The sequence below is a fragment of the Actinomadura rayongensis genome (genome assembly GCF_009831215.1).
GTDB classification, from domain to species: Bacteria; Actinomycetota; Actinomycetes; order Streptosporangiales; family Streptosporangiaceae; genus Spirillospora; species Spirillospora rayongensis.
This window is the reverse complement of the sequence record NZ_WUTW01000003.1, coordinates 291,332-348,231: the sequence shown is the minus strand read 5'-3', so window position 1 is coordinate 348,231 and position 56,900 is coordinate 291,332. Positions and strand designations below refer to the sequence as shown.

The 56,900-nt window shown below is 73.4% G+C and carries 46 protein-coding genes and 2 tRNA genes (2 of these 48 running past the window's edge); 20 read left to right on the top strand and 28 right to left on the bottom strand.

The features are described 5' to 3' along the window. A protein-coding gene (locus GQ466_RS18455) for a DUF1275 family protein (protein ID WP_202420723.1) crosses the window boundary here: on the bottom strand, positions 1–468 show its 5' portion. It extends 207 nt beyond the left edge of the window; 468 of the gene's 675 nt are visible here — the first part of the coding sequence; its start codon is at positions 466–468; its stop codon lies off the left edge, out of view. 112 nt (positions 469–580) lie between these two features. Here GQ466_RS18455 and GQ466_RS18450 point away from each other — a divergent pair, with 112 nt between their 5' ends. Beyond that, positions 581–2,287, top strand: a complete 1,707-nt coding sequence (locus tag GQ466_RS18450; protein WP_337193533.1) for an MFS transporter — start codon at positions 581–583, stop codon at positions 2,285–2,287. Positions 2,288–2,400: 113 nt separating this feature from the next. Further along, entirely contained in the window at positions 2,401–2,871 is a 471-nt protein-coding gene (locus GQ466_RS18445; RefSeq protein ID WP_202420722.1) for a MarR family winged helix-turn-helix transcriptional regulator, read from the top strand. Between the two features lie 19 nt (positions 2,872–2,890). Here the strand turns inward: GQ466_RS18445 and GQ466_RS18440 are convergent, their stop codons facing one another. From GQ466_RS18440 to GQ466_RS18415, 7 genes are all read right to left on the bottom strand, one after another. Further along, complete coding sequence (locus tag GQ466_RS18440) at positions 2,891–4,060, bottom strand: acyl-CoA dehydrogenase family protein (protein ID WP_161104201.1); 1,170 nt, start codon at positions 4,058–4,060, stop codon at positions 2,891–2,893. Positions 4,061–4,143: 83 nt separating this feature from the next. After that, positions 4,144–5,019 (bottom strand): TauD/TfdA dioxygenase family protein, encoded by an 876-nt coding sequence (locus tag GQ466_RS18435; protein ID WP_161104200.1) that lies wholly within the window; start codon positions 5,017–5,019, stop codon positions 4,144–4,146. A gap of 15 nt (positions 5,020–5,034) precedes the next feature. After that, positions 5,035–5,808, bottom strand: a complete 774-nt coding sequence (locus tag GQ466_RS18430) for an ABC transporter permease (RefSeq protein ID WP_161104199.1) — start codon at positions 5,806–5,808, stop codon at positions 5,035–5,037. Then, positions 5,805–6,584, bottom strand: a complete 780-nt coding sequence (locus tag GQ466_RS18425) for an ABC transporter ATP-binding protein (RefSeq protein WP_337193532.1) — start codon at positions 6,582–6,584, stop codon at positions 5,805–5,807. Before GQ466_RS18425 ends, GQ466_RS18430 begins: the two co-directional genes overlap by 4 nt. Then, positions 6,581–7,600, bottom strand: a complete 1,020-nt coding sequence (locus tag GQ466_RS18420) for an ABC transporter substrate-binding protein (protein ID WP_161104198.1) — start codon at positions 7,598–7,600, stop codon at positions 6,581–6,583. The genes GQ466_RS18425 and GQ466_RS18420 overlap by 4 nt, the downstream gene beginning before the upstream one ends. 90 nt (positions 7,601–7,690) lie before the next feature. Next, complete coding sequence (locus GQ466_RS33170; RefSeq protein ID WP_378186486.1) at positions 7,691–7,768, bottom strand: putative leader peptide; 78 nt, start codon at positions 7,766–7,768, stop codon at positions 7,691–7,693. 63 nt (positions 7,769–7,831) lie between these two features. Further along, on the bottom strand, positions 7,832–9,607 hold the full coding sequence (locus GQ466_RS18415) for a hypothetical protein (protein ID WP_161104197.1): 1,776 nt from the start codon (positions 9,605–9,607) through the stop codon (positions 7,832–7,834). A 327-nt stretch (positions 9,608–9,934) separates the two neighbouring features. Here GQ466_RS18415 and GQ466_RS18410 point away from each other — a divergent pair, with 327 nt between their 5' ends. Further along, on the top strand, positions 9,935–10,273 hold the full coding sequence (locus tag GQ466_RS18410; RefSeq protein WP_161104196.1) for a hypothetical protein: 339 nt from the start codon (positions 9,935–9,937) through the stop codon (positions 10,271–10,273). Here the strand turns inward: GQ466_RS18410 and GQ466_RS18405 are convergent. From GQ466_RS18405 to GQ466_RS18395, 3 genes are all read right to left on the bottom strand, one after another. After that, positions 10,227–11,789, bottom strand: a complete 1,563-nt coding sequence (locus tag GQ466_RS18405; protein WP_161104195.1) for a hypothetical protein — start codon at positions 11,787–11,789, stop codon at positions 10,227–10,229. The genes GQ466_RS18410 and GQ466_RS18405 overlap by 47 nt on opposite strands. A gap of 128 nt (positions 11,790–11,917) precedes the next feature. Beyond that, positions 11,918–11,990 (bottom strand) — tRNA-Lys (locus tag GQ466_RS18400). Between the two features lie 68 nt (positions 11,991–12,058). After that, positions 12,059–12,646: a response regulator transcription factor gene (locus tag GQ466_RS18395; RefSeq protein ID WP_161104194.1), complete on the bottom strand. Its 588-nt coding sequence runs from the start codon at positions 12,644–12,646 to the stop codon at positions 12,059–12,061. Between the two features lie 200 nt (positions 12,647–12,846). On the opposite strand from GQ466_RS18395, the gene GQ466_RS18390 reads away from it, so the two are divergent. Continuing rightward, on the top strand, positions 12,847–13,656 hold the full coding sequence (locus GQ466_RS18390; protein WP_161104193.1) for a carbon-nitrogen hydrolase family protein: 810 nt from the start codon (positions 12,847–12,849) through the stop codon (positions 13,654–13,656). Here GQ466_RS18390 and GQ466_RS18385 read toward each other — a convergent pair. Continuing rightward, on the bottom strand, positions 13,623–14,561 hold the full coding sequence (locus GQ466_RS18385) for a GlxA family transcriptional regulator (RefSeq protein WP_161104192.1): 939 nt from the start codon (positions 14,559–14,561) through the stop codon (positions 13,623–13,625). The genes GQ466_RS18390 and GQ466_RS18385 overlap by 34 nt on opposite strands. A gap of 94 nt (positions 14,562–14,655) precedes the next feature. Here GQ466_RS18385 and GQ466_RS18380 point away from each other — a divergent pair, with 94 nt between their 5' ends. The 4 genes from GQ466_RS18380 to GQ466_RS18365 all read left to right on the top strand — a co-directional run bounded on the left by GQ466_RS18380 (position 14,656) and on the right by GQ466_RS18365 (position 19,386). Continuing rightward, the gene (locus tag GQ466_RS18380; RefSeq protein WP_161104191.1) at positions 14,656–15,612 is read left to right on the top strand and encodes an NADP-dependent oxidoreductase; all 957 of its coding nucleotides are present in this window, start codon (positions 14,656–14,658) and stop codon (positions 15,610–15,612) included. A gap of 260 nt (positions 15,613–15,872) precedes the next feature. After that, positions 15,873–17,375, top strand: coding sequence for a N,N-dimethylformamidase beta subunit family domain-containing protein (locus GQ466_RS18375; protein ID WP_161104190.1), 1,503 nt, complete (start codon positions 15,873–15,875; stop codon positions 17,373–17,375). Between the two features lie 179 nt (positions 17,376–17,554). Then, positions 17,555–18,733, top strand: coding sequence for an MFS transporter (locus tag GQ466_RS18370; RefSeq protein ID WP_161104189.1), 1,179 nt, complete (start codon positions 17,555–17,557; stop codon positions 18,731–18,733). 17 nt (positions 18,734–18,750) lie between these two features. Next, positions 18,751–19,386 (top strand): DUF6875 domain-containing protein, encoded by a 636-nt coding sequence (locus GQ466_RS18365; protein WP_161104188.1) that lies wholly within the window; start codon positions 18,751–18,753, stop codon positions 19,384–19,386. On the opposite strand, the gene GQ466_RS18360 is transcribed toward GQ466_RS18365, so the two are convergent. From GQ466_RS18360 to GQ466_RS18350, 3 genes are all read right to left on the bottom strand, one after another. Then, positions 19,372–20,748: a hypothetical protein gene (locus GQ466_RS18360; RefSeq protein ID WP_161104187.1), complete on the bottom strand. Its 1,377-nt coding sequence runs from the start codon at positions 20,746–20,748 to the stop codon at positions 19,372–19,374. The genes GQ466_RS18365 and GQ466_RS18360 overlap by 15 nt on opposite strands. 76 nt (positions 20,749–20,824) lie before the next feature. Then, the gene (locus GQ466_RS18355; RefSeq protein WP_161104186.1) at positions 20,825–21,763 is read right to left on the bottom strand and encodes an NADP-dependent oxidoreductase; all 939 of its coding nucleotides are present in this window, start codon (positions 21,761–21,763) and stop codon (positions 20,825–20,827) included. Between the two features lie 49 nt (positions 21,764–21,812). Continuing rightward, on the bottom strand, positions 21,813–22,445 hold the full coding sequence (locus tag GQ466_RS18350; protein ID WP_161104185.1) for a class I SAM-dependent DNA methyltransferase: 633 nt from the start codon (positions 22,443–22,445) through the stop codon (positions 21,813–21,815). A gap of 115 nt (positions 22,446–22,560) precedes the next feature. Between GQ466_RS18350 and GQ466_RS18345 the strand changes: the two genes are divergently transcribed. After that, a complete protein-coding gene (locus GQ466_RS18345) occupies positions 22,561–23,070 on the top strand; it encodes a VOC family protein (RefSeq protein ID WP_337193531.1) in 510 nt (169 codons plus the stop codon). Position 23,071: 1 nt separating this feature from the next. Here GQ466_RS18345 and GQ466_RS18340 read toward each other — a convergent pair whose 3' ends face one another. Then, on the bottom strand, positions 23,072–24,304 hold the full coding sequence (locus GQ466_RS18340) for a lipase family protein (protein ID WP_161104183.1): 1,233 nt from the start codon (positions 24,302–24,304) through the stop codon (positions 23,072–23,074). 207 nt (positions 24,305–24,511) lie between these two features. Between GQ466_RS18340 and GQ466_RS18335 the strand changes: the two genes are divergently transcribed. Together GQ466_RS18335 and GQ466_RS18330 are read left to right on the top strand one after the other, a co-directional pair. Beyond that, a complete protein-coding gene (locus GQ466_RS18335) occupies positions 24,512–25,762 on the top strand; it encodes a SpoIIE family protein phosphatase (RefSeq protein ID WP_161104182.1) in 1,251 nt (416 codons plus the stop codon). Positions 25,763–25,835: 73 nt separating this feature from the next. After that, on the top strand, positions 25,836–26,495 hold the full coding sequence (locus tag GQ466_RS18330; RefSeq protein ID WP_161104181.1) for a hypothetical protein: 660 nt from the start codon (positions 25,836–25,838) through the stop codon (positions 26,493–26,495). A 199-nt stretch (positions 26,496–26,694) separates the two neighbouring features. Here the strand turns inward: GQ466_RS18330 and GQ466_RS18325 are convergent. The 3 genes from GQ466_RS18325 to GQ466_RS18315 form a co-directional block, all read right to left on the bottom strand. Further along, positions 26,695–26,767 (bottom strand) — tRNA-His (locus GQ466_RS18325). 67 nt (positions 26,768–26,834) lie between these two features. Further along, on the bottom strand, positions 26,835–27,449 hold the full coding sequence (gene orn / locus GQ466_RS18320; RefSeq protein ID WP_161104180.1) for an oligoribonuclease: 615 nt from the start codon (positions 27,447–27,449) through the stop codon (positions 26,835–26,837). Positions 27,450–27,585: 136 nt separating this feature from the next. Then, positions 27,586–28,224, bottom strand: a complete 639-nt coding sequence (locus GQ466_RS18315) for a pyridoxamine 5'-phosphate oxidase family protein (RefSeq protein ID WP_161104179.1) — start codon at positions 28,222–28,224, stop codon at positions 27,586–27,588. Between the two features lie 68 nt (positions 28,225–28,292). On the opposite strand from GQ466_RS18315, the gene pdxR reads away from it, so the two are divergent. Together pdxR and GQ466_RS18305 are read left to right on the top strand one after the other, a co-directional pair. Next, positions 28,293–29,759 carry a MocR-like pyridoxine biosynthesis transcription factor PdxR gene (gene pdxR, locus GQ466_RS18310; protein WP_237418112.1) on the top strand — a complete coding sequence of 489 codons (1,467 nt, stop codon included), beginning with the start codon at positions 28,293–28,295 and terminating at the stop codon, positions 29,757–29,759. A gap of 854 nt (positions 29,760–30,613) precedes the next feature. Beyond that, positions 30,614–31,687 (top strand): phosphotransferase family protein, encoded by a 1,074-nt coding sequence (locus tag GQ466_RS18305; RefSeq protein WP_161104178.1) that lies wholly within the window; start codon positions 30,614–30,616, stop codon positions 31,685–31,687. 29 nt (positions 31,688–31,716) lie between these two features. Here the strand turns inward: GQ466_RS18305 and GQ466_RS18300 are convergent, their stop codons facing one another. Both GQ466_RS18300 and GQ466_RS18295 read right to left on the bottom strand, forming a co-directional pair. Continuing rightward, on the bottom strand, positions 31,717–33,177 hold the full coding sequence (locus GQ466_RS18300) for a hypothetical protein (RefSeq protein WP_161104177.1): 1,461 nt from the start codon (positions 33,175–33,177) through the stop codon (positions 31,717–31,719). Positions 33,178–33,410: 233 nt separating this feature from the next. Continuing rightward, positions 33,411–35,885 (bottom strand): substrate-binding domain-containing protein, encoded by a 2,475-nt coding sequence (locus tag GQ466_RS18295; RefSeq protein ID WP_161104176.1) that lies wholly within the window; start codon positions 35,883–35,885, stop codon positions 33,411–33,413. Between the two features lie 179 nt (positions 35,886–36,064). Here GQ466_RS18295 and GQ466_RS18290 point away from each other — a divergent pair, with 179 nt between their 5' ends. Further along, on the top strand, positions 36,065–36,883 hold the full coding sequence (locus GQ466_RS18290; RefSeq protein WP_161104175.1) for a TrmH family RNA methyltransferase: 819 nt from the start codon (positions 36,065–36,067) through the stop codon (positions 36,881–36,883). On the opposite strand, the gene GQ466_RS18285 is transcribed toward GQ466_RS18290, so the two are convergent. The 3 genes from GQ466_RS18285 to GQ466_RS18275 form a co-directional block, all read right to left on the bottom strand. Continuing rightward, entirely contained in the window at positions 36,870–37,742 is an 873-nt protein-coding gene (locus tag GQ466_RS18285; RefSeq protein ID WP_161104174.1) for a hypothetical protein, read from the bottom strand. The genes GQ466_RS18290 and GQ466_RS18285 overlap by 14 nt on opposite strands. Before the next feature lie 154 nt (positions 37,743–37,896). After that, on the bottom strand, positions 37,897–38,271 hold the full coding sequence (locus GQ466_RS18280; protein WP_161104173.1) for a hypothetical protein: 375 nt from the start codon (positions 38,269–38,271) through the stop codon (positions 37,897–37,899). A 28-nt stretch (positions 38,272–38,299) separates the two neighbouring features. Next, entirely contained in the window at positions 38,300–43,045 is a 4,746-nt protein-coding gene (locus GQ466_RS18275) for an SseB family protein (RefSeq protein ID WP_161104172.1), read from the bottom strand. A 351-nt stretch (positions 43,046–43,396) separates the two neighbouring features. Here GQ466_RS18275 and GQ466_RS18270 point away from each other — a divergent pair, with 351 nt between their 5' ends. Beyond that, positions 43,397–43,786, top strand: coding sequence for a hypothetical protein (locus GQ466_RS18270; RefSeq protein ID WP_161104171.1), 390 nt, complete (start codon positions 43,397–43,399; stop codon positions 43,784–43,786). A gap of 37 nt (positions 43,787–43,823) precedes the next feature. On the opposite strand, the gene GQ466_RS32860 is transcribed toward GQ466_RS18270, so the two are convergent. From GQ466_RS32860 to GQ466_RS18255, 3 genes are all read right to left on the bottom strand, one after another. Beyond that, positions 43,824–47,468 (bottom strand): transglycosylase domain-containing protein, encoded by a 3,645-nt coding sequence (locus GQ466_RS32860; RefSeq protein WP_202420721.1) that lies wholly within the window; start codon positions 47,466–47,468, stop codon positions 43,824–43,826. 209 nt (positions 47,469–47,677) lie between these two features. Further along, positions 47,678–48,811 carry an FKBP-type peptidyl-prolyl cis-trans isomerase gene (locus GQ466_RS18260; protein WP_161104170.1) on the bottom strand — a complete coding sequence of 378 codons (1,134 nt, stop codon included), beginning with the start codon at positions 48,809–48,811 and terminating at the stop codon, positions 47,678–47,680. Between the two features lie 463 nt (positions 48,812–49,274). After that, the gene (locus GQ466_RS18255; RefSeq protein ID WP_161104169.1) at positions 49,275–49,685 is read right to left on the bottom strand and encodes a hypothetical protein; all 411 of its coding nucleotides are present in this window, start codon (positions 49,683–49,685) and stop codon (positions 49,275–49,277) included. A gap of 349 nt (positions 49,686–50,034) precedes the next feature. Here GQ466_RS18255 and GQ466_RS18250 point away from each other — a divergent pair, with 349 nt between their 5' ends. Beyond that, positions 50,035–50,910 (top strand): helix-turn-helix domain-containing protein, encoded by an 876-nt coding sequence (locus GQ466_RS18250; RefSeq protein ID WP_161104168.1) that lies wholly within the window; start codon positions 50,035–50,037, stop codon positions 50,908–50,910. Positions 50,911–51,003: 93 nt separating this feature from the next. On the opposite strand, the gene GQ466_RS18245 is transcribed toward GQ466_RS18250, so the two are convergent. Next, positions 51,004–51,243: a DUF397 domain-containing protein gene (locus tag GQ466_RS18245; protein WP_161104167.1), complete on the bottom strand. Its 240-nt coding sequence runs from the start codon at positions 51,241–51,243 to the stop codon at positions 51,004–51,006. Between the two features lie 17 nt (positions 51,244–51,260). On the opposite strand from GQ466_RS18245, the gene GQ466_RS18240 reads away from it, so the two are divergent. The 4 genes in view from GQ466_RS18240 to GQ466_RS18225 are tightly spaced (at most 3 nt apart) and all read left to right on the top strand, a layout consistent with a single transcriptional unit that may run on beyond the window. Further along, positions 51,261–52,616: an AfsR/SARP family transcriptional regulator gene (locus tag GQ466_RS18240; protein WP_161104166.1), complete on the top strand. Its 1,356-nt coding sequence runs from the start codon at positions 51,261–51,263 to the stop codon at positions 52,614–52,616. Positions 52,617–52,618: 2 nt separating this feature from the next. Then, a complete protein-coding gene (locus GQ466_RS18235; RefSeq protein WP_161104165.1) occupies positions 52,619–53,728 on the top strand; it encodes a protein kinase family protein in 1,110 nt (369 codons plus the stop codon). After that, positions 53,679–56,639 carry a DEAD/DEAH box helicase gene (locus GQ466_RS18230; RefSeq protein WP_161104164.1) on the top strand — a complete coding sequence of 987 codons (2,961 nt, stop codon included), beginning with the start codon at positions 53,679–53,681 and terminating at the stop codon, positions 56,637–56,639. Before GQ466_RS18235 ends, GQ466_RS18230 begins: the two co-directional genes overlap by 50 nt. A gap of 3 nt (positions 56,640–56,642) precedes the next feature. After that, positions 56,643–56,900 carry the 5' portion of a hypothetical protein gene (locus GQ466_RS18225; protein ID WP_161104163.1) on the top strand. 963 nt of this gene lie beyond the right edge of the window, so only the first 258 of its 1,221 coding nucleotides appear in the window; it begins with the start codon at positions 56,643–56,645; its stop codon lies beyond the right edge, outside the window.

Sequence of the window (56,900 nt, the reverse complement as noted above, 5' to 3'; positions counted from 1 at the left end):
CGTGGCGTCCGCCGCGAGCCGCGTCAGCGTCGTCGTGAGGACGGTCGTCGGTAGATCAGGGGAGAGGTGGGCGCGCAACGCCCCGTTGCGGCACCCCATCGCCAGCGCCAGTAGCGCGATCACCGGATAGCGCGGGACGGACGCCAGGGCCGCCGTGAGCGCGGCGAAAGTCGTGAGGGCCGTCTCGGCGAGCAGCGCCGCCATGAGCCGCCGCGCGTCCGGGGCGAACCGGGCGGCGAGCCAGCCGCCGAGCGCGGCGCCCGCGGTGAACGCGGCGAGCGAGACGGCCGAGCCGGGCACGGAGAAGCCGGGCGTCCGCGCGGCGGCCAGGCCGAGGACGATGACGTTCCCCGTCATGTTCCCGGTGAAGATCCGGCCGAGCCCGACATAGCTGACGGCGTCGAGGAAGCCGGTCAGCGCGGTCAGTCCCAGCAGCGTGCCGAGCACCCGCCGGCTCTCTGGTCTCACGCAAAAAGCATTCCCCGGCAGGCATGGCCGGAACGGGACGGCGACTTTCCGGGCATTCAGGACCTATAGTTTGCTTAGTACAAGCAAGTAAATCCTCCCGAAGGATGCCCCTGTGCCCTCGAAGCACTACCACTGGGTCGCGCTGAGCAACACGACGCTCGGCATGCTCCTCGCGACCGTCAACTCCTCGATCGTGATCATCTCCCTGCCCGCCATCTTCCGCGGGATCCACCTCGACCCGCTCAAGCCGGGCAACGTCAGCTACCTGCTGTGGATCCTGATGGGCTACATGCTCGTCTCGGCCGTCCTCGTCGTGACGCTCGGCCGTCTCGGCGACCTGTTCGGCCGCGTGCGCATGTACAACGCGGGGTTCGCGGTGTTCACCGTCGGGACGCTCGTCCTCGCGTTCGACCCGTTCCAGGGCGGCGCGGGAGCGCTCTGGCTGATCGGCTGGCGCGTGTTCCAGGGCATCGGCGGCGCGATGCTGATGGCCAACTCCGCCGCGATCCTCACCGACGCGTTCCCCGCCCACCGCCGGGGCATGGCGATGGGCGTCAACCAGGTCGCGGGCATCGCGGGCAGCTTCGTCGGGCTCGTCGCGGGCGGCCTGCTCAGCGAGATCGACTGGCGGCTCGTCTTCTTCGTCTCCGCGCCGATCGGGATCGCCGGGACGGTCTGGGCGTACTTCTCCCTGCGCGACACCGGCCGCCGCAACCCCGGCGCGAAGATCGACTGGCTCGGGAACGTCACGTTCGCCGTCGGCCTCACCGCGCTGCTCGCCGCGATCACCTACGGCATCCAGCCCTACGCCGGGCACGACATGGGCTGGACGAACCCCTGGGTCCTCGCCGGGATCATCGGCGGCGTCGCCGTCCTCGTCGCGTTCTGCGTCATCGAGACGCGCGTCGAGAGCCCGATGTTCCACCTCGACCTGTTCCGCATCCGCGCGTTCGCGGCCGGGAACTCCGCCGGGCTGCTCACCGCGATCTCGCGCGGCGGCATGCAGTTCATGCTGATCATCTGGCTCCAGGGCATCTGGCTCCCGCTGCGCGGCTACGCCTACGAGGACACGCCGCTGTGGGCGGGCATCTACCTGCTGCCGCTGACGGTCGGGTTCCTCGTCGCCGGGCCGCTGTCGGGGACGCTGTCGGACCGCTACGGCGCACGGGTCTTCTCCACCGGCGGCCTGGTCGTCGCGGCGCTGTCCCTGCTCGGCCTGCTGATCATCCCGACCGACTTCTCCTACTGGGCGTTCGCCGGGCTGATCTTCCTGAACGGCGCCGGGACGGGCCTGTTCGCGGCCCCCAACTCCGCGGCGATCATGAACTCCGTCCCGGCGAACCAGCGCGGCGTGGCGTCCGGCATGGCCGCGACGTTCACCAACGCCGGGATGGTCCTGTCCATCGGCGTGTTCTTCTCGCTGATGATCGCCGGGCTGGCCGACACGCTGCCGCGCACGCTGACGTCCGGCCTGACCGCGCACGGGGTACCGTCCGGCGTGGCCACCGAGATCGGGAACCTGCCGCCCGTCGGGACGCTGTTCGCCGCGTTCCTCGGCTACAACCCGGTCGAGAGCCTGCTCGCGCCGACCGGGACGCTCGCGACGCTCAGCCCGGCGGACCGTTCCGCCCTCACCGGCCACACCTACTTCCCGCACCTGATCTCCGACCCGTTCCACCACGGCCTCGTGATCGTGTTCGGGCTGGCGATCGGGATCACGCTCCTCGCGGGCGTGGCGTCGGTGCTGCGCGGTGGACGGTACGTCCACGAGGAGAAGGAGCCCGAGCCGCGCGGGAAGGTGGCCGTCGGCGAAGGGTGACGCGGCGCCTGGGAGTGTTTGCGGGCGTTCGCACGTTATTTTCGTGGAAGGCGTTGACCACGCCGCCCGTTCCCCCGGTGCACGCGGGTGCCCCCACGTTCCAAGGAGTCCCGTTGAACGCAGTCGCGACGGACGGCCGCACGCCCGGCACGGCGCCGGACGTGGCGCCCGCCGACCTCGAACTGTCCGACCGGCTGCGCAACGCGCTCGGCCGGCTGCACCGCCGCGCCCGCCGTCACACCCCGCAGGCGCTGACGGTGGGCCAGGTGTCCACGCTCGCGGCCGTCGAGGCGATCGGGCCGGTCCGGCTGGTGGACCTGGCCGACCACGAGGGCGTCCGCGCTCCCACGCAGAGCCGCGTGGTGGCGACGCTGGAGGACATGAGCCTGCTGGCGCGCACGGCCGACCCCGCCGACCGCCGCGCCTGCCTGCTGACGATCACCGACGAGGGCCGCGCCTGGCTGGACCGCCTGCGCGCCGACCGGACGGCCTTCTACGCGACGCGCATCGCGGCGCTGCCGCCCGAGCAGCGGGCGGCGCTGGCCGCCGCGCTGCCGGCCCTGGAGGCCCTGGCCGCCCCCTGAGACGGCCAGGACCCCCGGGTCATTGCTCCCCGGCCGCGAGCAGGCCGAGGACGGATTTGCCGACCAGTTCGTGGACGGTCGCGGAGTTCGCCGGATGGAACGTCCCGGCGAGGACGTCGCGGTACAGGCGCGACAGCTCGCCGGTGCGCAGGGCGCCCGCGCCGGCGGCCTTGACGGCGTGGTCCACGACGCGCTTGGCGGACTCGGTGGCGTGGTACTTGACGGCGACGAGCTTCACCGGCCAGTCGTCGCCGTGGTCGACGCCCGCCGCCCAGTCGTCGGCGACGCGCTCGACGTGCGCGAGGACGCCCTCCAGCTCGACCGTCGCCTCCGCGACCGACCACTGCACGTACGGGTCGTGCGCGACCGGACGGCCGAGCTTCACCGACGGCCGCCGCTTCGCCGACGCGACCGCGAGGTCCAGGGCGCGCCGCGCGAGCCCGTAGTAGACGCTCGCGAACAGCACCTCCGCCCACGCGAAGATCGACGCGACGAACGGGTCGCCGGTCGGCCCGGCGGCGAGCACGCGCGCGACGCGTCCGGCGGGCACCGGGACGTCGGCGAGGTGGGTGTCGTCGCTGCGCGTGGCGCGCTGGCCCACGGTGTCCCAGGTGTCCTCGATCCGGATCCCGGCCGCGTCCCGGTCCACGAACGCGTGGACGATCTTCGGGTGCTCGGGGTCGGAGTCGTCCAGGGCGTGCACGCCGAGCCGCGTCCAGACCGGCGACAGCGACGTGAACGTCTTGTGCCCGGTGATCCGGTAGCCGCCGTCGGCCTGCGGGACGGCGACCGTCCGGGCGTACTCCAGGTCGCGGTCGTTGCCGGGCTCGCCGTGCCCGGCGGCGAACACCTCGCCGGCGGCGGCCTCGCGCAGCAGCCAGTCCAGCGAGTCGTCGCCCGCGCGGTGCAGGTCGGCGGCGACGCCCGTCCAGTAGAGGTGCATGTTGGTGGCGAGGGCGGTCGCGGGCGCGTGGTAGGCGAGACGGCGCTGTGCGGCGGCGACCTCCGGCAGGCCGAGGCCGGCGCCGCCGAACGCGGGCGGCAGCGCGACGGTGAGGTACCCGGCGGCGCGCAGGTCCGCGAAGTCCTCGTGGAAGAAGGCGTTCTCGCGGTCGTAGCGGTCGGCGCGGCCCGCGAACGCGGCGAGCAGGTCGTCGGGCAGGACGGGGTTCTCGTGCGTGACGGTCATGCGCGGCTCTCCACAGGGAAGGCGACCGCCGCGTCCCCGGAGGAGGACCCGAGGGAGGAGGGGACGCGGCGGCCGGGCTCGGATCAGGCGGCCGGCGTGTAGTGGGCGGCGGCGTCGCCCTCGACGATGCGGCTGCGCTCGCCGGTCACCCCGGCGGGCACGTCGCCCGCGACGGTGACGCGGTGCAGGACGCGCGGCAGGTCGCCGTAGTCGTCCGGCGCGTAGTGCTGGGTGATGCGGTTGTCGAACACGACGACGTCGCCGGGGTTCCAGACGACGCGCAGCAGGTTCTCCGGACGCGTCACGTAGCTCTGCAGAATGCGCAGGATGTCGCGCGACTCGCTGGAGGACAGGTCCACGATCCGCTCGGCGAACCCGCCGATGAACAGTCCGCGCTCACCCGTCTCCGGGTGGACGCGCACCACCGGATGCGCGGTCTTGTAGCGCTTGGCGGTGAACGTGCGCCGGTACGAATCGGCCGCGTCCCCGTCGCCGCGCGGAAGGATGTAGTCGTGGGCGTTGCTGTGGACGGCCCACAACCGATCGGCGAACTCCCGCAGCGGCTCGGGCAGGTCCCGGTACGCGGCGGCGGCGTTGGCGATCAGTGTGTTGCCGCCGTAGGGCGGGACGACGAGGGCGCGCAGCGTGCTCACCGCCGGGGGCGTCCGGATGAACGTGACGTCGGTGTGCCAGTGGTTGGAGCGGATGCCCTCCTCGGCGTCCACCGGGAGGATGTCGGGACGGTCGTCGACGGGCGGCAGCGTCGGGTGCGCCCGCGTCAGGTCGCCGAACCGGGACGCGAAGCGGATCTGCCCGTCCTCGTCCAGGCCCGCGTCCCGGAACACGAGCGCCTTGTGCTCCAGCAGCAGCCCGTTCAGCTCGTCGTACGGCACGGCGTTGGGGTCGGCGCCGGTGATCTCGGCGCCGATGCGCCCGCCGATGCGGCGGATCTCGGTCATGGTCGTGAGCCCTTCCTAACGGCGGACGGTGGGGTCGGCGAACCGCAGCAGCAGGCGCAGCAGCCCGTCGAAGAGGAGGCCGAGCACGGCGATCCACGCGATCCCGGCGAAGATCAGCGGGGTCTGGAGGTAGTTGCCGGCCTGGAGGATGAGGAAGCCGACGCCGCCGGTCGCGGCGATCATCTCGGCGGCGATGATGCTGGTCCACGCGCCGCCCATCGCGATGCGCATGCCGGTGATGACGCCGGGCACGGCCGCGCGCAGCCGGACGTGGACCATCGTGCGCAGCGGGGACGCGCCGAGGCTGCGGCTGGCGTGCAGCAGCCCGTCGGGCACCGCGTCGAGGGCGCCGAGCGTCGCGATCGTGACGATCGGCAGCACCCCGAAGAAGATCAGCGCGATCTTGGACGTCTCGCCGATCCCGAACCACACGACGAGCAGCGGGATGAACGCGATCGGCGGCAGCGGGCGCAGGACGCCGATCAGCGGGTCGGCCAGCTCCCGGACGATCCGGATCCCGGCCATCGCCGCGCCGAGCACCAGGCCCGCCGCCGTCCCGAGGACGAACCCGGCGACGATGCGGCCGGTGCTGATCAGCGCGTCCTCGACCAGCGTCTTGCCCTGCACCTCGGGATACGTGTGCGTCAAATACTTCGCCAGGGTGTGGACGGTCTCGGTGACGGTCGGCAGCGTCACGCTGTCGCCGATCGCGAGCGCGGCCAGCTCCCACACGGCGAGGGCGAGGCCGAGGGCCGCCGCCCCGGTGCCGATCCTGCGGACGTCCCTCATCCCTCCAGCACCTCCCGGATCCGCCGCTTGGCCTGCACGAACGCGAGCGTCTCGGTGTCGTCGTAGCTGCGCGGGCGCGGCAGGTCGACGGTGAGGACGTCCTTGGTCCCGCCGGGCGGCGCCGACAGCACGCACACCCGGTCGCCGAGCAGCGCGGCCTCCTCGACGTCGTGCGTGACGAACACGATCGTCGTCCGGCGCTGCTGCCACAGGTCGAGCAGGAACCGCTGCATCGCGGCGCGGGTGATCGCGTCGAGCGCGCCGAACGGCTCGTCCATGAGCAGCACGCCCGGCCGGTTGATCAGCACGCGGGCGAACGCGGCGCGGTGCCGCATCCCGCCCGACAGCTCGTGCGGGTAGGCGTCGCGGGCGTCGGCGAGCCCGACCGTCGCCAGCAGCGCTTCGGCCTCGGCGCGGACCTCGGGGGTGAGCGCGCCGCGCGCCTTCGGCCCGTACAGGACGTTCTGCCAGGTCGTCAGCCACGGGAACAGCATCGGCGTCTGGAACAGCACGCCCCGGTCGTGGCCAGGCCCGGTCACCGGACGGTCCCCGACGACGACCTCGCCGGAGTCGGCCGGGACGAACCCGGCGAGAATGTTGAGCAGCGTGGACTTCCCGCAGCCCGACGGCCCGAGCAGGCACAGGAACTCGCCGGGCGCCACGTCGAGGCTGACGCCGTCCAGCGCGGGACGGCCGGCGCGGCGCCGCCGGTGGAAGGTCTTGCGGACGTCGCGCAGCCGCACCCCGGTGGGACGCGCGACGGTCAACGTGCTCACTTGCAGCCGCCCCGCTGCGCCTTGGCCCAGAAGCGCGGGTCGATGTGCGCGGCGATCTCCGCGTCGGACGGGACGGCCTTCGCGCGTCCCTGCGTCACCAGGAACTCGGCCGTGAGCTTGAAGTTCTGCGCGAGCCTTCCGGTGGCGGACGTCCCGTCCGGCCCCTGGAGCCACGCGGTCTCCTCGGCCTTCGGGACGTAGGGGTAGCCCTTCGTCGCCGGGATCGCGTCGGCGGGCTTCACGCCGAGGTACTTGGTCGCGGCGGTGATGTACTTGTCGGCCTGCGGGCCCTTGACGACCTCCTGCGCTTGGGACACCTGGCAGACGAGCTGCTGCACGACGTCGGGGTTCTTGCGCGCGTACGCGCTGGTCACGGCGAGCGAGTTGACGGCCGCGTACCCGAGCTTCGCGATGTCGGCGGCGGAGACGAGCACGTTCGCGCCGTGCTTCTTCAGGTCGAGCAGGAACGCCTGGCTGATGTAGACGGCGTCGATCTTCCCGGCCTTCCAGGCGGCGGCCTCGGCGGCCTCGCTGGCGAAGCTCGCGACCTGCACCTTCCCGGCGAGGTTCTGCGACTTGAGCCAGCCGCGGAGCTGGAAGTCGAGCGTGGAGCCGACGAGGACGCCCACCTTCCTGAGGTCGGCGGGCGTCTTGACCTTGGCGTTCACGGCGAGGCCGGACTCGTCCAGGCTCTCCACGAACACGACCTGGATGTCGGTGCCGCTGGTGAACGCGCCGACGATCGGGGGGTTGCCGACCGCCGAGACGGCCGGGAACGCCCCGGCGCGGAGCTGGGCGAGCCCGGCGACGCCGCTGTCGATCGGCCGCAGCTCGATCTTCGCCGGGACCTTCTTCGCCAGGTCGGGGTTGCCGGCGACGACGGCGTCCGGCCCGGCGACCGCGCCCTGGAAGTAACCGATCTTCAGGGTGCCGGTGCCGCCGCCCGCGCGGTCGCAGCCGGCGAGGCCGAGCGCGAGCAGCGGGGCCACGGCGGCGGCGAGGGTCTTTCTGAGCATGGTGCGAGGGCTCCTAGGACAGGCGCCGGCCCGCGGTCGCCGTCGGGCGCCGCGCCGGGCCGGGGGGTGGGGAGGACGTGCGGGGGCGGGTCAGGCGTGACAGCCCGCCGCGGTGACACGCCGGAGATCGACGTGCCGCCGCCGGACGAGGATCAGCCGAACGCGCATGACCGTATGAGACCACGCGTCGGCACGGTTAGGCAACTATTCCTACCGATTTGGTTCCAAACCTCAGTTGGTCCGGGACGTGGGCAGGTGGGGGCCGATGTGCCCGATGTACACGCGGCCGGTCGGTCCGCACGTGTCGTCGTAGAAGTGCAGCCGGGGCGCCGGGGGACGCGGGCCGTCGATCTTGATGTGCGCGGCAAAGAAGGCGCGGCCGGTCGGGTGCGTCTCCGGACGGACCGGGAACATCCGGGCGTTCCGGTACCGGGGGTCGGCGTTCACGTTCTCCGACTCGCCGAGCGCCACGATGTTCGCGCTGATCAGCGCGCCGGGACGGCCCGCGCGGATGAACGCGTGGACGTCCGCCAGATGCGGGACGGGCTCGCGCCGGTCCGCCGCGTGCGCCTCCCGGCGGGCCCGCGCGTAGGCGTCCAGGGTGGCGAGCGCGTCCCACGTCCGTCGCCGCCAGACCTGGGCCTTCGGGTAGGCGTCGAGCGCGGTGGTGCCCGCCGGGTCCAGGTCGTCCAGGAGCAGCAGCGGGAACCGGGTGGCCGCCGCCGTCAGCAGCGCGCCGAAGTCGGCGGGGACCTCGTCCGTCGTCGCGCGCGACCGGGCGGGCCGGACGCTCGGCCGCGCGACGGACTCGGCGCGGGCCAGCCGGATCGCCAGCAGCCCCCGCTCGCGGACGGCCACGTCGCGCTCCTCCTCGGCGATCTCCAGCGCCTGCGCGTAGACGTCGCGGTCGGTCAGCGCGTCGTGGAGCTGCCGTTCCAGCGCGGGATCGTCCAGGCGGGCGCGGGTCTCGTCCAGCTCGGCGGCGAGCCGGTCGGCGCGTTTCGCGGCGGCCTCGCGGCGGCACTCGGCCCGCTGCAGCGCCTGCCGCGTCGCGGTGTGCCGCTCCCGGGCGCGGGCCAGCTCGTCCTCCAGCCGCCGGACGCGCTCGCGCAGCCGAGCCAGGTCGCCGTCGGTCCGGTCGTCGCCGGGCGGACGGGGGAGCAGCGCGACGGTCGCCGCCGCCAGCCCCGCCGGAGGCGTCGCGGCCCGCGCCGACAGCGCCTCGTCCACCAGCCGCTGGTAGGTCGCCGACCGGCTCGCGTGGCTGGTGCCGAGCCGCTGCTCGGTCATCGACGGATCGCACGGCGCGGGGAAGTACCGGGCGCCGCACGCCGGGATCGGCTGCCGGGGGAGCCGCCGGTTGAGCGCGTCGCGGCCCTCCTCGGTGATCAGCGCCATCGCGACGACGCCCGGGAACAGGCCGTAGGACGCCGACTTCGGCGACTCGGTGCCGATGCTGACGACGAACAGGCCGACCGTCCGCGCCGGGTCGGCGATGATCCTGAGCGGCTCCTCGATCTCGTCCGGCTCGTCGTCGTGCTCGGGGGACCACAGCTCCGCCTCGTCCAGGCACAGCACGCCGGACGGATCCCGAAAGTCCGCGCCGTGGATGCCGAGCATCCGGCACGGCGAGGTGACGTCGTACCACCACCCGTGCTCGCAGTCGGCGGCCACCGCCCACTCGCACGTCCGTCCGGCGTCCTCGCCGCCCTGCCGCAGCATGACGGCGGCATGAACGTGCCCGGCCCGCGGATCGTCCCACCGGACGGTCGTCCGCGCCTCCAGCCCCGTCGCGGTGGACGCGAACTCCCATCCCGCGAGGTCGAGCGTCTCCTCCTCGGCGACGCGGGCGATGTCGGCGGCGAAGCGGCGGACCGGCTGCCGCCCGGCGACGGTCGCGTCCCCGCGCATCCACACGCGCAGGACCGGGGGCGCGCCGTCGCGCCCGCCGTGCCGCACCGCGCGCGCCGCACCGCGCGGCGGGGTGACGATGGGACGCGTGTCCATGCACGGACCGTATCCGCCCACCAGAACACCTGTCCCCGAAACCGTCATCCTGCCGCCCGCCCGCGCCATTCCGGGGCCGCCGAAAGAGCCGGGAATCGCCGGAGGTGGAAAAAAATCGCCGGAAACGGTGGCCGAATATGCCCATCCGGGAAAAACGCCTAGTCCGGGGCGTTCCGCTCGGCGAGCATGGAAGGCGCGGTGGGGCCCGCGTTCCTCCGGACCCCGGAGTCTCCATGATCACCGATTTCGACGCGTCGCCGCTGGTCGTCGCCCTGCCGCGCATCCGCGCCGACGCCGTCACGCCCCGCCTAGCGCGCGGCACCCCACATGAACGCGAAATTCGCTCGCTTCCGCTGCGCTTCCCTGTACGGCGACGGCCTCGCCGTCGGCGCGCCGCTCGGCGCGTCGGCCACCCGCTGCGTCCGGACGTCGCTGACGGCCCGGCGGACGGCGCAGCGGCTGGCGCGCGACGCCGACCTGCACGCCTACCTGATCAAGCAGATGCCGAACCTCGGCTTCCTGACCCACATCACCCTGACCGCCACCGGCATCACCGCAGTGGTCACGGCCGCCGACCAACTGACAACCCTCCTCGACCACCTAACCCCCCGACGCCCGTTCAGGCCGTCGGATCGAGCGCGCGCAGAAGCGCCAGGAAACCGTTGAGCTGAGCGAGCTGCTCGGGCGTCAGCGGGTCGGGACTGAAGTGCATCGTCTCGTTGCGGATGGCGTTGACGGACTTGAGCAGGTCGAAGAACAAGCCCCGGTCCACGTCCCAGTCGAGGCGCGCCCAGTTCTCGTCGGTGTCCAGCAGAAAGCGGTAATTGCCGAGGGTGAGCGCGGCGGCGGACCGGGCGCTGTCGCGGCTGCGGCGCGGCGCGCTCTTGCGGATCTCGGCGAGCGGCACCTTCTCGTCCACACGCCGCCGGAGACGCCGTTCGGCCTCTTCGATGAGGACGAACGGGCGGGCGAGATCGCCGAATTGCTGGGTCAGGTCCGCCGTGCTGATGATGCCGCTGACGGTCCGCTTGTCGGAGCTTCGGACGAACACGAAACCCCGCGTATAGATCTGCTCGATCTGATCGAGGAGCGGTTCGTCCTGGTCGACGAGCGGGACCGAGACGGTGGCCTGGTCGAGCGAGGGATCGGGGTCGGACATGCGCGCCCGGCCGATGGACTCCCAGCTCACCGCGCCGTGGAACGTCCCGTCCTCGGCGATGACCGCGAGCTGGGAGTACCCGAGCGCGACCATCGTGGTGACCACGCTCCGCAGGGACCGTCCGGGAGGGACGGACATGACGCCCTTGCCCGCCGCCTCCAGGTCGCCGATGCGCAGCGTGAGCGGCGGCAGGTCGGCGACGTCCTGGGTGTCCTCGGCGCGCTGCGCGTCGGTGTCGGTCTGGCCGGCGGCGGGCTCCTCGCCGAGCGGCACGAGCTGGATCGTGCTGCCGATCCAACCCTCGGTGAACGGCGGACGGGTCGTCAGGCCCTTCTCGGCCAGGTCGGCCTCGATCCGCTCGACCGTGGCGTTGGTGCGGCGGACGGCGTCCCAGAGCGAGAGGAACGACCGGATCGGCATCCGGATCGGATCCGCGGGATCGCGTTCGGCGGCCTGCGCCAGGAGTTCGGACCGGGATGCCGATCCGTACGCGTCCGCGTCGGCGTCCTGCGCCGGTCCGGGGTCGGTGCCGTGCTCGGCGAGATGCGCGATACGGGCGTCGGCATCGGCCCGGTTCAGGCCGCAGACGGTCAGGAGGGACCCCATGCTGTCGAGGAGATCCTGCCTGACGGCGTCCCGGGGAATGTCCGTGCGCAGCCACCGAACAGGCCGCACATGGCGAGAATCCTCCGGGGCGTCGGCGCGGTACTCATAAGGTCCGGTCACCCGGCCGATCGCGATCGTCCCTCGCGATTTGACGGGCATGACGACGTGGTCGCCGACTTCGATGACCGCGCGGAAACGCCAGAGCTGGCCCGTCCAGTTCGCGATGCGCGCCTTTCCGCCGCCCGGATAAGCCTGGGCGATGAGCGCGCGGAGCTCTTCTTTGGTGGCGGCCCGGCTCATGTCGCCGAGTTCGTTCCAGCCCACGATGACCAGCCCGTCGGCGAGCGCGACCCGCTCGCGCTCCCCGCGCCGCCCACCGCGTACGAGCCATGCCGCGGGAACCCGCGAACCGGTCATGATGTGCCTCCTAGCCCACGAGCGGCCCATCTTTCCGTAAAAGGCCGTGCGCTCGAAACCGGCGCTCAGGTGGGGCAAGTGTGGAGACGGAGAAGGGCGAACGCTGGTGCGTTCGCCCTTGGGTGCGGTGCGCCGTCAGGGACTTGAACCCCGAACCCGCGGATTAAGAGTCCGCTGCTCTGCCAATTGAGCTAACGGCGCTTGTCGCTCGGCCTGCGTGCTGGCGACAGGAAGAAGACTAGCAGCGGGCCGGGGACTGCGCGAATCGTTTAAACGGGCCGGTCGGGGGCCGTCACCACGCTCATCATGCCGCGCCACAGGGCGATGGCGGTGGCGCGGGAGCCGACGCCGAGCTTGGAGTAGATCCGGTTCACGTGGTTCTTGACGGTCTTCTCGCTCAGGAAGAGCTGGCGGGCGATCTCGCCGTTGGAGCGGCCGGACGCGATCAGGTCCATGACCTCGGCCTCGCGGGCGGACAGGCCCAGGCTCGTGCGGGACGCGTCGCGCACGCCGCGGATCAGGTCGGCGACGGTGAACGCCCCGGGGACGAGGTGGCCGCTCGCGCCGGCGCGCAGCGCGGTCTCGACCGTCGCGCGGTCGCCCTGCGGGGCGAGCACGAACACGCGGGACGCGCGGCTCAGCGGCGCCGTGTGGCCGCCGAGGGTGGCGTCGGCGTCGAGCAGGACGATGTCGGGCCGGACGCGTTCGGCCAGTTCGGCGGCCTCGTCCCCACCGGACGTCTCCGCCACGACCTCCAGTTCGGCGCTGCCCTTGAGCAGGGCCACCACCTCGGCGCGGGCGTGCGGATCGCCGTCCACGACGAGGACGCGCAGTGGGGCCGTTTCGTCAACGTTCATCCCGCCTCCGGCGGTCGCCCTTGGCTTTTATAAGGTCGGAGCATAACCGTCCCATGAACCAAGGTCGATGGACACAACGACGCGCCGCAGATCATGCGGGCATGGTCGGGACGAAAGGGTCCCCGCGCGGGCCGGAGGTGGACATTCGCCCGGCCGTCCCGTCTGCTAAACCGGAGTCGGGAGCGCCGAGGGAGGCTTGCATGGTCCGGATCGCCGTCGCGCAGTTCGAGCCGGGAATGGACAAGGACGCCAACCGCGACCGGGTGGCGGACCTCGTCGCGTCCGCCGCCGCGCAGGGCGCCCGCGTCGTCATCCTGCCCGAGTACTCGATGTTCACGGCGCCGCGCATGGACGAGCGGTTCGTGACGTCCGCCGAGCCGCTGGACGGCCCGTTCGTCGCCGCGCTCGCCGCGTCCGCGCGCAAGCACGGCGTGCACGTCGTCGCGGGGTTCGCCGAGCGCACCGGCGATCCGGAGCGCGCGTCCAACACGCTGCTGGCCCTCACCCCGGACGGTGAAATAGCCGCCGGCTACCGCAAAACCCACCTGTTCGACGCGTTCGGCTACCGCGAGTCGGACTTCCTCGTCCCCGGCCCGCTCGCCGACCCCGAGCTGTTCACCGTGGACGACCTGACGTTCGGCCTCCAGACCTGCTACGACGTCCGGTTCCCCGAGGTGACGCGGCGGATCGTGGACGCGGGCGCCGACGTCCTCGCGCTGCCCGCCGAGTGGGTGCCCGGCCCGCTCAAGGAGGACCACTGGCGGACGCTCGTGCGCGCCCGCGCCATCGAGAACACGATCTACGTGGCCGCCGCCGACCAGTCCGGCCGCGCCGGCGCGGGCAACAGCATGATCGTCGACCCGATGGGCGTCGTGGTCGCGTCCCTGGGCGAGGCGCCCGGGGTCGCGGTGGGGGAGATCGCGCGGGAGCGAGTGGACGCCGTCCGGAACGTGAACCCGGCGCTGGAACTGCGGCGCTACACGGTGGTGCCCCGGAACGTCCGCCGGTAGTGCTGCGGCGGGACGCCGACCGCGGCCTGGAAGTGCAGCCGCAGTGACGCCCCGGTGCCGAATCCGGCGCGGTGCGCCACGGCGTCGACGGAGTGGTCGGTCGTCTCCAGCAGGTGCCGGGCCCGCTCGACGCGCTGCCGGACGAGCCACTGGCCGGGCGACACGCCGGTCTCGGCGCGGAACCGGCGGGTGAACGTCCGGACGCTGACGCGCGCGTGCCCGGCGAGGTCGGCGAGCGTGAGGGGCCGGTCGAGCCGGTCCAGCGCCCAGGCGCGGGTCGCGGCGGTCCCGCCGTCGGCCGCTCCGGGGACGGGACGCTCGATGAACTGCGCCTGCCCGCCGTCGCGCCAGGGCGGGACGACGCACCGCCGCGCGACCCGGTTGGCGACCGCGCTGCCGTGGTCGCGCCGCACGAGGTGCAGGCAGAGGTCCACGCCCGCCGCGACGCCCGCCGAGGTGAGGACGTCGCCGTCGTCCACGAACAGCACGTTCGGGTCCACCTTCACCTGCGGGAACGCCCGCTGGAGCCGGTCGGCCTCGTTCCAGTGCGTGGTGGCCGGACGGCCGTCGAGCAGCCCGGCGGCGGCGAGCACGAACGCGCCGGTGCAGAGCCCCACGACGCGCGTGCCGGGCCGCACCCCGGCGAGGACGTCGCGCGGCGCGCCGGGCGCGTCCGCCGTCGGCGGGACGATCACGGTGTCGACCGCGGCGAGCAGGGACGCGTCGTGCTCGACGGCCAGCGTGAAGTCCGCCGCCGTCCGGACCGGGCCGCCGTCGACGCTGCACGTCGTGACCGTGTAGAGCGGCGCGTCATCGGCGTCGCGGGCGCTGTCGAAGATCCGGGCGGGGATGGCCAGCTCGAACGGCAGGACGCCGTCCAGCGCGAGGACGCCGATGCGGTGCATGGCCGGATCTTGGCACATGTTGGCCTGCGGGCCACTGCCGGGGCACGGCACCCGCCGGGCACGCTGGGCCGCACCGACGAGAGAGGACCAGCTCATGCCTGCTGCGCCGACGATGCGCGCCGTCGTCCAGGACCGTCCGGGCGGCCCGGACGTCCTGCGGATCGCGGACGTTCCGCGCCCCGCCCCGCTGCCCACCGAGATCCTGGTGCGGGTGCACGCCGCCGGAGTCAACCCCGCCGACTGGAAGACGCGGGAGCGCGGCGTCTTCCCGACGGGGGAGCGCCCGCCGTTCACGCCCGGCTGGGACGTGTCCGGGGTGGTCGAGGAGGTCGGCGCCGGCGTCACGCTGTTCCGGCCGGGGGACGAGGTCTTCGGCATGCCCCGTTTCCCCCACCCCGCCGGGGCCTACGCGGAGTACGTGACGGCTCCCGCGCGGCATTTCGCGCCCCGCCCGGCGCCGCTCGACCACGTCCGCGCGGCGGCCGTGCCGCTGGTCGGTCTGACGGCGTGGCAGGCGCTGGTCGACACCGCCGACGTCCGTCCGGGGCAGCGGGTGCTGGTCCACGCGGCGGCCGGCGGCGTCGGCCATGTGGCGGTCCAGATCGCCAAGGCGCGCGGCGCGCACGTGCTCGGAACGGCCCGCGCCGCCAAGCACGCGTACCTGCGCTCGCTGGGCGCGGACGAGCTGATCGACTACACGACCGAGGACGTCGCGGCGGCCGGCCCGGTGGACGTCGTGCTGGACGCGCTCGGCGGCGACTCCTGGACGCGGTCCCTGGCGCTGCTGCGGCCGGGCGGAACGCTGGTCTCGCTCCTGCCGCCGGGACCCGGCTGGCCCGCCGACGCGGCGCGCGAAGCCGGGGTGCGGGCCGTGTTCGTGCTGGTGGAGCCGGATCCGATCGGGCTGCGGGAGCTGGCGTCCCTGATCGAGAAGGGCGCGCTGACCGTCCGGGTGGACGCGACGTTCCCGCTGGCGGAGGCGGCTGCGGCGCACGCGCTCGGCGCGGCGGGCCGGACGACCGGAAAGATCGTCCTCACCTTGCCGGGATGAGGCGACGGCCGCCGGGCCGGCCGTCCTGATTCTGCTGCTCGGCCCGGTGTCCGGACTTCGACGCCGCGCGGCTTGCCGGCGGCCGTGCTCGCCCTGACGCTTTATCCGACCGGAGAGTCTTCTCCCCGCCTGAATTCGCGCGCCGGTCATGCGCCGGTCAGCGGCCGTTCTCCTTTTCCGGAAGCGGCCCGCCCAAGGAAGGGAAGCGCCGCCCGCCCGTGCGATGATTCCCCCGATTCGGGGGATCGGGGGAATCCATCATGCGCGCTCGACTCCTGGCGGCGAGCCTGGCCGTGCTCCTGGCGGGCGCGTGTTCCGCCACATCCGGCAAGGTCCCTGAACGGGCGCTCGTCCCGAAGGACGACACCGGGACGGTCGCCGAGAACGACCGTCCGGGAACGGCCGACTGGCGCGTCCGCAGAACGGGCGCCGAGCACGAGATCGAGGGTTTCGCCGACCGGGTGAGCGTCCTTCCGGGCGAGAACTTCCGCCTCTTCGTCTCCACCACGACGGCCCGTTTCTCCGCCCAGGCGTTCCGCATGGGCTGGTACGGCGGAAAGAAGGCCCGCGAGGTCTGGCATTCCGAAGAAACGGCAGGCGTGCGGCAACCGACCCCGAAGATCGACCCGAGGACCCGGACGGTCACCGCCCCCTGGAAGCCGTCCCTGACCGTCGACACCGCGCACTGGCCCGCCGGGGCCTACCTGATCAGGCTGACCGCCGCGTCCGGAGCGCAGCGCTACGTACCGGTGACCGTCAGATCCAAGGACACCGAAGGGCGCGTCGTCGTCCTCAACGCCACCACCACCTGGCAGGCGTACAACGCGTGGGGCGGTTACAGCCTCTACAAGGGGCCGTCCGGCGGCGACGGCGACCGCGCGAGCGGGGTCAGCTTCGACCGGCCCTACGACGCCAACGGCGCGGGCAAGTTCCTCACCTACGAGCAGTCGGCCATCGCGCTCGCCGAACGGCTCGGCGTCCCGCTGGCGTACGCGACCGACAACGACCTGCACGCCCGCGCCGGGCTGCTGGACAAGGCGCGCGGCCTGCTCACCCTCGGCCACGACGAGTACTGGTCGACGGCGATGCGCGACCACGCCACGAAGGCCCGCGACCACGGCGTCAACATCGCGTTCCTCGGGGCGAACGCCGTCAACCGGCACATCCGGTTCGCCGGGACGCGGCTCGGCCCCGACCGGCTGGTCATCTGCTACAAGGACGCGGCCACCGACCCGGTCGCCCGGACGAACCCGAAGGAATCCACGCAGGACTGGCGCCTGCCGCCCCATCCGCGCCCCGAGAGCGACCTCATCGGCATCCAGTACGTCTGCTTCCCGGCCGAGGGCGCGTTCACCGTGCTGCGCCCCGACTTCTGGATGTTCCGGGGCACGGGCGTCCGCGCGGGCACGCGCTTCCCCGGCCTGGTCGGCCCCGAGGCGGACGCGCTGAACCCCCTGGGCCCGACGCCCCGGCCCATCGAGATCGTCGCGCGGTCCCCGATGACCTGCGGGAACCGGCCGGACGTCTCCCACGCGTCGTACTACACCGTCCCGAGCGGCGCGGGCGTCGTCGCGACCGGCACGATGCGCTGGGTCTGCGGGCTGCGCGGCGCGGCCTGCGGCCACGGCGTCACCGACGCGGCCCGCGCGTTCGTGGCCGCGAGCACCGAGACGCTCGTCCGGGCGATGGCGGTCGGGCCGCTCGGCCGGGCGCACCCCGTCCACGACAACCTCAAGGACGTGAGGGACTCCCGCGCGGGGTGACACTCGCGTCGCGGGCCTGGCACGGGCGGCGTTCTCATGACTACACTGAGTGATCTCTTTGTCACTTCGCGTGGTTCGGGGTCGCGATGTCGCCGGAAGGAAACCAGACCATGACCAGGGCATTAGCGGTCCCGCACCGATCCGGCTGAGCGCGCGGGGCCGTGGTGGGGTACCTCGCATTGCTCCGGCGTCCACGGCCGTGCGCGCTGTGGACGGCCCAGACGTTCTCGGTCATCGGCGACCGGCTCTACATGCTGGCCGTCGCGTGGCTCGTCTGGGACGCGTCGCGCTCGGCGGCGCTGCTCGGCCTCGCCGCCGTCGCGGGCGGGCTGCCGTACGTCCTGGTCGGGACGGCCGGGCGCCGCGTGCTCCCGCGCCTGGCCTCGCTGCGCGCGCTCGCCGCCGTGGACGCGGTCCGCGCGCTGGTCGCCGTGGCGCTGCCGGTGTGGTGGACGGTCCGGGAACCGAGCGTCGCCGTCCTGTTCGCCGTCGCGGTGCTGCTCGGGACGCTCGGCGCGGTCTTCGAGCCCAACCTGAAGGCGCTGCTGCCCGGCTTCGTCGCCCCGAGCGAGATCCGCCAGGTGGTCGCGCTGCTGGACGCGGGCGCACGCGTCGCGCGGTTCGCGGCGCCGGGCGCGGCGGCCGTGCTCCTCGTCGTCGTCCCCGCCCAGACCCTCTACGCGATCGACGCCGCCACGTTCGTCGTGTCGGCGGCGGCCCTCGCGACCCTCGGCCGCGCCACGGCGCCCGCCGAAACCATGCGACCCGCCGCGCGGACCCGGCTCCCCGCGCTGCGCGGACGGCCCGAGCTGACCTGCGCCATCGCGGTCCACGGCGTCGCGACGCTGCTGACGACCGTCACGATCGCGCTGCCGATCCTCGTCACCGCGCGCTTCCACGCCGGCGCCTCGGCGTACGCGACCGCGTCCGCGTGCATCGGCGCGGGCGCGCTGCTCGGCAACGCGCTCGCGGGCCACCTGCGCTCGCTCGGCCGGTTCCCCGCGTCGTACTGCGCCGCGTGGGTCGCGTGCGGGCTGATGCTCGGCTCGCTCGGCCTGGCCCCGACCCCGCTCGCCCTCGACGCGCTGTGCGTCCTGCTCGGGATCACCACCCCGTTCATGTCGGTGATCCTCCAGACCGCGCTGTCGGCGTTCCCGCACGCCGACCGGATCCGGCTGATGAGCCTGGACGTCACGGCCGTCCGCGCCGGGGAGACCGCCGGAATGCTCTTCCTGCCCCTGCTGGCCTCGGCCGACGTCGCGGCCGGGTTCGTGCTCAGCGGCGCCGCCACCGCCGCCGTCGCGCTCGCCGGATGGGCCGTCGCGCCGTCCGCCCCGCGCCCGCTCACCGATCCGTGACCCGATGGAGGACCCCGATGGAGAAGACCCCCGACTGCACCGCCGCCGTCATGACATGGCTGCGCGACGAGATCGCCCGGCCGTCGCCCTTCCTCGGCCGGGACGGCGACGTGTGCCCGTTCATGCGCCCCGCCCTGGACGCCGACGCGATCGAGATCCGCGTCGAGCCCGCCGAGGACTGCGCCGACCCGGGCCGGCTCCAGGCGCTGGTCGGCCGGGTGATGGACGACTTCCTGCGCGGCGCCGGGGCCGACACCGCGCCGCGCCGCGCGCTCGCCGGGCTGGTCCTGGCGTTCCCGGCGGCCGGTCCCGCGGGCTGGACGGTCCTGGACGCCGCCTACCCGAGCCTCAAGGAGCAGGCCGTCGCGCGCGACTTAATGGTCGCCCAGTTCCATCCGCAGTGCGATGTCCGCGCCGTCCGCAACCCCGACCACCCGGTCGCGCGCGGCCCGGTCGCGGCGCTCGCGATGCGCCGGATGGCCCGGCACGACGTGCTGTTCCTGCACGAGCGCGCCGAGTGGTACCGCCGCTACGAGGCTCGGTTCGGGGCCGGGCCGGTCGTGCGCGACGCCGCGTCCGACCCGCTCATGCACGAGCTGTGGGTGCAGGCGCGGCGCCGCGTCGAGACGCCGGCGGACTCAGCGCAGGGGTGAGGGCACCGCGTTCCCCAGCGGGTGCGGGCCGAAGATCGCGTAGGCGCCGCCGCCGCGCGCCCCGTTGAGCACGGGCCCGGCGCTCATCCGCGCCGAGTAGCCGATCACCCGGCCGTCCAGGACGGGCGCGACCAGGTCGTGCAGGTAGGTGCCGTCGTCGGCGTCGACCGCGCCGGCCTGGACGCGCTCCTGGACGAGCCAGCCCCGGTGCGCCGTCACGATCCGCTCCCAGGCGTCGGGGTCGCACTCGGCGCCGAGGTGGACGTCCCGGCCGTGGAAGCTGTACGGCGCCTTGAGGACCAGCTCGTCGCGCCGCCGCAGCACCTCGGCCGCGTCGATGCCGTCGCCGAGCTTGCGACCGTAGGGGACGAGCGCGTCCAGGTGCGCAATCTCGGCCGGGTCGAACAGCCGCCGGAACCGGGGGTCCGACAGCGCGGCCAGGCACAGCTTGTTCTCCGCGACCCAGCGGGCGCCGAGCGGGTTGGGCGCGGCGATCGTCCCGTCCAGGAGGCGTGCGCAGAAGCGGTCCCAGCCGGGGACCTCGTCCAGCTCCATCGGGATGAACTTGAAGTAGCCGAGCCGGACGTCGCGGGCCGCGTCCGCGTCGTCGGCCCGGATGAAGACGGTCTCGCGCCCGCGCGCCGCGAGCTGCCGCGCGACGAGGTCCAGCTCGAACTTCGTGCTCTTGCTCGCGTGGAACAGCCCGATGGGACGTCCGTCGTCGGGCACGCCGCGCGACCGGCCGAAGCCGAGCAGCCAGTCGGCGAACCAGTGCTCGCCCTCGAACGGCGCGGGCGCGGGAGCCCACGCGGCGAGGACGGGCGCGAGCGACGACTCGCGCCAGAACCGGTTCAGCATCCCCGTGGAGATCACGCCGCCGGGGCTGCTCGGGTTGAACTCCAGCACGCGGGCCGTGCCGAGGGTGGCGCCGAGCAGGTCGAGGCGGCAGTAGTCGATCCCGAGGCGTCCGGCGGCCTGGCCGCGCATGATCCAGCGGTGCAGCGTCTCGGGGACGGCCAGGAAGTCCTGCAGTTCGGGATCGTCCGGATACGCCCGGACGAGCTTCTCCAGCGACCCGACCACGCTCTGGACGCGCCGCCGCAGCTCCGGCTCCGCGCGCGGGTGCAGCACCGACACCACGGGCCGGACGGGGAACGGCACGCGCGGCGCGCCCGGCTCGGAGATCTGCATCAGCGCCTCGTCGGCGACGCGCTCGCACACCTCGTCGTAGGCGGTCGCGAGGACCGGCGACGAGCCCGGCCGGCCGCTCATGCGCCGCCGGGGGTCCACCAGGGGCAGGTCGTCGGGCGCGGCCGGCGCCGGTTCGCCCACGTCGAGCCCTCGTACGCCGTGCTCCGTCATCTGCGCTCCCGTTCCGTGAACGTGCTGTCACACAGAGTTTAGGAGCGGTCACGCAGCGTGCGGAGTGGTTTCGGGGTCAGATGCGGATGACGGTCTTGCCGTCGGCGTGCCCCTTGCGGCTCTCGGCGAGCGCGGCCGGAGCCTCCTCCAGCGGCGGCTCCGCGTGGATCGCCACCCGCAGGTCGCCCGCCTCGACCAGCGCCGCGACGTGCTCCACCGCCGCCGTGCCGCCGCGCGTCTCGAAGTTGACGCCGCGCAGGCCCCGCGCGTCCATCGCGTCGGGGTTCACGGCGTGGACCGTCGACAGGTAGGTCCCGCCGGGCTTGAGCAGGCCCGCGACGTGCTCGGTCGCGGACGGGCCGTTGACCAGGTCGATGATCGTATCGACTTCGCCGTGCTGGGCCAGGACCTGGGCGTTCAGGTCGTCCTGGTGGTCCACGACGGTCGCGGCGCCGAGGTCGCGCATCCGGTCGGCGGCGTCCGGACGGGCCGTCGCGACGACGTCCGCCCCGCGCGCGGCGGCGAGCTGCACCGCGTTCTGCCCGACGCCGCCGGACGCGCCGATGACGAGGATCGTCTGGCCCTCGGCGATGCCGACGTCGTCCACCAGCTCGACCGCCGCGACGCCCGCCGTCGGGAGCGCGGCGGCCAGCACATAGGGCATCTCTTCGGGCATCACGGCGACCGCGTCGTCCGGCCCCGCCACGGTGAACTCGGCGTAGGTGCCCTGGCCCCGGACGGCGCCGTGGAACGCTCCGAACACGCGGTCGCCGACCTTGAGGCGCGTGTCGTCGGACCCGGCGGCCGTCACGACGCCCGCGCCGTCCGTGCCGAGGACCAGCGGGAACCGCACGTCCGGCACGTCCTTGCGCATCCCGTCGGCGATCTTCCAGTCCAGCGGGTTCAGGCCCGCCGCCACCAGCTCGATCTGGACCTCGCCCGGTCCCGGCTCGGGCTCCGGCAGGTTCATCAGCGACGGAGTCGCCCCGTACTCGGCCACGGTGATGGCTCGCATGGTGATCCCCCGATCCACGTGCGACGTGGCGCCGCGCCTACCCGTCGCGCTACCGGTTCATGCGCCGCGCCAGCAGGTGCGCCTGCGGGACGGGCTCCGTGCCTTCGGGCGCCCGGATCGTCCGGACCAGGACCGTGAAGCCCGCCGCTTCGAGCTGTGCGGTGACGCGGTCGGGGTCGAGGCGGTGGAAGACGAGCGGGAAGGGCCGGTCGAACGGCTGCTCGTACCGCTGCGGCTTCTCGCCGACCTGGAAGCCGACCATCAGGTGCCCGCCCGGCTTCAGGACGCGGTGGAACTCGGCGAACGCCGTGGGCACCGCGTCCGGGTCGACGTGGATGACCGAGTACCAGGCGAGCAGGCCGCCGAGCGCGCCGTCGGGGAGGTCCAGCGCGGTCATGGTGCCCTGGCGGAACGGGATGTCGGGGAACGTCCGGCTCGCGAGCGCGACCATCTCCGGCGACAGGTCGATGCCCGTCACGTCGCAGCCGAGCCCGCGCAGGAAGGCGGTCACGCGGCCGGGGCCGCTGCCGACGTCGGCGACCGGGCCGTCGCCGCGTGCCAGTTCGGCGAACAGGGCGAGCGAGGCCCGGTCGGCCCGACGGTCCTCCAGGACGGTGCGGAACATCTCGGAATAGGGGAGCGCGATGGCGTCGTAGGCGGCGCGCACGGAATCTTCGGGCATGGCCGACGACCGTACCGTCCCGGCCGCCGGGAATCTCGCCAAAAGCCGGTCATGGTGCGGCGTGACCTGGGACAATGGCGGTTCGGCCGGACGGGGGAACGGGGAGCATGCCAGCGTGTCCCGAGGCATCGACCACATCGGGGTGACCGTCCCGGATCTCGACGCGGCGACCCGGTTCTTCGTCGAGGCGTTCGACGCGGCCGTCCTGTACGACACGCTGCGCCGCGACGACGGCCCGGTCGGCGGGCCGGACACCGAGCGGCGGCTCGGCGTGCCCGCCGGGACGGCCGAGGTCGCCATCCGGATGCTCGCCCTCCCCAACGGGCCCGGCATCGAGCTGTTCGAGTTCCGGACGCCCCGGCGGCGCGACCCGGCCGTCCCGAGCGACCTCGGCTGGCAGCACGTCGCGTTCTACGTGGACGACCTCGACGCGGCGGCGGCGCGCGTCAGCCGGGCGGGCGGCATTCCGCTCGGCGATCCGCGTCCGCTGCCCGGGCCTGAGTCGGGTCCACGCAACCGGTTCTGGTACGCGCGGACGCCGTGGGGCGGGACGCTCGAACTCCTCACCTACCCCGACCCGCAGCCGTACGAAGAGACGACGGACCTGCGCCGGCACCGTCCGTGACTCAGCACGTCCCGGTGGCGGGCAGCCCGGCGAACCGGTCGCCGAGCCACGCCGCGACGTCGTTCGCCGCGAGGCCCGCGGTCTGGAAGTGGCCGCCGTCGTAGTCCGTGCGGTACCGGGTCGTGATACCCGCTTTGCAGTACGCGGCGGCCGTGGCGTCCTCGACGGACGTGGGGACGACCTCGTCCGCCGTCCCCCGGTACTGCAGGACGGGGAACGGCACGGTGTACTTCGCGCCCGACCCGCGGCGGCCGACGTTCACGCCGAGCCGCTGGTCGTCGATGATCTGACCCCACGTCCGCCCGTCGGGGCCGTCGAGGTCGTAGAGGCGGTCCAGGGTCAGGCGGCCCGCGGTGATGTCCTCGATCTTGGCGAAGTAGAAGCCGGAGAGCGCGGCGGGCAGGCAGGTCGTCCGGACGTCCGCCATCGCCGCGCGGCCCCGGTCGTCGAGCAGTTCGGTGAACGGCATCGACGGGTAGGCCGCGCTCAGCCCCGCGACGGCCTCGGCGAGCAGGCCCGCGAACAGGCCGCCGTCCAGCGCGGCGGCGGTCGTGCGCAGGTCGCCGGGGACGCCGCCCGCCGCCGCGCCGACGACGTTGACGTCCGGCGCGTACGAGGTCGCGAGCTGCGCCGCCCACAGCGCCGCCGCCCCGCCCTCGGAGTACCCGGCGAGGCCGACGGCCGCCACGGGGACCAGGCCCGTGCCGGGGAGCCGGAACGCCGTCCGGGCCGCGTCCAGCAGCGCATGGCCCGCGTTGACGCCCGCCAGGGACGTGTGCGTCTGGCCCTTCAGGAAGCCGACGCCGTCCGTCGCGGCGACCGCGTAGCCGGCCCGCAGGTAGGGGGCCAGGTCCGTCCCGGGCCCGCGCGACGGAGCGCAGGCGGTGCCGAGGCCCGTCGCGGCGGACGCGTGCGCGACGACCGGGCGCACGCCGGGGCCGGTCCACGGGGCGTCCGGGACGGCGATCGTCCCCGACACCGCGATCTTCTGCCCGCGCAGGTCCGTCGACACGTACTGCACCTGCCACGCGTGGGCCTTCACGCCCGCGCGCAGCGTCACCGTCCGGCACGCGAGGACTTCGCCCGGGTCGCCGATGATCGCCTCCGGCGGCGTCATGACCTCCTCGGCGCCCGCGCGGCACACGGGCGCGGCGGCGGCCGGCACCGCCGCGGCCAGCGACGACCCGGCGGCCAGCGCGAGGGCGAGGACCGCCCGGCCGAGTCTGCGTCTCATCGTCTCTCCACGGGAGCGGGACCGGAGGGGTGGATCCGGTCAGAGGAAAACGGTCGCCCGTAAGCCGGGCGCACGGCTAGTGACGTCCGCGCACGAGTGGATCCCGCAAATGTGCGGACGAGTGAGGAAAACGTGGCGTTCCCCGGGAGCGTGGAGCGTCGTTTGAGGCGACGGCCGAGCAGGAAGGACAGGGAAGGGGGATACGAGATGGCATCGGAGCTCGATTACGCGGACATCTTCCTCGCGACGCCCAACCCGTACATGGTCCTCGGCACCGACTTCGTGATCAGGTGCGTCAACCGGGCGTACACGCAGCTCACCGGGCTGCCGCGCGAGGAGCTGGTGGGCAGGCACATCTTCGAGGCCTTCCCCGCCAACCCCGCCGACCCCGGCGCCGTCGGGGCGCGCAACCTCGACACCTCGCTGCACCGGGTGCTCGCCACCGGACGGCCGGACACGATGGGGCTCCAGCGCTACGACGTCCCGATGCGCGACGCGTCGGGGAAGGCGATGGAACGCTGGTGGTCCGGCTACAACACGCCGATCTTCGGGTCGGACGGGACGATCACCGGCATCCTGCACCGCGTCGAGGACATGACCGAGTTCGCCCGGTACGGCACGGACACCCCCATCCTGGCCGGCGAACCGGGCGAACCCGGCTCCGAACCCGCGCTGGCCGAGGGGGAGCGGTTCGAGCGGGCGCGGGAGCTGCTGCGCCTGAACGAGGAGCTGCAGGAGGCGCACGCGCGGGAACGGGAGGTCGCCGTGACGCTCCAGGAGGCGATGCTGCAGGCGCCCGACCTGGCCCGGCACCGCGACATCGCCGTCCGGTACCGTCCGGCCGCCGGGGCGCTCAACGTGTGCGGCGACTGGTACGACGTCGTGGACCTCTCCCCGGACCGCTTCTCCGTCGGCATCGGCGACGTCGTCGGCCACGGCCTGGAGGCGGCGTCCGTCATGGGCATGCTGCGCAGCGCCCTGAGCGCCGCCGTCCGCGCCCTCCAAAGCCCCGCGCAGGCGTTGGACGTCCTAGGCCTCTACGCCCGCTCCCTAGAGGGCGCAATGGCGACAACAGCCGCAAAGGTCCTGATCGACACCAGCAGCGAGGTGATCACCTACAGCAGCGCGGGCCACCCGCCGCCGGTACTCGTCCACGCGGACGGTACCCACGAACTCCTCGACCAGGCCACCGACCCGGCCCTAGGCGTCCGCATCAAGGACGTCCCACAACCCCAGGCCAGCCTCGCCTACGGCGCCGACGACACCCTCGTCCTCTACACCGACGGCCTCATCGAACGCCGGAACGAGGACATCGACGTCGGCCTGACCCGCCTCACCGACGCCGTCACCGAAGGCCGCACCCTCCCCGCCGAAGACCTCGCCGACACCCTCCTCGACCGCCTCGTCCCCGCCACCGGCGCCGCCGACGACATAGCCCTAGTCGTCGTCCGCCTCTAAGTCCCGCCCGAAGGTCTTGCACACGCGGTTGTGCAACCCTGGTCGCTTTCTGCCGGGCGGACTGGAAAGCGGAATGGACGACGAGGACCCGTACGAGAACTGGCGCTCGGCGATGGCGCGCCTGGTGGGAAGCACGGACGACCTGATCCGCTGGCAGGACCGCCGCTACCGGTTCGCCCACGAGATCGGCCGCCTCCTGACCGAGCCGTCCGGCGATCACCCGGCAGTCGACGGAGCCGTGCTCTACGGCGTCTACGTCTCCGGAGTCGGCCTCGCCTACGTGGGCCAGACCGGTGACGCCCGACGACGGCTCCGCGACCTGCCGATCGGCGAGAGCCATCACCTGGGCATGACGGTGCCGCCGGAACTCTGGGAGAAGATCGTCGTCGTCCGCTGGCCCCTGCTCGTGGACGCCCTGCCGCAGACGCCCCGCCGCACGGTGACCGGCCTGGACCCCGAGGTGGTCGGCCTGGCACTGGAACATCTCGTCCAGGTCGAACACCGACCTCCGCTGAACGCCCGAAGCCGCGGCGCCGACGGCACCTGGCGCGAGCGCCGCGTCACCGCGAGCCGATCCCGCGGCGCCCTGCACGCCCACATGGTCCAGCCCCTCCACGAACTGGTCCGCGACGCTTGGCAAACCCTGTCCACGCCGCCCCCGCCCGCGCCCGCACCGTCCATACGGACGACCTCGACAGGCCGCGTCGTGTATCCGTCGGCAAGAACAACGTGATGCGGACGAGCCCGCCACGTCGAAGGGCCCGGCTGCCCGCACGGTGACCAGGCCCTTCACGGGAGCGCGGCGCAGAAGCGCCCCGCTGCACGGCCGCCTGCTGAGTGTCGGCCGTCATCGCGCCTGCGGGGGCACCGGGCCAAGAACGCGAAGAGGGCCCGGTCGTGACGACCGGGCCCTCTTCGTTTTGTTCACTCGGGGTGAGTGAGGGGACTTGAACCCCCGACATCTTGGACCACAACCAAGTGCTCTGCCAGCTGAGCTACACCCACCGTGGCCGCCGTGTTCGCGGCTTCCAGTAGTGTAGCGGCTCCGGTGGGGTGGTGCGCCACCGCGTTTCTAGGCCGGGCGGGGTGTGGCGGCGATGGCTTCGGCGGCCAGGGCGCGGGCCGTCTCGGAGTCCGGGCCGGGCTGTGGGACGAAGACCGATGAGCGGTAGTAGCGCAGCTCCTGGATGCTTTCGGTGATGTCGGCCAGTGCGCGGTGGCCGCCCTTTTTGGCCGGGCTCGCGAAGTAGGCTCGGGGGTACCAGCGGCGCGCCAGCTCCTTGATGGAGGAGACGTCCACCATCCGGTAGTGCAGGTGCGCGTCCAGGGCGGGCATGTCGCGGGCCAGGAACGAGCGGTCCGTCGCGATCGAGTTGCCGCACAGCGGCGCCTTCTTCGGGTCCTTCACGAAGCGCTTCACGTAGGCGAGGACCTCGGCCTCGGCGTCGGCGAGCGGGACGCCGCCCGGCAGGGCGTCCAGCAGCCCGGACGCGGTGTGCATGTCCCGGACGACCTTCGTCATCTGCGCCAGCGCGGCGTCCGGCGGCCGGATGACGATGTCGATGCCCTCGTCGAGAATCGTCAGCTCGCTGTCGGTCACGAGCACCGCTATTTCGATCAGGGCGTCGTTCTGCAGGTCGAGACCCGTCATCTCGCAGTCCACCCACACGAGTTTCTCGTTCGTCATGCGCCCTCTCACCTGCGACGATCCTCTGCCGTGCCGCGACGGCGGGGACCGGGCGCACGCCCCGGCCCGGCGTCGGCGGACATGGTCACCAGGCCAGGTTATGCCTCCGCCGAACCGGGAGCGGCCGTGCCGGGCGTCAGGCGCCCGAAAGCGCGGCGGGCAGGGGCGTTCCGGGGCGCAGCAGCGGGTCGGGGGACGGGTCGCCGAGGACGGTCCGGACGGGCACCACGCCCGCCCACGCGTCCAGCGCTAGGTCCGCCTCGTCGTCGTTCGGCGGGCCCTGCCGCGTCTTGACCGACGCCTCGGCGAGGGACAGCGCGAGGACGGCCGTCGCGGCGAGTTCCTTCGCGGACGGCTCGCGCGCCTCGTCCCAGCGGCCCGGCACCAGGTTCTCGACGATCGCGCGGAGTCCGGCGAGCTTCTCGGCCCGGTCGGTGACGGTCCGGGGCGTGCCGAAGATCAGCGCGCTGCGGTAGTTCATCGAGTGGTGCATCAGCGAGCGGGCGAGGACGAGGCCGTCCAGCAGCGTCACGGTCACGCACACGTCGGCCGTCGCGCCGCGCATGCTCACGGCGCCGGTCGAGCCGTGCAGGTAGAGGGTGTCGCCGGCGCGGCCGTAGGCGGTCGGGATGACGCGCGGGGTCCCGTCGATCGTCACGCCGAGGTGGCAGATGCGGCCCTCGTCCAAGATGCGGTACAGGGCCTCGCGCGAAACGGATCCGCGTTCCGGAAGGCGGCGGATGCGGGTCCGTTCGGTCGGTGAAAGCGGCGTCATGACGGTTACGCTAGAACCCGAGTGGCCTGGCCAGTAGAGCCACTTAACACCGATAAGGGGAGACCACTTTGCTGCCCGTCACGGTCGACCGCGCGGACGCGACGCCGCTGCGGACCCAGATCGTCCGGCAGCTCCGCGCCGCGATGCGCGACGGACGGCTCGTCGCGGGGGAGCGCCTGCCGTCCGGCCGGGCGCTCGCGGCCGAACTCGGCGTCAGCCGGACGGTCGTCACCGAGGCCTACGAACAGCTCTACGCCGAGGGCTGGATCGAGGGACGGCACGGCTCGGGCACCTACGTCACCGACGTCGTCCCCGCCCCTGAGACGAACGACCCGATCCAGGAACAAATCCCCTACTCGGGACGCATCGCCCCACCGGGCACGATCGACCTCAGACCCGGCACCGCGTTCGCCGACGCGCTGGACACCCCCGCCTGGCGGCGCGCGTGGCGGCTCGCCGCGACCGCGCAGGCGAGCGAGCGCTCCGACCCGCACGGCCTGCCCGGGCTGCGCGCCGAACTGGCCGCCTACCTGCGGCGCGGCCGGGGCGTCGCGTGCGCGCCCGGCCAGATCGTCGTGACCAGGGGCGCGACGAACGCGCTCGCGCTCGCCGCCGCCGCGCTGCTGAAACCGGGTCAGCGCGCGGGCGTCGAGGAGCCCGGCTACGGCAAGGCCCGGGCGGCGCTGGCGGCGCGCGGGCTGGAGGTCGTGCCGTGCCGCGTGGACGACCACGGACTCGTCGTCGCCGACCTGCCCGACGACCTCGCGCTCGTCTACACGACCCCGGCGCACCAGTTCCCGCTCGGCGGCGTCCTGCCGGTGCCGCGCCGACAGGCGCTCGTGGCGTGGGCGCGGCGCACCGGCGCGCTGATCGCCGAGGACGACTACGACGGCGAGTTCCGCTTCGACGTCGGCCCGCTGCCCGCCCTGCACGGCCTCGATCCGGACGTCGTCCTCTACCTCGGCACGACCGCGAAGATGCTCACCGCGCGGATGGGCCTCGGCTGGCTGGTCGCGCGGCCCGACCTCGCCGCCGCCGTCGCCCGGCACCGCGACCGGGTCAACGACCGGACGTCCGCGCTGGCCGAGGAGGCGCTGCGCGTGCTGCTGGAGCGCGGCGACCTCGAACGCCACGTCCGGCGCGTCCGGGCCGAGTACGCGCGCCGCCGCGCGGTCGTCACCGAGGAACTGCGCGGGCTCGACGTGCGGGGCAGCACGGCGGGCCTGCACCTGGTCGTCGCGCTGCCCGCCGGGCAGGCCCGCCGGGTGCGGGACGAGGCCGCCGCGCGGGGCGTGCTCGTGGACGTCCTCGACCGGTACCGCACCGAGCCCGCCGACGGCGGCGGGCTCGTCATCGGCTACGGCGCGGCGGCGTCGGCGGACGAGCTCAGGACCGGATGCTCGCTGGTGCGGGCGCTGGCACGGCCGGAACCGCCGCCAGGTCGCCGGCCAGCCGGGGCACGGGGAGCCGGGGCGCGCGGTCCTCGCGGGGCAGCGGACGCGGCAGCGGCGCGACCGGCGTCTCCGGACCGGTGACGCGCCGGATGTCGATGCCGCCCGGGTCCGGCCGTTCCGGTCCGGGCACCTGCGACGCGCCGAAGTGGCCGCCGCGCGCCCACGCCCGCCGGTCGCGCCGGGCCTGGTAGGACTGCGGCGGGGGCAGCGGCGGCCCGGCGGGCCAGCGGCGCGCGACGCCCCAGCCGTCCAGCCAGGTGAGGATCGTGTCCAGGCCGGTCAGCGGGGTCGCGGTGAACGGCTCGTGCGCGGACCCGACGACCATGATCTGCAGGCAGGCCCGGCCCTCCCGGCCCGCCGCGCCGATCGTCCCCGCCGCCCGGGTCGCCGGGACGAGCTGGACGATCTCCCCGGTGCGCGGGTTCCACACGAGGTGCGCGGGCCGTCCGGCGCGGACGAGGTCGGCGGCGACCGACCGGGCCGACACCACCCGCGCGTCGGAGTCGCTGGCCAGCCACACCGCGCGCGGGGCGCCGCCCCGCAGCGGTCCGCCGTCGTCGCCCGCCGGCGACCGGCCGGCCTCCGGTAGCCATGCGTCTGCCACCGTGTGTCCTCCCCAATCGGGCGTCATGCCCCGAATTGGTCTCGTTATCCTGTGTTAGCCCAGTTGTGCATGGATGTCCACCCTGAAGGTGTCCCGGGGTGACCTGGGGTGATCCGTGCCGTCGCGGGGTCGTACCCCGCCGGTCGCGCGGATCCACCTGGCGCCGGGACGATCTGGCTCACCGTGGCGGATCGTGACCGCGTCGTCGCAGGTGGGCGACCTGGCGTGCGGGCCGGACCGGGCGGCCGGATGTGGCCGCCGCGCGCCGCCGGGACGCCCGGGGCGCACCCGCCGCCCCGAAGTCGACCGAGCCGCGTTCTAATAGGTCGTCATGAAGGACGAACGCACCGTGCCCGGCATCGACGTCCCGCGCCTGTCCGCCTGGCTGGCCGGCGCGCTGCCCGGCTCCGGACCCGTCACCGCCGTCGAGCTCATCGCGGGCGGCCGGTCCAACCTCACCTACCGGGTCGCGCTCGGCGACGGGCGCGCGGTCGTGCTGCGCCGGCCGCCGCTCGGGCACGTCCTGCCGACCGCGCACGACATGGCCCGCGAGTACCGCGTGATGGCGGCGCTCGGCGCGGCGTCCGGGGTGCCGGTGCCGACGATGGTCGCCTTTTGCGACGACCCGGGCGTCATCGGCGCGACGTTCTACGTCATGGACTTCGTCGACGGGCTCGTCCTGCGCACCGAGGCCGACGCCGCCGGGCTCGCCCCGGCGCGGGCCCGCGCGCTCGGCGACCGGCTCGCGGACGCGCTCGCCGAGATCCACGGCGTCGACCCGGAGCGGGCGGGGCTCGCGGACTTCGGCCGTCCCGCCGGGTACCTGGAGCGGCAGCTCCGCCGCTGGGGGCAGCAGTGGGAGCGGTCGCGCGACGCCGTCCGCGCCGCCGGGGCCGACCGCGACCTGCCCGCGTTCGACCGGCTCGTGGCGCGGCTCGGCGAGCGGCTGCCGCCCGACGCGCCCGGACGGCTCGTGCACGGCGACTTCCGCCTCGACAACGCCCTCGTCCGGCTCGACCCCGAACCCGCCGTTGCGGCCGTCGTGGACTGGGAGATGTCGACGCTCGGCGACCCGCTGGCCGACCTCGGGCTGACGCTCGTCTACTGGACCGAGGCCGGGGACGCCGAGCGGCTGCCCGTCGGCGCGACCGTCACCGCCGCGCCCGGCTTCCCGACCCGGCGCGAGTTCGCCGCGCGGTACGCCGCCGCCACTGGCGCTGACCTGTCCGGGCTGGACTACTACGTCGCGTTCGCGTGCTTCAAGCTGGCGGCGATCCTGGAGGGGATCCACGCGCGGTTCCTGCAGAACGCCACGGTCGGCGCCGGGTTCGACCAGGTCGGCGCGGCCGTCCCGCTGCTGTTGGACCGTGCCCATCGCGTCCTGGACTCGGGTTCCGCCTGGTGAGCGCGGAACGCTGAGCCGACGCGGCGGGATCACTTCTGACCGGCCTCCGGTTGGTCACAGGTGACGGCGACGGAGCTGCCGCCGGGGAGGAAGGTGACGGCGCCGGGCTGGCACTCGCCCGTCCGGATCACGGTGACGAGCCCGTTCCCTCGGCCGGACGCCCGGCTGAGGCTGAGACCCGGTGAGTGGGTCGCCGTCCAGGTCAGGAAGCCCGGCGCGGTCACCGTGACGGCGCACGATGGGGCCGCGCTCAGGTTGCACGACCCGCTGACGGCGACCGTGCCGGTCGTGGGCCTGCTGCGCGTCGGCGTGGGCTTCGGGCGCTTGGTGCGGGTGGGCTTCGGGGTGGGCTTGCGGGTCGTCGGGGTCGCGGACGGCGTCGGAGCGCTGGTCGTCGGCGTCGGCGCGGACGTCGTGGGCTCGGGCGACGGGCTGTCGAGCGGCGACTCCGACGGGTCGGCGGCCGGCGTGGACGACGACGCCGTGCCGAGCCCCGCCGCCGGACCCCCCGACCCCGGCATCAGCATGTAGCCGCCCGTCACCACGAGGATGACGGCCGCGGCGGCGGCGAGCGCGGGCCAGAGCCGGGGCGGGGTACGGCTCCGGCGCGGCTCGTCCGCCTCCGCCCGCGCGGCCGGCGGGAGCGGCAGGCCGTCCGGACCGAACGGCCCGGCCCGCCGGGCGGCCTCCGCCACGGTCGCGGGATCGGCGGCGGCGTCGGTGATCACGCCGGGCAGGTCGCCCGGCATGAGCGCGACCGGGAGCGCCTGGAGCAGCCGCGCGGCCGACACCGAACGGCCCCGGTGCGCGGCGCAGACCCGGCAGTCCTCCAGGTGGGCGACCAGCGCGCGGGCCGACGCGGGGTCGACCGGCCAGCCGCCCCGTTCGGCGAGCGCGGCGGCCTCCCGGCAGCCGTGCCCCCGGGAGCGGGCGATGAGCGCGGCGGCGACGGCCTCGTCCAGCCCGGCGCGCGCGGCGGCGGCGAGCCGGGCGGCCTCGCCCGCGTCCAGCCCGAGCACGACGCCGATCTCGGGGGTGTCCAGGTCGTGGCGCAGCAGCAGGTCGAGGGCTTCGCGGTCGCGGCCCCGCAGCGCGGCGAGGGCGCTGTGCGCGAGCCTGCGGCCCTCCAGCAGGCGGGCGTGCTCGGCCTCGTCCAGGAACGCGTCCTCGGCCTCGGGGGCCTCGATCCGCTCGTCCGGACGGTCCGGATCGCGCAGCCGCAGCAGGCACTCGTGCCGGACGAGCGCGTACAGCCAGGCGCGCACCCGTCCGCCGCCCCCGGCCAGGTCGCCGTGCGCGGACGCGGCCAGCAGCGCGTTGTACAGCGCCCAGGAGGCTTCGTCGCGGTCGCGGAGCAGCGCGTGCGCGTAGTCGTAGAGGCGGGCGCCGTACCGGTCGGCGAGCAGGCCCGGCGCCGACGCGTCGCCGGCGGCGAGCGCGCGGGCGAGACGCTCGTCGGCGGCGCGGTCAAGGGTGGGCCAAGCGGACACGGGGTCCTCCCGGAGCGGAGTCGGAGGTGCGGGTGCCGGAGCCGAGAAGGGTGGGCGCTCCGGGCACCGCGGCCCCGGACGATTCACAGGGCGTGGAGTAGGGAGGCCCGACGGCCCCGCTCCCCGTCGGGCCTCCGTATAAGAGACGGCCCGCCCCGGCGCCCGGTTGACAGGTTCGCAGCGAAATTTCGGAGATTTCCTCCGGGGGCCGGGACGAGCCCGGCCCCCGGCGGTCATTCGTTGATCCGGCGGGCCAGCAGCTTCAGGACGATCTTCTGGATGTCCTGCGGGGTGTTGGCGAGCTGGACCGTCCCGTTGGTGATCCGGCCGATCTCCCGGAGCGACGCCTCGTCGACGTCCTTCCCGTAGCCGATCATGTTCACCTGGATCGGCTTGTTCGGGTCGCGCATCGCCTTGAGCTGCGCGACCGCCTCCTGGAGCGTCGGGCCGTCGGGGTCGTCGTTCTGGCCGTCGGTGAACAGCAGGATCGTGTTGACGAACTCCGGCTTGTACGTCCGGTTCATCTCCTTGTACGCGGCGAGGATGGACGCGTACAGGGCCGTGTCGCCGTTCGGCTTGGGACGGATCTGGTTGAGCTGGGTGAGGACCATGTTCCGGCGCGTCGTGGAGCCGATGCGGTCGCCGAGCCCGCCGATCGGGACGAGTTCGCGGTAGTCGCGGTTGCCCACGAGATGCGTCGAGAACGACCAGACGCCGAGTTCGGTGTCGTTGGGCAGCATGCTGAGCCCGCCCTGCTCGACGCGCGCGAGCGCCTGGAGCCGGTTCATCCCGCCGCCCACGGGCTCGGCCATCGAGCCGGACACGTCGGTGAGCGTCAGGAGCCGGATCCCGAGCGACAGCTTCGACCACGCCTGCATCGTCTGCGCGACGTCGGCGGGCTTGGGCGCCGGGAGCTGCCGCGGACGGGCCGGGGTCACGCCGTACTTCTGGGAGAACGCCGTCGGAGCCTTGCCGTCGGGCGAGCGGAAGCCCAGCTCACGGACGTCTGTGCGGGTCGCGTCGGTGTTCATCGCCTGTTCGAGCAGGCCCGCCGCGCGCTTCTTGGCGTCGTCGCCGGTCGTGACGGTGAACGGGTAGTCCAGCGACAGCGTGCCCTCGACCGGGTACAGCGCGACGGCCGGTTCCGCCGGGCTCGTCCGGTTGTAGCTCCACAGCGCCTGCTCGGACGAGATGCTGATCGGCTGCCGGCCGCTGCGTCCCGGGCGGAACTGCCTGAACGTGTCGGCGGGCTTGGCGACGGTCGCCTCGCGGACCGTCCGGACGATCCCGGTGAAGATCGAGTCCCGGTTCGGGTCGTTGGTCAGCAGCTCGCCGGTGAGGACCAGGCCGCCGAGGCCGACGGCGTTGACCGTCGGGTCCGGGACGACCATCCGCACCGCGCCCGCCGGGATCATCTGGTTCTTGGTGACGCCGCCGCCCGCGACGCCGCCCGCCGCCTTCAGCAGGTTGTCCCAGGACGGCGTCGCGGTGACGCCCTCCTTCTGGAGCTGCCCGGCGAGGGTCTGCGGCAGGCCGACGACGATCGGGCTCGACGCGACGGACGTCCGGCTCACCGTGATCTTGTGCCGGGCCTTGTCGGTGCTGGTCTGGACGAGGGACGTCCACAGCGTCGAGTCGGGGATCCACACGTCCGGCTGGCGGGCCGTGTCGGACGGGACGCCCTGCCCGGACAGCACGGTCGCCACCGACGACGGGTCCTCGGCGCCGACGGACGCCTGGACGCACTTGCCGTCCACCTTGCGGCCCTGGTCGTTGAACCGGTCGACGGCCTTGCGGACGGCCGGCGCGATGTCGGGGGCGGCCGAGACGCGCAGCCGCAGCGCGCCGTCGCCGCCGCAGCCGCCCGTCCCGAGGAACGCGTAGACGCCGACGCCGAGCAGCACCGCGAGGCCGATCGCGCCCGCCAGCGGGCCGATCAGCACGCCGCGGCGCTTCCTGCGGGGCCGCCCGTACTCGCCGGAGCCGCCCGGCCCGCCCGGCCCGCCGGAGTCGCCGCCCGACCGGCCGCCGAAGAACCCGCCCTGGCGCTCGCCCGAGCCCGACATGGTGTCGTAGCCGCGGTACCCCGCGCTGGACGCGCCCGGCAGCGTGTACCCGCCGATCTCGCCACTTCCGCTCGACGGCCGCTCATATCCGCCCGTCCCGGACGACGGCAGCTCGAACCCACCGCTTCCGGTGGACGGCCGCTCATACCCGCCCGAGGACCGGCCGTACCCGCCCGTTCCGCCTGCGGGCCGCTCGAACCCGCCCGTCCCGGACGGCGGCAGCTCGAACCCGCCCGTGCCGCCGGTGGGCCGCTCGAAGCCGCCGGTCCCGCCCGGCGGCAACTGGAACCCGCCCGTGGCGCTCGTCGGGCGCTCGTATCCGCCGGTTCCGGACGGCGGCTGCTCGAACCCGCCGCTCGCCGTGGACGGGCGCTCGTACGCCCCCGAGCCGTACCCGTACGTCCCGTAGGGCCCGGACGAGGGCGGAGGCGGCGTCGTGCCCCGGGATCCGCTGTCGGACGTCCCGCCGAGGGCGGACCACTCGCCGGACTCGCCGGGCGTCACCCGCGGGCTCTGGCTGTCGCGCGGCGCGAACCAGTCGGACGACCCGTCGTTCGCCGGCCCGAAGACCGGACGGGACGGGTCGTGCTCACCGCCCTCCGCCCCCTCATCAGGGAAGTCGTTGCGATGACGTCCGCTCACGGCAGCCTCGATTCACCAGAAACACGTTCATGTTCCCCGGCACTGTAGTAGTCCGCCATGGAGGTTACAAAGAGCCGCAAAATGGTGATCTCGCAGGTCATCCCGTTGGTACGGTCCCGGCGGCGGTCACGCCGCGTGCCCGGACGAACCCCCGGCGGCGCGGGGCCAGAATGGGGAGCATGGCCCGTCTCGTCCCCGTCGCCGACCCCGCCGACCCGCGTCTCGCCGACTACACGCGGCTGCGCGACGTCAACCTCCGCAAGAGCCTGGAGGCCGAGCACGGCCTGTTCATCGCCGAGGGCGAGAAGGTCATCCGGCGCGCCCTCGCCACCGGGCACCCGGCCCGCTCGTTCCTCATGGCCGACCGCTGGGTGGAGCCGCTCGCCGACGCGCTGGACGCCGCCGACGCGCCCGTCTACGTCGCCGCCGACGCCGTGGTGGAGGCGGTGGCGGGCTTCCCGGTCCACCGGGGCGCGCTGGCGTCGCTGCGGCGGCTGCCGCTGCCGGACGTCGCGTCGGTCGTGGCCGAAGCGCGGCGCCTGCTCGTCCTGGAGGACCTGGTCGACCACGCCAACGTCGGCGCGATCTTCCGGTGCGCCGCCGCGCTCGGCGTGGACGCCGTCGTGCTGTCCCGGCGCTGCGCCGACCCGCTCTACCGGCGTGCGGTGAAGGTGTCGATGGGCGCGGTGTTCGCCGTGCCGTACGCGCGCATGGCGCACCGGCGGGACGGCCTGGACACCCTGCGCAAAGCCGGGTTCACGCTGCTCGCCCTCACCCCGGACGCGTCCGCCGTGCCGCTGACCGCCGCCCCGTCCGGCGAGCGGGTCGCGCTGCTGCTCGGCTCCGAGGGCGACGGGCTGACATCCCACTGGCTGGCCGAGGCGGACGCGCCCGTCCGCATCCCGATGGACGCGGGCGCGCTCGCGAGCGGCGTCGACTCCCTCAACGTCGTGGCCGCCGCCGCGATCGCCTGCTACGCGCTCGTCAGCGGGACCTGACCCGCCGGCGGACGGTCCGGCGGCCGAGCCGCGCCTGCGTCAGGACGAGCAGCGTCGCGACGAACAGCGCCGCGAGCCACGCCGCCTGCACGCCCGCGACGCGCTCGAACTCCGCGTTCCGCGCCACGACCGCGCTGTTGCTGCGGAGCCTGTTCTGCGGGAGCGCGGACGTCCGCTCCTGCGCGACCGCCGGGGCCTGCACCGACGGCAGCGGCACGCTCGTCGTGACGGTCGGCGGCGCGACGGTGTGCGCGGGCGGCAGCGGCGGGGGCGGGGCGGCCTGCGGCACCGGACGCGGCGCCGGGGCCGCCTTCTTTTTCTTCTTCTTCGGCGGGGCCGTCGTCTTCGTCGGCAGCGGCGTGGACTTCACCGGCACCGCGAACGTGACGGTCGCGGCGGCGGATCCGGCGTCGGCGTTCTCGGCCGTCACCGTGACCGACAGGGTGACGGCCGTGGTCGCCGCCAGGTCGTCCGGGACGCCGACGGTCGCGAGCACGGTGTCCCGTCCGCCCGCCGCGAGCGTCCCGAGCGTGCAGCCGGGCGCCGTGAACGGGGCCGGGCACTCGCCGCCGACGACGGCCTTCTTCGGGCTTGCCGCGATCCGCGTGACGCGCACGCCGGTCGCCGCCGCCTTCTGGGCGTGCACCCGGACGGTCACCGGCACCGTCTCGCCCGGCTTGGCCTTCGCCTTGCCGGGCGTCGCGCTCACCAGCAGCTCGGCGCGTGGCGGCGTCGTCGTCGGGCTCGGATCCGGCGTGGGACTGTCCGACCCCGAGGGATCGGGGGCGGGGGTCGCGGCGACGACCGTCGCCAGTCCCACGCCGAGCAGGATCCGATGACCCGTCGAACGGGAGAGCACGCCCCCGCACCTCCGTCGCGTTCGCCCCATGTACGCCTGGTTCGTCCCCTACCCAGGGCGCCATTGCTCACTCATGAAGAATTTTTGACGCGCCGGTAACGATCCGGTGCGCACTTCATGCCAGCACGAGCGGGGCGTCATCGCAAGCCGGACGTCAGACGGACTCCTCCCGCACGTCCTCCACCTCGTCGCGCGGCGCCCAGCTCTGCCACACGCCCTGGTCCACGCGGTCGAGGCCGAGCCGCTCGGCGACGGGCGCGCGCCCGCCCGCGTACTCCACCCGCAGCCAGCCCTCGTGCTCCCCGACGATCACGAACGGCTCGCCCCGCCACCTGCACGTCGTCCGGACGTACCGCAGCGCCTCGACCTCGAAGGCCGGGACGGTCCGGCGGTACCGGCCGGGGCGCAGCTCCTCGAAACCGTCGGTCGGTTCCGGGGCGTACAGGCGGATCTCGCCGTCCGCGCCGGGCGCCGCCTCGAAGTCCCGGCCCAGCCAACGGGCCAGATAACCGTCGCGGATGGGTGCCATGATGCCCTCCGTCCAGTAAGGCCGTCCGTCAACGTCGATCACCGTCGGGTTCACCCGCCTCGGGCCGCAGCCACGCCAGCCGGTCCGGGTCGTACATCGCGACGAACCGCTCCGAGCGGTCCGCTCCGACCAGGTACATCTCCGCGCCGTGCGGGAGCCGGACGCTGTCCACCTTGTACTCGCGGATCGACCCCGCGCTGCCCGGCGCGAAGCCCGACCCCTGGAACGGCGGCGCCTCCACGACCCAGCCCGCGTCGCCCCACGCGGCCAGTTCCTCGTCCGTCCGGCCGCCGAACGGCACCCGGTACAGGTCCGAGCAGTACGCGGGCCAGCGGATCACGTAGACGCTCTCGTCGGTCGCCGAGAACGGCGAGTCCGCGTAGAGCAGGCCGAGCGTCTCGTAGAGCTGCGCCGGGGTCTGCAGCTCGGCGACGTCCGAGGTCGGGTGGACGAACCCGCCGACCCGGTCGTAGCCCTGCTCCAGATACCAGCCGACATGGCCGTGCGGGACGACCTTCTGCATGATCGCCGGCGTCGGGAGCGGTTCGCCGTCCGGCTCGGGCTCCGGCTCGCGGCGCGGTTCGGGCCGCGGCGCCGGTTCGGGCTCGGCCACCGCCGGTTCCGGACGCGGCCGGACGAGGCCCACCCGCGCCGCCCACTCGCTCAGCGACCGGACCTGGCCGCCCTCCAGCGACGCGCCGATCCGCGTGCCCGGGTTGAGCAGCATCGCCCAGTCGTCGCGCGGCCACACCGCGATCAGCTCGCGGAAGTCCGCGTACACGAACCGCGACTCCGGCAGCACCTCGCGCAGCCGCACCATCGAGGTGAACACGCGGACCGAGGACGGGTCGCGCAGCGCCGCGTCCCACCGGAACTCGCGCTGGACGGGCGTGACCTCCAGCGGCGCGTCTTCCGGAATCGGTACCAGGACGTTCGCGGCCAGCAGGACGCGCAGGAACGCGTCGGAGTCGCCCGCGCGGACGGCCTCGTACAGTTCCTGGTCGATGCGGTTGCCGGGCTCGAACTCCGGCTCGTCGGTGCGCGGCAGGGGCTGCGGCTCGGGGTCGGGGGCCGCCTCGGGCGGCGCGGCGCCGAACGTCCGGACCCGCTCGGCCGGGAGCGCGGCGTCGATCGGCGTGCCGGGGTTGAGGACGAGCGTCCACCCGTCGTCCGGCCACGCCGCCGCCATCTCCTGGAAGCTCGGCATGACGAACCTCGAACTGCCGATCGCCTCGTTCATCCAGCGCAGCGACGTGAACACCTGGATCGCCGTGCGGCCGTGGACGGGCACCGGACGCCACGGGAACTCCGGATCGTCCGGCGCGATGCCCCACAGCGTCTGCGGCTCGGCCGGGACGAGCACCTGCGCGCCCGCCAGGATCGCGAAGAACCCGTCGGCGTCACCGCGTCCGGCCGCCTCGAACAGCCGCTCCTCGACCTCGTTCTGCGGCTCGAACGACTCGCCGAGCCGCCGCGCCGCGCGCTGGTCCGCCCAGGTCGCGAGGCCGGGAAGCTGCTCGGCGTGGACCGTCCCGCCCGCCGGGGACCCCGCGTTCACCGCGAGCGGCCACTCCTTGTCCGGCCAGTAGCGCAGGACGGTCGTGAACGGCAGCGTCAGGTACTCGGCGTTCGTCCCCGCCCGCCGCGCCTCCTCGACCAGCCGCTCCGGCGAGGTGAACACCGGGACGGTCGTGACGCCGTCGACCTCGCGCGTCCGCCACGGGAACCCCGGACGGCCAGGCCGCAGCGTGTAGTCCATGTCGTCGGGGACGGGCAGCAGCACCTCCGCCCCGGCGAGCGTCTGCAGGAACAGGTCGTGGTCGTCGGTGGACGCGGCGCGCAGCAGTTCGCGCTCGACGTCGTTGGCGGGCTCGAACGGCGCGCGGGCCCTGTCGCGGGGGAGCGCGCGGTGCTGGTCGCGCAGATCCTCCCAGCCGGACTCGTCGTCCACCGGCGGAAGATCGACTTGCGTCTCCGTGGGGGACGGCTCCGTCCTGACGTCCGCCTCCCCGGCCTTGCGCCCGCCGCGCGCCTTGACGACCGGATACGGGTCCCGCGTGGTGGCGGACGGGTCGTCGTCCTCGTCCGCCGCGAACTCCACGCCGCGCTCCGCGTCACCCGCGGCCACGAACGACGGCTGCGGACCGTCCGGCCCCGTCCCGCGCCCCGACCGCTCCTCACCCAGCTCACCGCCAGGCGGTTCGGCGCCAGGCTCGCCCGGCCCGCCCTCGCGACCCGGCGCAAGCCCCGGCCGCTCGGCACCGAACTCGCCGACGCCGCCCGCACCGTCCGTCCGCTCGCTCTCACGCTCACCGGCGCCATGCGCGCCGACACGACCGGCACCCTGCTCGCCGCCCGGCGTGAAGCCCGGCAGCTCGGTACCGAACTCGCCGCCCGGCGCGGAACCCGGCCGTTCGGTGTCGCGCTCACCGCCCGGCGTAAAGCCCGGCCGCTCGGTGCCGTGCTCACCACCTGGCGTGAAGCCCAGGCGCTCGGTGTCGCGCTCGTCGCCTGGCGTGAAGCCCGGGCGCTCGGTTCCGTGCTCACCGCCCGGCAGTTCGATGCCGAACTCGCTGCCCGGTGCGGAGCCTGGCCGTTCGGTTCCGGGCTCGCCGCCCGGCGTGAAGCCCAGGCGTTCGGTGTCGTGCTCGTCGCCTGGCGTGAAGCCTGGGCGCTCGGTTCCGTGGTCGCTGCCCGGGGCGAAGCCCGGGCGCTCGCTCAAGCGCGGTTCGCCGCCCGGCACAGACGTCGGGTGTTCGCCCACGCCGAGTTCGCCGGAAGACGGCGCCTCCGCGCCGGGCTCGCCGACGGGCGTGCGGGACGGCCGCTCCACGCCGTGCTCGCCGGACGACCCGGGCGGAGCGAAGGACGGCGGTTCCGCCCCCGCCTCGCCGGGCGCGGGCGCGGCGGGTCCGGCAGCACCGTGCGCCGCGAACGGCGGCAGGCCCGTGTCCTGGTCACCCGCGTCGCCGGGCGCGTACGGCGGTCGCCCGTCGTCGGCCCCGCGCGGCGCGTCGGCGCCGGGGCGCAGAAAGGACGAGCGGTCCGCGTCGTCGGCGGGCACGCCGGACTCGGCGAACGGACGGTCACCGGGCGGCGGCACCTCCACCCCGTTGACGCGGCCACCCGAGGACGGGTCGAAGGGCGGCACGCCGCGCTCGGGCGACGCATAAGCGTCCCCGGCCTCGCCGGGAAGGGGCGGCACCGGATGACCGGGCCGGTCCGCGTCCGGCTCGGGCCGGGAGAACGGCGGCAGGCCCGCGCCGGGCTCGGCGGGCGGCGCTCCGTGCAGACCCTGCTCGCCCCCCAGGCCGGGCGGCAGGCCCGGCGTCGCGTCGGACGACGCACCCGGCGCACCGCCGGGCACCGAGCCGGGCGACGTACCGGGCACCGAGCTGGGCGGGATACCGGGCGGGGTGCCGGGGGCCGAGCCGGGCGGGGTACCGGGCGGAGTGCCGGGGGCCGCGCCCGGGATGGCGCCGGGCGGCGTGCCGTGCGCATCGCCGGGCGTCCCGGGCAGCCCGTCCAGCGTCGCGTCGGAGGGCGCACCGCCGGGCACCGCACCCGGGACGACGTCGGACGGCGTGCCGTGAGCACCGCCGGGCGCGCTGGGCGGCCCCCCCGGCGTCGTGCCAGGGGGTGCGCCGTGCGCATCGCCGGGCAGCCCACCCGGCGTCGTGCCGGGGGGCGCGCTGTGGGCCGCGCCGGGTGCTACGCCCGGGATGGCGCCGGGTGGGGTGCTGTGCGCGTCGCCCGGCGTCGCGGGCGGCCTGTCCAGCGTTGCGTCGGCGGGCGCGCCGTAAGTGCCGCTCGGCGCTGTGCCGCGTGGCGGCACGTTGGATGTCGCGCCGGGCATCCCGGGCTGTACTTCCGGTGTCGCGCCGGGCGGGCGGCCCGGCGCTTCTGGCGGTCCGTCCGTTGGGGCGCCGGGGATGTTCGGCGGTGCGCTGGACGTCGCTCCGGGGGCGCCGTGGGCGGCGCCGGGAGTGCCGGGCGGGACGTTGGGGGCCGCGCCGGGCGGGATGCCGGGGGCGTTGGACGTCGCGCCGGGCGTGTCGGGGGACGGACGGGTGAAGGAGTCCGCGTCGAGCGTCCCGTCGTCCACCGAGGGACGGCCGGGCGTCCACGGCGCGGGCGCGGCGTACGGCAGGCCGGCCGGGTCGGGTTCGGCGGGCGGGCCGTCCGGGGCGACGGCCGCGTGGTGCGCGCCCTGCGGGGCGGGCTCGGCGGGGGCGTCCGGCGGCGCGACGGGCACGGGCGCGTCCGGCGCGCGGTGCGCCCCCCGGGGCAGCGGCACCGGCGGCTCTAGGACGTCGGGACGTCCGGCCTGCGGCGGCAGCGCGTCCCCGTCGAGGATCTGCCGCACGAACCAGCCGGGCAGTCGGCCTTCGAGCGGCAGCGGCGCGGCACCGGACGGCACGGCGTCCACCGCGAGCCACCAGCGCAGCTCCGGCCAGCTCTGCGCGACGTCGGCGAACGACACCGTCAGGAAGTGCCGGACGCCCGGGCCGAGGCACGCCAGCATCGCCGCCGCCGAGGTGAACGCCAGCACATGGACGCGTCCGTCGTCCTCCCGCGTCGGCCACGGCGGCTGCACCCGGTTGGCGAGGACGTCCTCGACCAGGTCCGGGGCGACCGGGAGCAGCAGTTCCGCCTCCGCGAGCATCCGGAAGTACGCCTCCCGGTCGCCCGCGCGGACCGCCTCCACCAGCCGCCGCTCCAGCTCTGACGTGGGCCGCCAGACGTCGGCCACGGTCGCCACCCCCTGTTTCATCCCGCGCCGCCTTCGTCCCGCCGCGAGGTCCCGCGACGGGCTCCGCGACGAGTTACGGACCTGCCTACGCTACATGGGCGAACACGGCCAAAGCTCCCCGTGTCGGCCGGTCCCGCGGTGGAACTCCGGCGGCCCCCGCCGCCCCGTCCGCGCGAACGTGCGCGCCGCCCCGCACGCGCCGGGACGGGCCTGCGGCGCCGCCCGAACCCCCCAGCCAGGGCCGACGCCGTCTCCGTGTTCCCCGACAGGGTAGGGTCCGCGCGCCGCCGGAGCCACCGGCTCCCTGAACGTCGGCGTGATTCCCGTCCCGTCGAGGCAACCGATTCGGCTGGTGTGCGTCAGTATGAGCGGATGCTGACGGGGATCGAGCGGGAGGGCGCCATGCGCCGGGTGTTGTCGGGGAGCGGCGTGCTGCTGGCCGCGTTGGGCCTCACGGCGGGGTGCGGGGGCAACTCGGCCGCCGTCTGCTCGGACGCCAAGGCCGCGTACGCGGCCTACATCACGCAGGTGCGGACCGTCCCGGCGGGCCAGCCCGCCCAGTGGAAGGCGCCGACGGACCAGCTCGCCGCGAAACTCGGCGCGCTCGCGGGCAAGGCGGACGACGGCAAGCTCCGCACGGCGCTGAACGCCGAGGCCGGACGGCTGCGCGCCGCGTCCACGACCGTCGCGTCCGGGGACATGGCGCAGCTCAACACCGCGCTCGCCCAGACGCCGCGCGGCCTCGGCAAGGCCTGCGACTGAGCGGCGCGCGCCCGGGGACGCGCGCCGCCGTCGCCGCCTAGCCGCCGAACTCGTTCGGGTTCGGCCCGCCGTCGCCGCCCCCGCCACCGCCGCCATGGCCGGGGCCGCCGCCGTTCCCGGGACCGCCGCCGTTCCCGCCGCCGGGCGTGCCGCCGCCCCCGTCGCCGGGCGGGGTGACCGGCACCGTCGGCCGCGTCGGCGGCGCGGTCGGGACGTGCGGACGCGTCGGGCCCGGGTCCTGCGGACGGTTCGTGCGCGGGTTGGCGGGCAGCCCCTGCGCCGGGTTCCCGCCGTTGTAGCCGCCGGTGCGGGTGGACGGCTCCCCGAAGTCCTCCGGGTCGTAGCCCTTGATGTTGACGGCCTGGCGCATGTACGCGCTCCAGATCTGCGCGGGGAGCTGCCCGCCGTACGACCCGTAGCCGGGGATGACGAGCGGCTTCCCGTCCGACCGGAACATCGCCACCGTCGTCGCCATCTGCGGGATGTAGCCGTTGAACCAGATGGCCGCGCCCGCGTCGGTCGTGCCCGTCTTGCCCGCGACGTCCCGGTCCGGGAGCTGCGCGGCCGTGCCCGTGCCGCCGAGGACGACCTGCCGCATCGCGTACGTCGCGTCCCGGGCGACCTGCGTGCTGAACGCGCGGGTGCCCTTCTCGGTGAACGTCCGCGACCGGCCGTCGTTGTCCCGGACGGCCTTCACGACGTACGGCGTCCGGTGCTCGCCCTCGGCCGCGAACGTCGCGTACACGCCGGCCTGCTGCACCGGGTGCTCGGAGATCACGCCGAGCGGGAACACCGCCGACGCGCGCTGCGCCGCGCTCATCTGGTCGGCAGGGACGCCCATCTTCTCGGCCATCTTCGCGATCTTCTCGTTGCCGATGTCGCGGCCGAGGTTCACGTACGCCGTGTTGATCGAGTGCTCCGTGGCGGTCACGAGGTTGACCATGCCGAAGTTCTCGTTGCTGTCGTTGTGGATCGGCGTGCCGTTGAAGTACTGCGGCGAGCTGCCGTCATAGGACGTCGTGAGCGACTTGCCGTCGTCCAGCGCGGCGGCCAGCGCGATCGGCTTGAAGCCCGAGCCGACCTGGCCCCAGTCGCCGAACGCGCTGCTCAGCGGCTCGTCCAGGTAGTTGCGTCCGCCGTAGAACGCGACGACCTGGCCGGTCTTCGGGTCCACCGAGACGACGGCCGTCCGGATCTTCCGGTTCATCCCGGACGGGAGGTTCGCCGTCACCGTCTGCCGGAGCTGGTCCATCAGCCGCTTGTCGAACGTCGTCGTGATCTTCAGCCCGGCGCGGTTGATCTCGTCCTCGCTGTAGCCCCGGCGCTCCATCAGCTCCTTCTTGGCCACATTGACCATGTAGCCCTTCTGGCCCTTGAGGACGTCGGTGATCCGCTGCTTCTGCGGCGCCGGGAACTGCAGGGACGCCGCCTGGTTCGCGTCCAGCGCCTTGTCCCGGACCATGTTGGCGATGACCGCGCGCCAGCGCTGCTCGGCGTAGGCGCGGTTCTGGCCCGTCGGGTCGGCGAAGTTGCTCGGCTGCTGGATCGCGGCGGCCAGGTAGGCGGACTCGGCCGGGGTCAGGTCCTTGACGTCCTTGCCGTAGTACGCGTGCGCCGCCGCCTGGACGCCGTACGCGTCCCGGCCGAAGAAGATCGTGTTGAGGTACTGCTCCAGGATCCAGTCCTTGGGCTTCTCCCGGCCGACCTTCAGCGCGACCATGATCTCTTTGAGCTTGCGGGTGACGGACCGTTCCTTGCCGATGCCGCCGTAGTAGTTGCGGACCATCTGCTGCGTGATCGTCGACCCGCCCTGGAGCTGCTCGCCGGTCGCGGTGGACCAGAACGCCCGGATCGTCCCGGACGGCGAAACGCCCGGGTCGGTGTAGAAGCTCCGGTTCTCGGCGGCGATGACCGCGTCCCGCATGCTCTTGGGGATCTGGTCCATCGTGACGGCCTCGCGGTTGACGCCCGTCTTCGCGATGACCGTCTTGCCGTCGGAGTAGTAGAAGGTCGGCCCCTGCGCGATCGCCGCCTCCTGCGGGGACGGGACGGGCGTCAGCATGTACGCCACCACGAACCCGCCGACGACGAGCACGATGAGGCCGAGCAGCGTCAACGCGGCACGCCGGGCGTACCGGACGCGCTTGCTGCGCCGCTTCTTCCCCTTGCCCGCACCACCCTCCGGCGGCCCGTCACCCCCATCACCGCCGTCGCCGCTGTCGGGCGGCAGGATCGTCGGCGGCGCGCCCTCGGCGTTCACCCCGGCCGTAGCGTCGTCCGCGAGATCGTCGTCGGTGACGACACGATCGACGCGCGTAGCGCCCGTCGGCGCAACGACCGCCTCCGCCCGCGTAGCGTCAGCAGACGCCTCCGCCTCCTCAGGCACAACACCCTCAACACGCGTCGCGTCGGCGAGCGCCTCCGCCTTCTCGGGCACGACGCCCTCAACGCGCGTTGCATCACCGGGCGCGCTCTGGTCGGGCACGACGCTCTCGGCGCGCGTCGCGTCGGCGGGCGCCTCCATCTCGTCGGGCACAACGGCGTCACCGCGCGTGGCGTTGCCGGGCGCCTCTGCGGGCACGACACCCGCGACGCCGCCCGACGCCTCTTCGCGTGCGACGGCGCCGGGCGCCTCCGCCTTCTCGGTGCCCTCGGACGCCTCCGGCTCGTCCTCGACGACGGCTTCCGCCCGCGTGGCGTCAGCGGGCGCATCCTCCGGCTCGTCCGCCTCAGCGGGCGCCGCGTCGGCGATCCCGCCTGCCTCGGGCGTAGCCGCGATGGGAGCCGTATCCTCCGGGTCACCCGCGACGATGGCCTCCGCGCGCGTCGCGTCGGCGGGCTCGTCCGGCTCGTCCGGGTCGATGGTCGCGCTTTCGGCGGGCGCGTCCTCCGAGTCGTCCGCGTCGAACGTCGCGCTTTCGGCGGGCACACCCGCGATGGGGGCCGTGTCCTCCGGGTCATCCGTAACGTCGGCTTCCGCCCGCGTCGTGTTGGCGGGCACGTCCTCCGGCTCGTCCGCCTCGGCGGACGCCGCGTCGGTCGCGCTTTCGTCGGTCGCAGCCGGGTCGGGCGCGTCTTGCGGCTCGTCCGCGACGATGCCCTTCGCCCGTGTCGCGTCGGCGGGCGCGACTTGCGGCTCGTCCGGGTCGGTGGTCGCGCTTTCGGCGGGCACAGCCGCGATGGGCGCCGTGTCGTCCGGCTCGCTCGTGGCGGCTTCCGCTTGCGTCGCGTCGGCGGGCGCGTCCGGCTCGTCGGGCGCGACGGCCTCGGCGCGCGTTGCGTCCTGCGGTTCGTCCGCGTCGGCGGGCGTCGTGTCGCCCGTCGCGTTCTCGTCGGCGGGCGCCGTCTCGGCGGTCGTTCCCTTGTCGGGCGTGACGGCCTCGGCGCGCGTCGGGGAGGCGGGCGTCTCTTCCTCGGCGGGCTCGTCCGCGTCGGCGCGCGTCGGCTCGGCGGGGGCCGTGTCGTCCTCGTCCGGCTCGTCGGCGACGGCGGCTTTCGGGCGCTTTGCGGCGTCCGGGTCGCCGGGGTCGGTCTGCGGCTCGGGGGCGGCGGTGTCCGCGTCGTCCGGCGGGGCGACGGGCTCGTCCGCCGGCGGCGCGGCCGGGTCCTCCTCGACGCCGTCGGCACCGTCCGGCCGCCCGGCGGGCACTGCGCCCTCCGGGCTCTTACCGCTGTCGCTCACAAGCCCCCCGTGATTGTTCCGTTACCGACGATACCCGAGGGGACCGACGCTCCAGGCCGGTCCATTGCTCTCTCCCGGGACTCCCTAGAAGGGACGGACGGGGACGCGCGCGGGTTGACTCCCGGCCCGTCCCGGGACCGTCCAACGCGGGACGGCGGGACACCCGCCTCCGGGGCCCCGCCGTCCGATGTGTTGCTAAATGTCCACTATCAGTTGGGAACGGTGCCCAGAATGTCCACCACGAAGACGAGCGTGTCCGTCCCCTTGATCCCGGCCTGCGGGTTCCCGTTCTTGCCGTACCCCTCGCTCGGCGGCAGGACGAGCAGCACGCGGCTCCCGACCTTCTGACCGCTGAGCCCCTTGTCGAAGCCCGGCACGGTCGCCTTCACGCCGATCGGGAACAGCGCGGGGACGCCGTTGGTGAAGCTGGAGTCGAACACCTTGCCGTCCCGCCAGAGCTGCCCCTGGTACTGGACGACCGCGTTGTCGTTCTTCGCGAGCGCCTTCCCGGTGCCCTGGACGATCGTCTTGACCTGGAGCTTGGACGGCGCGTCCGCCTTCGGGATCGTCACCTTGGGCGCTTCGCCCGGCTTGCCCGCCGCGACGGACGGCAGGTTCTTGTCCTTCTGCTCCTGCGCCGTCCCGGACGGCCCCATGCCCTTCGGGTACACGCCGAGGATGTCCACGACGAAGACGATCGAGTCGGTCGCCGAGATCCCCATCTGCTCGCCCTGCGCCCCGAAGCCCTTGCTCGGCGGGATCTCCAGGACGACGCGGCTGCCCGCCGTCTGGCCGACGAGCCCCTCGTCCACGCCCTTCACACCGGTCTTGCCGATGACGAGCGGACGGATCTGCTGCGCCGTCGCGGAGAACGAGCTGTCGATCTCCTTGCTGGTGCTCTTCTTCTTGGCGTCGTCGCCGGAGCCCTTGGTCCACTGGTAGAAGGTGTAGCGCCCGTACACGGCCGAGCCGCTCGCGACCTTCGTCCCGCTGCCCTTGATCGGCGTGCTGGTCGACAGCTTCTTCGCCGGCTCAAGCCCCGCGGGGATCTTCACCGCGGGCTTCTTGCCGAACGCGCCGGTGACCTTGATCTCCGGCCCCGGCCGGGTGACGAGGTAGGTGACGCCGCCCGCCACGACGAGGACGACGACCACGGCCGCCAGGATCCCGAGCCGCTTCCGCTTCCGCGCCTGCGCCGCCGTCAGCCCGGACGGCCGGGGACCGCCGCCCTTGCGCCCCGCGCTGATGCCGTGCGGCGTGAACTCGGGGCTGCGGATGTTCTTGGCGTTCGGGAGCTTGGCCTTGACCGCCGGCTCGCCCCGGGGCTTGCCATCCTCAGACATGTTTCCTCACTCGCTCCGGGATCGACGACACCACACCGGTCACACCCTGCCACCGCCCACCTAAGAGGGCCGTGAAAACCGGGCAAAGAAGACCGGCTCGCAATCTACCGGTCCGGCGGCCTCGCTCTCGACGGGCCGCGAAGCCCGCCACGATACCCGCCCCCGGCTCCCTACTGCTGTCCGCCCACGAACCACTCACCGATCGGGACGTACTCAGACATCCCAACCGCCAGCATCGCCCGCGAGACTCGAACCCGGAGCAGCGCCCGCCGGACTTCCGGCGCGCCTCGGCCTACCCGCAGTCGCTCGAACGGCTCATGGTCCGCCGGATCGTGACAGGCGCGTACGGCCCTCGACCGTGAGCACGGGGGGCGCACGCCGCGAACACTGCCCATACGGGTCGCTCTGGAAGGAGGGGTGAACCTTCGGGGAGGGCGGGTGGCATGCCGCAGACGTAGACGACCTAACCGCAGGTCAGGACAATGACCTCGGCGGCGGCATCCTCCAGCGCGCGCGAAAGGCCCCGGCGGCTCGGTGTGATGACCGTCGTGCGGTAGGAGGAGGCGAACGGCGCGAAGATTCGGTCGCGTGAAGCGATGAAGAAGTCGGTGTACCCCGTGCTGGCGAGGAACTCGCCGCGGTCGAGGAGAACGCGGTCGGCGCTGTCGGGAGCCGGGCGGACGAGTTCGAAGGGCGGCAGGCTGCGGGCGGCCAGAAGGGCGACATGCGGGATGAAGGCCCACTGCCCGCCGACGACGAATGTGTGCTGGACCGGTCCGGCGGTGTCGAGGATCGCTTCGATGCGCTTGGCGGCGCGCGCGTCGTCTACGCGCCGGCTGCGCTCGTACAGCATGTTCTCAAGATCGATCAGCAACGCCCGTCGTGCAGTGGTGGTGCGAGCATCACCTCCCGCCCCCGAGTCCTGTCCCGCCGGGGATCGCGAGCGGTGGCGGGGTGATGCTGGTGCAGAGGGGGCACGGCTGGACAACACGTGATTCAGCATGCGAATCATGATGAATCAAGATCCCGGGGCCCTTCAACCGGTTTGGTAGACCTGTCCGTAAGCCGTCCGACGTCCGACTTTCATCGGATCGGTTGCTGCTCCCGTGAGAAGGTGGTTAGGTGTGCGTTGCTGTGAATCGTTGTGACTCAATGCGGGTCGAGGTGGCCGGTTCGGTCGACTCCGGCCCGCAAGTCGACCTGGCGGGCGAGGTGAGGCGGGCGTGACCGGCTCGGCCGAAGGGCCCAAGGAACGCCGGAGACTCGCCGCCGAACTGCGCGCGCTGCGCGCTCAGGCCGGACTTTCCGGCCGTGAGCTGGCGTCGGGCATCGACCGTGTCAGCCAGTCCAAGGTGTCGAGGATCGAAGCCGGCACCGCGATGCCGACGCTCGCCCAGATCGAGCGCTGGGCGGAGCTCACTGGAGCGACGCCGGAGAAGACGCGGAACTTGCTCATGCTGGCCGAGCGCGCCTTCAACGAGATCCACGCTTGGGGAACGTTGCTGAAAGACCGGCCGCACCAGCAGGACGAGATCGGGAAACGAGAGGGCGGAGCACGGATGGTGCGCACGTTCGAGCCCCTGATCGTGCCGGGCCTGCTCCAGACGGCGGAGTACGCCCGGCAGGTGTTCGACCTGTCGCCGCTGGCCACGGTCAGGGAGGGCGTTCCGGCCGCTGTTTCCGCGCGGATGGACCGCCAGCTCGCGCTCTACGATCCGGGCCAGAGGTTCGAGTTCCTCATCACCGAGGCCTCACTGCGCTGGTGTCCTGGGCAGGAAGGACGAGGGCTGCTTCCCGCCCAGCTGGACCGTGTTCATTCGCTGAGCACGTTGCGGAACGTGTCCATCGGGGTCATTCGAGACGGCGCACCAGCTCTGACCTATGCCGCTCACGGGTTCGTGATCTACGAAGGCCGCGATGCCGACGACGTATGCGTCGGCGTCGAGGCCGTGCACGCGGGAATGGCGCTTCATGATCCGGACGTGATCGAGATGTACGAGAGAACGTGGACGGCGTTGAAGCGGACGGCCCTCTTCGGCGACGAGGCGCGCCAGATCGTCATCGAGCACTTGTCGGCCTTCCGTGTGCCCGCGGAGTGATCCGGTGTACGCGTCCCGCGGCGAGCCGCGACCGGAACCCGGAGGGGGGACGCCCCGGCACGGACGCGGCGTCCCCCGGGCCCGCCGGGCGCGTCAGTTCTGCGTGAACATGCTCCCGGCAAGCCCCAGCATCGCCTCGCGCATCAGCGCGGAGAGCGCCGCCCGTCCGCCGCGCGCGAGCCGGATCACCGGTCCGTCGGGGTCCTTGGAGTCGCGCACGCAGACGACGGCGCCGTCCAGAGCGAGTTCGACGCATTGGCCGTGGGGGCCGCTGTACGTGCTCTTACGCCACTCGAGCGAACCGTGGATCCGACCTTCTTCCGTCCTGGCCATATCTGACGACCTTTCTGTTGGGCGGCGACCTTCCGCCGTCGGTAAAGAAAGGCTCGAACACCGATCTGGTATGGAACTGGTCGCGTCCTGGCGTGCCTGGCGATGTTCTGGTGGGGGCTCTGAAAACGCAGGTCGCGATGGGGTGGCAGTCAGTGGAATTTAGCTTCCTCGGGCCGTTGGAGGTCACCGTTGACGCCGCCCGGCTGCCCCTCGGCGGTGAGAAGGTTCGTCTGACGCTGGCCGTCTTGCTGGAGGCGGAGGGACGGTCGGTCGCGCTGGAGAAACTGAGCGGGATTCTCGCGGACAGAAGGTCGAGCAGTCGCGCGGTCCGCGACCCGCAGGGGGCGGTCCACTCGTGTGTGAGCGACCTGAGAGGAATTCTGCGGCAGGGCGGTCTCGATGCGGACGCGCTGATTCCCAAACGCGAGCCGGGTTACCGCCTGGTGGTCGCCCGTGACAACGTCGATCTACACCGTTTCCGTGAGCGTGCGCGGGAGGTGCGCCGACTCGCCGCCCGGAATCGTGCGGAGGACGATCCGAGGATCGTCCATGTCGCGCGTGCGGCGCTCGGACAGTGGGATCGCGGCGGTGCCGGCCCTCGTGGTGAGCCTCTGGCGGACCTGACGGGCCGATGGGCGACCGAATGCCGGAACAACCTGCGTCGGGAGCACCGCGAAATCACGGTCCGGTGCCTGGAGGCCGAACTGCGCTTGGGAGCGGGCGCCCGCCTCGTCGCCGAGCTGGAAGCACTGCACCGGGAATGGCCGTTCGAGGAAGCGATCGTCGGGATGTTGATGCTCGCCCACGACCGGGCGGGCCATCGGCTCCAGGCGCTCAGGGTCTACGAGGGATTCGAGCGGCGCGTCGGCGCGAAGTTCGGCACGGGCCCGAGTCCGGAGACCAAGAACCTGTTCCGGCGGATCGTCGAAGAGGACGCCACGCTCCACCCGCCCGTCCGTACCGCAAGGAAAGGAACCGCCATGCCGCCGCATCGGAACCCGGCACTCGCCCAGCGGATGGCCGATGCTCTCGCGCCTGTCCTGCCCGTTCTCACCGGCGCCGGAGACCCGGACCCGGAGGCGCGGCTGAACGGTGCCTCGTTCGACATCGCGAAAGACCTCTGGGTGCTCATCAACAGACGTTCCGCGGTCTCCCTCCTCCCCGAGGCGACGCGTGAACGACCGGACCGCGCCGTCCTGCGCGCCCAGCTGGAGGAAGTTCTCGCCGCTGATGATTTCATGTCGGCCGAGGCATCCCGCGTTCTCGACGAAACGAACGTCAGGGGGATGAACGGGCAGATCATCGTGTCCGGAAACTACTTCCACCAAGGAGACGTGATCAACGGAACCTCGATCAAGAACTACGGGTCCTGAGCATGAACGATCCCCGAGACCGTGCGCCGAGCGACGCCCTTCACGTGGCGATCAACGGCGATCTCGTCAACGGTGACCAGTTCAAGAACTATTATGGCCCGCGGGTGATCATCCCCGCCGGAACGCCGGAAACGGTTCCGGTGGGCTGGTCCGGCGGCGCCGACGTCCGGGTCGGCGCGCACGTCTACCTTCTTTGCGATCCCTTCCTGAGAACGTCCTCCTCACCAGACCATTCAGTGTTGTACCGCGAGGCCCTCGCGCTGCGCGTCGCACGTGGCCCGGGCGGGCGACGCGCACGGCCGCGCGGACGCGGTTCCGAGGCGGCGCCAGATCACCGGTACGCATGGCTGCGGCAGGTGCGTGTGCGTGAGGAGACCGCTGCCGCCCGCGCGGAACTGAAAACCCTAGCCGTGGAACGCGAGTATCTGACCCGGCTGAGCGGACAGATCGCCGGGCTCCCGCGCGTGCTGCACATGGAAACCGAACCGGACGGACGAACTGCGACCCTCGCGGTCGCCTGGCCGTCCTCGCGCAAGTCCCAGGAGCCGTTCCCGGCCCTGGAAACGTTGCTCGAGCCGGGCGGCGCGGCAATGGACCCGTTCCGTATGTTCGACCTCTTCCGAGGGCTGGCGCACCTTTGCGACACCCTCGCCGCGCTGCACACGCACGGAGTGGCCCATCGCCGCCTGACCCCGTCCGGGATCATCATGTGCGACGGCGGCCGGGTGAAGCTCAGGGACCTCGGCCTCGCGGCCCGCGAACCTCGCGCGGGCGAGGGTCCGCCCGACGGTCAGGCCCCCGAACAGCGGCACGGCCGCGGCGCCCGTCCGGGGCCGAAAACCGACGTTTACCAGGTCGCCGCCCTCACCCACCACCTGCTCACGGGCCGCCCCCCGGCGGTCCGTGCTCCCCTGCCCCTCCGCAGGCAGGCCCCCGACGTTCCGGATCGGATCAGTCATGTCCTGGACGCCGCACTGGCGTCCGACCCGGACGCCCGTCCGGACGCCGCCGTGCTCGGCGCGGCGTTCCGGGCCGCCCGTGCCGACCTCTCCCGAGGAAACGATGACGTTTCGCCTGGTGACCCTCCCCGGATCCATCAACCTCGTCCCTAGCGAGAAGCTGAACTCCAAGGTCGACCGGCTTGCCCGGGAGAATCCGCACCTGCAACTGCCCGTGGACCTGCGGCGGCTGGAAAGCGACCTCAACGCCAGGGCCGACGGTGTGGCCGTGACATTCAGCGAGCCCTGGCAGGGCGGGGACTGGAGCCTGCTGCTCCACCTCACGACCTATACCGTCCGTCTCTTCCTGACGAAGAAGTACCAAGACGCCTACACGATCGCATCGATCAGCCCGATGCGGATGCACGACCACGAGAGGCTCGCGCGAGGATGCCTGCTGGTCCGCCCGTCCAGATGGCGGGTGAACTTCGACGTGCGGACCATCCCTAGGCCCTCCGACTCGTACTGGTCCTCGTTGGTGGACGCGTGGGACGGCCTCGGAAGCGAACTGGCGACACGGCAGGGCGGTTCCGCGTTGACTTCCGCGCAGTCCGGTTTCCTCGACACGCTCGAACAGACGGTCGACGCCAGCCAGCGGATCGACGCCGAGACGGCACGGTCGATGGCGGCGTTCCCCTATCGCGCGGTCACCGCGACCGGCGAGCAGCGCGACGGTGCCCAGTCGGCGTACCGGTTCCGGCTCGTGGGCGGTGAGAAGCCGGAGCGCGAGACCTTCGTCCAGGTCCGTGGGGACCCCGGGCTGCGGGGCCGGGTGGTGCGGAACGAGGGCGACGCGGTCACGGTGCGCTTCGACGGACCGGTCGACTGGGACCGGCTCGCACGTTTTCCGCAGGGCGTGCTGGAGGCGACGCCCAGCAGCGTGGTCTTTGACAAGCAGCGCGAAGCCATCGCCCTGCTCCGGGCGGGGCAGTCCCGCAACATGGGTTTGCTTCCGGCCGTGGTGGAGCACAGGGTCGGCAGGATCCCGCCGACGCCGGCCCGAGCGACCGAAGACCTGGACCCCGATCAGCAGGAGGCCTTCCGCAGAGGTCTGGCCACCCCGGACCTGCTGGTGGTACTCGGCCCGCCTGGCACCGGCAAGACGCGTGTCATCGCACAGATCGCCCACGCCGCGAGCCTGGACCGGCAGGAGCGGGTCCTGGTCACCTCCCGCACCAATCGGGCGGTCGACAACGTGCTCACCCGCCTGCCCGGGAACCTGGAGGTCGTCCGCGTCGGGCACACGGGCGTCACGGCCGACGGGAAGCCCTACCTGCTGGAACGGCGGGCCGCCGAACTGCGCGAGCGGGTGCTGAACGAGTCGAAGCGATCGATGGACGCGTACCGCGACGTCGAAACCGCCGGAAAGTGGACCGACGAGCTGCACGATCGGCTCGACGCGCTCGCGGCGGCACGGGCCGGGACGGAGCAGGCCCGGGCCCGGCACGATGCGGCCCGTCGTGCCGTGGGCGGCCCGATACAAGTCAGAGTGGACGAACTCACGGCCCGGCGAGATAAGAAAGTGCAGGTCCTCGACCGTCATCGGCGGCGCACCGAACGCAGAGCGCGTCGACTGCTGTGGGCGCGTGCGGAGAGGGCACCCGTCCTCAGCGTGCTTGTCGGGCTGCTGGCGCTGCTGTGGACCAGGCGGCAGGCAGCGGGCAAGGCACGTGCCGACCGGCTGAACGAGGAACTGTTCCGGATTCGTGACGCGCTGACCGAGGCGGTGGAAGAACTTGAGGCCGTCACGCGCGACGCTCCGTCCGTCCGAGCGGCCCACCGGGATCTCGATACCGCGGCGCGGCTCTACCACACCCGCGTGCTCGCCGCCGTGCAGGCGGCCCGCCATGCCCGCCTGGCGCTCGGCTCTGCGGCCGTCGTGCCGCCCGTGCGCGAGGACGCGCCGCCGGACGTCGTGGAAGCGGACCTCGGCTCTCTGCTCGGCTGGCTGCGAGCGGCCCTGCCGGTGATCAGCGCTCGCGCGGCGCTGCTCGGCGAGTGGCACGCCGACATCGAAGGCGCGACCGATCAGCTCTATCCCGAACTGATCCGCTACGCCGATGTGATCGCCGCCACCTGCACCGGCACGGCGTCGCGTCCCGAGATCGCCGACGTCTCCTTCGACCTGGCGATCGTGGACGAGGCCGGGCAGATCGGGGTCGCCGACGCGCTGGTGCCGCTGGTGCGCGCGAAGCGAGGCGTCTTGGTGGGAGACGCTCAGCAGCTTCCGCCGTTCCTCGACTCCGAGGTCGAGGCGTGGGGCAGATCGGTCGGTGACCCGCTCGTCCGCGACCTGCTGGCCAAAAGCGCGCTCGAGCGGCTCGTCGACGGACTGCCGTCCGGCCACGTGGTGCAACTGACCCGGCAGCGCCGGATGCCTGCGGTGATCGCCGATTTCGTCTCCGATGCCTTCTACCAAGGGAGGTTGCGGACGGACGTGACGCGTGTCCACCGAGACCAGATCTTCGCCGGCCCGTTGGCTTTCGTCGATACCGCGCGGCTCCCGGACCGCGAACGCGGCGAACGGCAGGGCCGGGCCCGCGAGCGCTGGGGACAGACCGGCTACGTCAACCCGGCGGAGGCCGACCTGCTGGTCGAGCTCGCCGTCCACTACCACCGCCGCGGCACGGAGTGGGCGGTGATCGTGCCCTACAAGGCACAGGTCAGAATGATCACCGCCGCCCTGGCCGCCCGGATCGGCGACGCGACGCTGCTGGGGCTGAACGTCGGGACGGTCGACTCCTTCCAAGGCGACGAACGTTCGGTGATCCTCTACGGATTCACTCGCGCCAACGGCCACGGCGACGTCGGATTCCTCAAGGAACTACGCCGGGCCAACGTCGCTTTCACCCGCGTCCAGCGCCAGCTCGTCCTCGTCGGCGACCTGCCCACGCTGACCGCGGCCCGGGATCACGGCTTCGCCGAGCTGGCCCGGTCGCTGCGCGACCACGTGGTCCGCAACGGCGAGTTGCGCCAGTACCGCGAGGTGCACGACCTGGTCAGGAAGCTCAATGAGCAGGAGTGAGTCATGCCCGCCAAAAGGCTGATCCCTTATCCGGAGCAGCGCGCCCTCGAAGACGCGGCGTACGCGCGGGGGGCAACGCCTACGCGCATCATCCCGCTGCTTCTGCCCGTCTGGAGCGTGGAGGTCGAGGCGACCATCACTGACGGCCAGCCGTATGACCTGATCGACCGCTACCTGGAACGGGGGATCGCCGAGGGCGGCCTGGACAACGCGGCCGATCTGGCCCGCTTCTTCTCGCTGGACGAAACCCTCGTCGACCGG

Excerpts from the sequence above, each read along its gene's own strand:
- GQ466_RS18315 (WP_161104179.1), bottom strand. The coding sequence starts at position 28,224 with ATGACGCCGCTTTCACCGACCGAACGGACCCGCATCCGCCGCCTTCCG.
- GQ466_RS18290 (WP_161104175.1), top strand. The coding sequence starts at position 36,065 with ATGGCCCGTCTCGTCCCCGTCGCCGACCCCGCCGACCCGCGTCTCGCC.
- GQ466_RS18335 (WP_161104182.1), top strand. The coding sequence starts at position 24,512 with ATGGCATCGGAGCTCGATTACGCGGACATCTTCCTCGCGACGCCCAAC.
- GQ466_RS18235 (WP_161104165.1), top strand. The coding sequence starts at position 52,619 with ATGAACGATCCCCGAGACCGTGCGCCGAGCGACGCCCTTCACGTGGCG.
- GQ466_RS18385 (WP_161104192.1), bottom strand. The coding sequence starts at position 14,561 with ATGCACCGCATCGGCGTCCTCGCGCTGGACGGCGTCCTGCCGTTCGAG.
- GQ466_RS18435 (WP_161104200.1), bottom strand. The coding sequence starts at position 5,019 with ATGACCGAGATCCGCCGCATCGGCGGGCGCATCGGCGCCGAGATCACC.
- GQ466_RS18380 (WP_161104191.1), top strand. The coding sequence starts at position 14,656 with ATGCCTGCTGCGCCGACGATGCGCGCCGTCGTCCAGGACCGTCCGGGC.
- GQ466_RS18230 (WP_161104164.1), top strand. The coding sequence starts at position 53,679 with ATGACGTTTCGCCTGGTGACCCTCCCCGGATCCATCAACCTCGTCCCT.
- GQ466_RS18270 (WP_161104171.1), top strand. The coding sequence starts at position 43,397 with ATGCTGACGGGGATCGAGCGGGAGGGCGCCATGCGCCGGGTGTTGTCG.
- GQ466_RS18430 (WP_161104199.1), bottom strand. The coding sequence starts at position 5,808 with ATGAGGGACGTCCGCAGGATCGGCACCGGGGCGGCGGCCCTCGGCCTC.
- GQ466_RS18390 (WP_161104193.1), top strand. The coding sequence starts at position 12,847 with ATGGTCCGGATCGCCGTCGCGCAGTTCGAGCCGGGAATGGACAAGGAC.
- GQ466_RS18350 (WP_161104185.1), bottom strand. The coding sequence starts at position 22,445 with ATGCCCGAAGATTCCGTGCGCGCCGCCTACGACGCCATCGCGCTCCCC.
- GQ466_RS18280 (WP_161104173.1), bottom strand. The coding sequence starts at position 38,271 with ATGGCACCCATCCGCGACGGTTATCTGGCCCGTTGGCTGGGCCGGGAC.
- GQ466_RS18440 (WP_161104201.1), bottom strand. The coding sequence starts at position 4,060 with ATGACCGTCACGCACGAGAACCCCGTCCTGCCCGACGACCTGCTCGCC.
- GQ466_RS18330 (WP_161104181.1), top strand. The coding sequence starts at position 25,836 with ATGGACGACGAGGACCCGTACGAGAACTGGCGCTCGGCGATGGCGCGC.
- GQ466_RS18245 (WP_161104167.1), bottom strand. The coding sequence starts at position 51,243 with ATGGCCAGGACGGAAGAAGGTCGGATCCACGGTTCGCTCGAGTGGCGT.
- GQ466_RS18405 (WP_161104195.1), bottom strand. The coding sequence starts at position 11,789 with ATGACCGGTTCGCGGGTTCCCGCGGCATGGCTCGTACGCGGTGGGCGG.
- GQ466_RS18305 (WP_161104178.1), top strand. The coding sequence starts at position 30,614 with ATGAAGGACGAACGCACCGTGCCCGGCATCGACGTCCCGCGCCTGTCC.
- GQ466_RS18355 (WP_161104186.1), bottom strand. The coding sequence starts at position 21,763 with ATGCGAGCCATCACCGTGGCCGAGTACGGGGCGACTCCGTCGCTGATG.
- orn (WP_161104180.1), bottom strand. The coding sequence starts at position 27,449 with ATGACGAACGAGAAACTCGTGTGGGTGGACTGCGAGATGACGGGTCTC.
- GQ466_RS18420 (WP_161104198.1), bottom strand. The coding sequence starts at position 7,600 with ATGCTCAGAAAGACCCTCGCCGCCGCCGTGGCCCCGCTGCTCGCGCTC.
- GQ466_RS18375 (WP_161104190.1), top strand. The coding sequence starts at position 15,873 with ATGCGCGCTCGACTCCTGGCGGCGAGCCTGGCCGTGCTCCTGGCGGGC.
- GQ466_RS18275 (WP_161104172.1), bottom strand. The coding sequence starts at position 43,045 with ATGAAACAGGGGGTGGCGACCGTGGCCGACGTCTGGCGGCCCACGTCA.
- GQ466_RS18260 (WP_161104170.1), bottom strand. The coding sequence starts at position 48,811 with ATGTCTGAGGATGGCAAGCCCCGGGGCGAGCCGGCGGTCAAGGCCAAG.
- GQ466_RS18415 (WP_161104197.1), bottom strand. The coding sequence starts at position 9,607 with ATGGACACGCGTCCCATCGTCACCCCGCCGCGCGGTGCGGCGCGCGCG.
- GQ466_RS18340 (WP_161104183.1), bottom strand. The coding sequence starts at position 24,304 with ATGAGACGCAGACTCGGCCGGGCGGTCCTCGCCCTCGCGCTGGCCGCC.
- GQ466_RS33170 (WP_378186486.1), bottom strand. The coding sequence starts at position 7,768 with ATGCGCGTTCGGCTGATCCTCGTCCGGCGGCGGCACGTCGATCTCCGG.
- GQ466_RS18410 (WP_161104196.1), top strand. The coding sequence starts at position 9,935 with ATGAACGCGAAATTCGCTCGCTTCCGCTGCGCTTCCCTGTACGGCGAC.
- GQ466_RS18365 (WP_161104188.1), top strand. The coding sequence starts at position 18,751 with ATGGAGAAGACCCCCGACTGCACCGCCGCCGTCATGACATGGCTGCGC.
- GQ466_RS18395 (WP_161104194.1), bottom strand. The coding sequence starts at position 12,646 with ATGAACGTTGACGAAACGGCCCCACTGCGCGTCCTCGTCGTGGACGGC.
- GQ466_RS18360 (WP_161104187.1), bottom strand. The coding sequence starts at position 20,748 with ATGACGGAGCACGGCGTACGAGGGCTCGACGTGGGCGAACCGGCGCCG.